The organism is Dyella sp. A6, assembly GCF_036320485.1.
In the GTDB taxonomy this organism is placed as follows: domain Bacteria; phylum Pseudomonadota; class Gammaproteobacteria; order Xanthomonadales; family Rhodanobacteraceae; genus Rhodanobacter_A; species Rhodanobacter_A aluminiiresistens.
In genome coordinates, this window is the sequence record NZ_CP132911.1 from 1142968 (window position 1) to 1200638 (window position 57671).

At 64.8% G+C, this 57671-nt stretch carries 42 protein-coding genes (2 of these 42 only partly in view); 19 read left to right on the forward strand and 23 right to left on the reverse strand.

Annotated elements, in window-relative coordinates:
• Both RA164_RS04965 and RA164_RS04970 read left to right on the forward strand, forming a co-directional pair.
• On the forward strand, positions 1-2671 hold the 3' portion of the coding sequence (locus RA164_RS04965) for a TonB-dependent receptor plug domain-containing protein (RefSeq protein ID WP_329742861.1). Its footprint begins 176 nt before the window's first position; 2671 of the gene's 2847 nt are visible here — the last part of the coding sequence; its start codon lies beyond the left edge, outside the window; the stop codon is at positions 2669-2671.
• A 75-nt stretch (positions 2672-2746) separates the two neighbouring features.
• Positions 2747-4618, forward strand: a complete 1872-nt coding sequence (locus RA164_RS04970; RefSeq protein ID WP_329742862.1) for a tetratricopeptide repeat-containing sulfotransferase family protein — start codon at positions 2747-2749, stop codon at positions 4616-4618.
• A gap of 53 nt (positions 4619-4671) precedes the next feature.
• On the opposite strand, the gene mfd is transcribed toward RA164_RS04970, so the two are convergent.
• The gene (gene mfd, locus RA164_RS04975; protein WP_329742863.1) at positions 4672-8163 is read right to left on the reverse strand and encodes a transcription-repair coupling factor; all 3492 of its coding nucleotides are present in this window, start codon (positions 8161-8163) and stop codon (positions 4672-4674) included.
• A 107-nt stretch (positions 8164-8270) separates the two neighbouring features.
• Positions 8271-8876 carry a GNAT family N-acetyltransferase gene (locus RA164_RS04980; RefSeq protein ID WP_329742864.1) on the reverse strand — a complete coding sequence of 202 codons (606 nt, stop codon included), beginning with the start codon at positions 8874-8876 and terminating at the stop codon, positions 8271-8273.
• 390 nt (positions 8877-9266) lie between these two features.
• Between RA164_RS04980 and RA164_RS04985 the strand changes: the two genes are divergently transcribed.
• Together RA164_RS04985 and RA164_RS04990 are read left to right on the forward strand one after the other, a co-directional pair.
• Positions 9267-9659 carry a VOC family protein gene (locus tag RA164_RS04985; RefSeq protein WP_329742865.1) on the forward strand — a complete coding sequence of 131 codons (393 nt, stop codon included), beginning with the start codon at positions 9267-9269 and terminating at the stop codon, positions 9657-9659.
• A 277-nt stretch (positions 9660-9936) separates the two neighbouring features.
• The gene (locus RA164_RS04990; protein WP_329742866.1) at positions 9937-10713 is read left to right on the forward strand and encodes a leucine-rich repeat domain-containing protein; all 777 of its coding nucleotides are present in this window, start codon (positions 9937-9939) and stop codon (positions 10711-10713) included.
• A 212-nt stretch (positions 10714-10925) separates the two neighbouring features.
• Here RA164_RS04990 and RA164_RS04995 read toward each other — a convergent pair whose 3' ends face one another.
• The 4 genes from RA164_RS04995 to RA164_RS05010 form a co-directional block, all read right to left on the reverse strand.
• The gene (locus RA164_RS04995) at positions 10926-11249 is read right to left on the reverse strand and encodes an ArsR/SmtB family transcription factor (protein WP_329742867.1); all 324 of its coding nucleotides are present in this window, start codon (positions 11247-11249) and stop codon (positions 10926-10928) included.
• Positions 11250-11326: 77 nt separating this feature from the next.
• Positions 11327-11824 (reverse strand): arsenate reductase ArsC, encoded by a 498-nt coding sequence (locus RA164_RS05000; RefSeq protein WP_329742868.1) that lies wholly within the window; start codon positions 11822-11824, stop codon positions 11327-11329.
• Positions 11825-11835: 11 nt separating this feature from the next.
• Positions 11836-12921, reverse strand: coding sequence for an ACR3 family arsenite efflux transporter (gene arsB / locus RA164_RS05005; RefSeq protein ID WP_329742869.1), 1086 nt, complete (start codon positions 12919-12921; stop codon positions 11836-11838).
• Positions 12918-13424, reverse strand: a complete 507-nt coding sequence (locus RA164_RS05010; RefSeq protein ID WP_329742870.1) for an arsenate reductase ArsC — start codon at positions 13422-13424, stop codon at positions 12918-12920. Before RA164_RS05010 ends, arsB begins: the two co-directional genes overlap by 4 nt.
• A gap of 68 nt (positions 13425-13492) precedes the next feature.
• On the opposite strand from RA164_RS05010, the gene arsH reads away from it, so the two are divergent.
• Positions 13493-14221, forward strand: a complete 729-nt coding sequence (gene arsH, locus RA164_RS05015) for an arsenical resistance protein ArsH (RefSeq protein WP_329742871.1) — start codon at positions 13493-13495, stop codon at positions 14219-14221.
• A 28-nt stretch (positions 14222-14249) separates the two neighbouring features.
• Here the strand turns inward: arsH and RA164_RS05020 are convergent, their stop codons facing one another.
• Complete coding sequence (locus RA164_RS05020; protein ID WP_329742872.1) at positions 14250-15158, reverse strand: cation diffusion facilitator family transporter; 909 nt, start codon at positions 15156-15158, stop codon at positions 14250-14252.
• Between the two features lie 90 nt (positions 15159-15248).
• Between RA164_RS05020 and RA164_RS05025 the strand changes: the two genes are divergently transcribed.
• Together RA164_RS05025 and RA164_RS05030 are read left to right on the forward strand one after the other, a co-directional pair.
• A complete protein-coding gene (locus RA164_RS05025; protein ID WP_329742873.1) occupies positions 15249-15977 on the forward strand; it encodes a helix-turn-helix domain-containing protein in 729 nt (242 codons plus the stop codon).
• Positions 15978-16048: 71 nt separating this feature from the next.
• Positions 16049-16444, forward strand: a complete 396-nt coding sequence (locus RA164_RS05030; RefSeq protein ID WP_329742874.1) for a VOC family protein — start codon at positions 16049-16051, stop codon at positions 16442-16444.
• Positions 16445-16530: 86 nt separating this feature from the next.
• Here the strand turns inward: RA164_RS05030 and RA164_RS05035 are convergent, their stop codons facing one another.
• Both RA164_RS05035 and RA164_RS05040 read right to left on the reverse strand, forming a co-directional pair.
• Positions 16531-17043, reverse strand: a complete 513-nt coding sequence (locus tag RA164_RS05035) for a Slp family lipoprotein (protein WP_329742875.1) — start codon at positions 17041-17043, stop codon at positions 16531-16533.
• A 127-nt stretch (positions 17044-17170) separates the two neighbouring features.
• Complete coding sequence (locus tag RA164_RS05040; RefSeq protein ID WP_329742876.1) at positions 17171-18118, reverse strand: 23S rRNA (adenine(2030)-N(6))-methyltransferase RlmJ; 948 nt, start codon at positions 18116-18118, stop codon at positions 17171-17173.
• Between the two features lie 98 nt (positions 18119-18216).
• Here RA164_RS05040 and RA164_RS05045 point away from each other — a divergent pair, with 98 nt between their 5' ends.
• From RA164_RS05045 to RA164_RS05060, 4 genes are all read left to right on the forward strand, one after another.
• Positions 18217-18558: a hypothetical protein gene (locus RA164_RS05045; protein WP_329742877.1), complete on the forward strand. Its 342-nt coding sequence runs from the start codon at positions 18217-18219 to the stop codon at positions 18556-18558.
• Positions 18559-18652: 94 nt separating this feature from the next.
• A complete protein-coding gene (locus tag RA164_RS05050; RefSeq protein WP_329742878.1) occupies positions 18653-20446 on the forward strand; it encodes a copper resistance system multicopper oxidase in 1794 nt (597 codons plus the stop codon).
• On the forward strand, positions 20443-21366 hold the full coding sequence (locus RA164_RS05055; RefSeq protein WP_329742879.1) for a copper resistance protein B: 924 nt from the start codon (positions 20443-20445) through the stop codon (positions 21364-21366). The genes RA164_RS05050 and RA164_RS05055 overlap by 4 nt, the downstream gene beginning before the upstream one ends.
• A 35-nt stretch (positions 21367-21401) precedes the next feature.
• The gene (locus tag RA164_RS05060) at positions 21402-22004 is read left to right on the forward strand and encodes a c-type cytochrome (protein WP_329742880.1); all 603 of its coding nucleotides are present in this window, start codon (positions 21402-21404) and stop codon (positions 22002-22004) included.
• Between the two features lie 7 nt (positions 22005-22011).
• On the opposite strand, the gene RA164_RS05065 is transcribed toward RA164_RS05060, so the two are convergent.
• The 3 genes from RA164_RS05065 to RA164_RS05075 form a co-directional block, all read right to left on the reverse strand.
• A complete protein-coding gene (locus tag RA164_RS05065) occupies positions 22012-22941 on the reverse strand; it encodes a DMT family transporter (protein ID WP_329742881.1) in 930 nt (309 codons plus the stop codon).
• Positions 22942-23002: 61 nt separating this feature from the next.
• A complete protein-coding gene (locus RA164_RS05070) occupies positions 23003-23791 on the reverse strand; it encodes a siderophore-interacting protein (protein WP_329742882.1) in 789 nt (262 codons plus the stop codon).
• Between the two features lie 98 nt (positions 23792-23889).
• A complete protein-coding gene (locus RA164_RS05075) occupies positions 23890-24546 on the reverse strand; it encodes a PadR family transcriptional regulator (RefSeq protein WP_329742883.1) in 657 nt (218 codons plus the stop codon).
• Positions 24547-24671: 125 nt separating this feature from the next.
• Between RA164_RS05075 and RA164_RS05080 the strand changes: the two genes are divergently transcribed.
• Positions 24672-26555 carry an ABC transporter ATP-binding protein gene (locus RA164_RS05080; protein ID WP_329742884.1) on the forward strand — a complete coding sequence of 628 codons (1884 nt, stop codon included), beginning with the start codon at positions 24672-24674 and terminating at the stop codon, positions 26553-26555.
• Between the two features lie 43 nt (positions 26556-26598).
• Here the strand turns inward: RA164_RS05080 and RA164_RS05085 are convergent, their stop codons facing one another.
• Positions 26599-27693, reverse strand: a complete 1095-nt coding sequence (locus tag RA164_RS05085) for an NADH:flavin oxidoreductase/NADH oxidase (protein ID WP_329742885.1) — start codon at positions 27691-27693, stop codon at positions 26599-26601.
• 95 nt (positions 27694-27788) lie between these two features.
• On the opposite strand from RA164_RS05085, the gene RA164_RS05090 reads away from it, so the two are divergent.
• A complete protein-coding gene (locus RA164_RS05090; RefSeq protein WP_329742886.1) occupies positions 27789-28091 on the forward strand; it encodes an ArsR/SmtB family transcription factor in 303 nt (100 codons plus the stop codon).
• 241 nt (positions 28092-28332) lie between these two features.
• Here RA164_RS05090 and RA164_RS05095 read toward each other — a convergent pair whose 3' ends face one another.
• A complete protein-coding gene (locus tag RA164_RS05095; RefSeq protein WP_329742887.1) occupies positions 28333-29277 on the reverse strand; it encodes a peptidylprolyl isomerase in 945 nt (314 codons plus the stop codon).
• A gap of 4 nt (positions 29278-29281) precedes the next feature.
• Positions 29282-30676 (reverse strand): D-serine/D-alanine/glycine transporter, encoded by a 1395-nt coding sequence (gene cycA, locus RA164_RS05100; protein ID WP_329742888.1) that lies wholly within the window; start codon positions 30674-30676, stop codon positions 29282-29284.
• Between the two features lie 222 nt (positions 30677-30898).
• Here cycA and RA164_RS05105 point away from each other — a divergent pair, with 222 nt between their 5' ends.
• Entirely contained in the window at positions 30899-31594 is a 696-nt protein-coding gene (locus RA164_RS05105; protein WP_329742889.1) for a CPBP family intramembrane glutamic endopeptidase, read from the forward strand.
• Between the two features lie 69 nt (positions 31595-31663).
• Here RA164_RS05105 and RA164_RS05110 read toward each other — a convergent pair whose 3' ends face one another.
• From RA164_RS05110 to RA164_RS05140, 7 genes are all read right to left on the reverse strand, one after another.
• Complete coding sequence (locus tag RA164_RS05110) at positions 31664-32056, reverse strand: VOC family protein (protein WP_329743482.1); 393 nt, start codon at positions 32054-32056, stop codon at positions 31664-31666.
• A gap of 173 nt (positions 32057-32229) precedes the next feature.
• Positions 32230-32598, reverse strand: coding sequence for a YciI family protein (locus RA164_RS05115; RefSeq protein ID WP_329742890.1), 369 nt, complete (start codon positions 32596-32598; stop codon positions 32230-32232).
• Positions 32599-32698: 100 nt separating this feature from the next.
• Complete coding sequence (locus RA164_RS05120) at positions 32699-33907, reverse strand: ABC transporter permease (protein WP_329742891.1); 1209 nt, start codon at positions 33905-33907, stop codon at positions 32699-32701.
• Positions 33908-33917: 10 nt separating this feature from the next.
• Positions 33918-35237 carry an ABC transporter permease gene (locus RA164_RS05125; protein WP_329742892.1) on the reverse strand — a complete coding sequence of 440 codons (1320 nt, stop codon included), beginning with the start codon at positions 35235-35237 and terminating at the stop codon, positions 33918-33920.
• Positions 35238-35291: 54 nt separating this feature from the next.
• Positions 35292-35651, reverse strand: coding sequence for a hypothetical protein (locus tag RA164_RS05130; RefSeq protein ID WP_329742893.1), 360 nt, complete (start codon positions 35649-35651; stop codon positions 35292-35294).
• A gap of 90 nt (positions 35652-35741) precedes the next feature.
• Complete coding sequence (locus tag RA164_RS05135; RefSeq protein WP_329742894.1) at positions 35742-37376, reverse strand: hypothetical protein; 1635 nt, start codon at positions 37374-37376, stop codon at positions 35742-35744.
• Between the two features lie 198 nt (positions 37377-37574).
• Positions 37575-38683, reverse strand: a protein-coding gene (locus tag RA164_RS05140) for an IS3 family transposase (RefSeq protein ID WP_329742895.1) whose coding sequence is annotated in 2 segments (ribosomal slippage) — positions 37575-38422 and positions 38422-38683 — 1110 coding nt in all. Because the reading frame shifts where the segments join, the coding sequence is not laid out codon by codon here.
• A gap of 558 nt (positions 38684-39241) precedes the next feature.
• Here RA164_RS05140 and RA164_RS05145 point away from each other — a divergent pair.
• The 3 genes from RA164_RS05145 to RA164_RS05155 all read left to right on the forward strand — a co-directional run bounded on the left by RA164_RS05145 (position 39242) and on the right by RA164_RS05155 (position 54726).
• Positions 39242-40981 carry a ShlB/FhaC/HecB family hemolysin secretion/activation protein gene (locus RA164_RS05145; RefSeq protein ID WP_329742896.1) on the forward strand — a complete coding sequence of 580 codons (1740 nt, stop codon included), beginning with the start codon at positions 39242-39244 and terminating at the stop codon, positions 40979-40981.
• Positions 40982-41050: 69 nt separating this feature from the next.
• Positions 41051-54436 (forward strand): hemagglutinin repeat-containing protein, encoded by a 13386-nt coding sequence (locus RA164_RS05150; RefSeq protein WP_329742897.1) that lies wholly within the window; start codon positions 41051-41053, stop codon positions 54434-54436.
• Positions 54437-54441: 5 nt separating this feature from the next.
• Positions 54442-54726 carry a hypothetical protein gene (locus RA164_RS05155; protein WP_329742898.1) on the forward strand — a complete coding sequence of 95 codons (285 nt, stop codon included), beginning with the start codon at positions 54442-54444 and terminating at the stop codon, positions 54724-54726.
• A gap of 286 nt (positions 54727-55012) precedes the next feature.
• On the opposite strand, the gene RA164_RS05160 is transcribed toward RA164_RS05155, so the two are convergent.
• Positions 55013-56091, reverse strand: a protein-coding gene (locus RA164_RS05160; protein WP_412731025.1) for an IS3 family transposase whose coding sequence is annotated in 2 segments (ribosomal slippage) — positions 55013-55833 and positions 55833-56091 — 1080 coding nt in all. Because the reading frame shifts where the segments join, the coding sequence is not laid out codon by codon here.
• A 676-nt stretch (positions 56092-56767) separates the two neighbouring features.
• On the opposite strand from RA164_RS05160, the gene RA164_RS05165 reads away from it, so the two are divergent.
• Entirely contained in the window at positions 56768-57130 is a 363-nt protein-coding gene (locus RA164_RS05165; protein ID WP_329743483.1) for a PadR family transcriptional regulator, read from the forward strand.
• Positions 57130-57671, forward strand: partial view of a sensor domain-containing protein gene (locus tag RA164_RS05170; protein ID WP_329742899.1) — the 5' portion only. 385 nt of this gene lie beyond the right edge of the window; only the first 542 of its 927 coding nucleotides appear in the window; its start codon is at positions 57130-57132; its stop codon lies beyond the right edge, outside the window. Before RA164_RS05165 ends, RA164_RS05170 begins: the two co-directional genes overlap by 1 nt.

Consider the following 57671-nt stretch of genomic DNA (forward strand, 5'->3'; position numbering starts at 1 on the left):
TTCGTTGCTGCGCCGTGTGGATACCGAGACCGCCAGCCCGGTGGTGACCGTCGACGCGAAGGCATTGGCGGACACGGGCAAGCCGACGCTGGGCCAGGTGCTGCAGCAACTGCCGAGTTTTGCCGGTACGGCTGCCAATACGTCCAATAACAGCAATGGCGGAGGCGTGGCCAGCCCGACCCTGGAAGGTGGCGATGGTGCGGCGCGTGTCTCGCTGCGCGGCCTCGGTTCCGGCCGTACGCTGGTGCTGATCGACGGCCAGCGCATGATCAATCCGGATCTGAACATGATTCCGGTCAACATGATCGAGCGGGTCGACGTGCTGGCCGAGGGCGCATCCACCGTGTACGGTTCGGACGCGATCGGCGGCGTCGTCAACGTCATTCTCAAGAAGCACTATCACGGCGTCGAAGCGACCGTGAACGATGGTGTGTCCAGCCATGGCGACGGCCAGCGGCATGGTTTCACCTTCACTGCCGGCGCCAATGGCGACAAGGGCAACATCGTCGTCGGCCTGAACTACAACAAGTACGATCCCATCCTCGCCAGCCGCCGCAGTTTTTCGGCGCACCAGCTGTATCTTTACAGCGGCGGTCCGGTAGTGGCCGGCTCCTCCACAGTCCCCACCGGCTACCTGCGTGTCCCCGCGTCCTATGCCAGTCGTTACGGCTGCAGTGCTAGTTCTTCCGGCACGATCAACCTGACCCGTGCTTCGGGTGACGGCAGCAGCCTCGGCGACTACCGCTGCTACAGCGGCAGCGACGCCTACAACTACAACGCCTTCAACTACATCGAAACGGCACAGGAGCGCATGGGCGCTTTCCTGAGCGGCCATTACGACTTCAGCAGCAATGTCACGCTGTATGGCACGGTGCTCTACAACCACACCGATTCCAGCGGCCAGGACGCGCCCCCGGGCGTCTACGTGACCGATGGCTGGAGCATCCCCGCCAGCAATCCGATCAATCCGTTCGGCGTGGATTTCTCATCGACCGGCTATACCTTCAAGACCCGCCTGAGCGGCCTGGGCACGCGTCTGCACACCTACAGCACGGACAACCTGGAGAGCGTGTTCGGCCTACGCGGCAACTATGGTCAGAGCACCTGGTCGTGGGACGCAAGCATCAACTACGGCTACTACAACCGCAGCCAGAAGGACTTCAACGAGATCAAGGTGTCCTCACTGCAATCCTTGATCGACAACGGGCTGAATCTGTTCGACCAGAACAATTCCGCGGTGGTTTCCCAGTTGCAGTCGGCCGCCGAAGGGGCGAAGTATCAGCTCGTGGACAGCCTGAAGCAGGCCCAGTTCACCAGTACCGGCGACCTGTGGGACCTGCCGGCCGGCACCGTCCAACTGTCCGCCGGCGCGCTGTACCGGCAGGAGGCGATGAACTACACGGTGACGCCCGACGCGGTGCTGAATACGTCGACGCTGACCTGCAACCTGATCCAGGAAGCCTGCGGTTCTCCGGGACGGGGCAGCTACAACGTCAAGGAGGCCTTCGCGGAAAGCCTGGTCCCGCTGCTTTCCAATGTGCCGGGGGCCTACTCGCTGAACCTGGACCTGGGTATCCGCAGCTCGGACTACAGCACCAGCGGCACCACCACCGACAAGAAGATCGCGCTGGAATGGCGGCCGATCTCCGACCTGCTGGTGCGCGGCACGGTTTCGCAGGTGTTCCGCTCGCCGAACCTCGACCAGTTGTACGACGGCGTGACCATTTCCAACCCCACCGTCAATGACCCCTGCGTGGGATTGACCGCGGCGCAGCTGGCCGCGCATCCCACGGCATGCGCCGGCGTGAACCCGGGCTACACCGGCGGTGCGAACCTGCAGATCAATGCGTTGTACTCTGGCTCGCACGCCACCGGCGAAGCCTTGAAGCCCGAGCAGGGCAAGTCGGTCGACATCGGCTTCGTCTACAGCCCGAGCTGGCTCACCGGATTCTCGTCCAGCCTCGATTTCTGGCATATCTACCTGTACAACATGCTGACCAACCTGGCCGGTCAGACCGTGCTGGATTCGTGTTACGCCAATGCGTCCAGCCCGTACTGCTCGTACATCCACCGCTACGCGAGCACCAGCACGAACGCCGGCGACATCAACTACATCAATGCGCCGGTCGTTAACCTGGGCAATCTCAGCACCACCGGTATCGACTTCACCTCGAGCTACCGCATTCCGCACTTCAACCTAGGCGGCTACGATCCGGGTTACTTCAAGCTGGGCCTGAACACGACCTACCTGGCGACCTACAAGAACGACGCCACGCCGAACGAGCCGGGTGCTTCGGTCACCAACTATGCCGGCACGTACTCGCAGCAGTTCGGCAACCTGACGCGCTGGCGCGGCACCCTGACCGTGGACTGGGCGAAGGGTCACTGGGACGCACAGTGGCAGGCCCGCTACATTCACAGCGGCACCAACCTCAATGCCTACGCAGATACCGGCGCCAGCTCGGGCTACGCCTCGGTGCTGTACCACTCGATCCAGGTGGGCTACCAGTTGCCCAAGAAGTACCACACCCGGTTCGACGTAGGCGTCGACAACCTCTCCAACAAGATCCCGCCGCTGATGTACCAGAACGGCTCGGACTACAACGTGGACACCTCGACCTACGACACGATCGGCCGCTATTTCTGGGCGCGGGTCACCGTGAAGTTCTAAGTCGAAGTACTTGATGGATGAAGGGCGCCGCGGGATGCTTGCGGCGCTCTTCGATCCTCTGGAGTCGTTCCCGTCATGACCGATTCTTCCTCCGCGTCCGCCGCCATGCCGGCACGCATGCTGGAGGCTTACCGGCACGGTGAACTCGACCGTGTCGTCGAGCTTGGTCGCCAGGTGCGCGCCGGTGGACGTTTCGATGAGGAAACCGAGCTGCTGCTGGGGCTGGCCGAGCACGCCAGCGGGCACGTGCATGCGGCGATCACCACCTTCCGGGCACTGACCGCGGCGCAGCCTGGCGTTTTCGAATACTGGAACAACCTTGGCCAGGTACTGCGGCAGGCCGGCGAAAGCGGCGAGGCGGAAGCCGCCTTGCGGCAGGCCTGCCAACTGGCGCCGAGGGACGCCGAGCTGTGGTTCAACCTAGGCCTGCTGTACCTGCAGCAGCATCGCTGGCTGCCTGCACGCGAGGCCTTGCTGGAGGCGGCCAACCTGGTGCCCGGCTTCATCGAGGCACGCCTGCAGGCTGCCTACGTCTGCCATGTCTGTGGTGACAGTGCCAGCGTGGAGGCGCTGCTGGCTGACGCACATGCGTGGCCGCCACTGGCTGCCGACGATGCCTTGCGCCTGTCCGGCATGCTGTCGGCCTGCGGTCGCTGGCAGGTGGCTCTGGACGTGCTCCAGCGGGCCTTGCCGCCGGCGCCGGACGAAGCACCGCCCATAGCGCTGCGCATGCTGGCGCATCAGGTGTTGCTGCACGAGCGCGGCAACCGTCTGGCGCAGGCCCGCGAGTACCTTGCACGCTTGCCGTTGGCCGCACTGGATGCATTGCCTGCAAGTGCGCTGCACGCGCGTCTGGACGGCTGGAACGCGCATGCGGTCATGGCGATGCGCGAGCGCGATTACCCGGTGGCGGCAGCCCGCTATCGGCAGGTGCTCGAACACGCAGCGGATGCCGAGACCACGGCGACAGCGGGCTTCGGCCTGGCTGCGGCATGCGACAAGCAGGGCAGCTACGCCGAAGCCTGGCAGGCCCTGCAAGGAGCACATGCCGCGCAGGTGTCGATCGCCACCGAAACTGTGCCGGCACTGCTCGAACCCGGCAGTCGCCCACTCGACATGCAGGAACACCCGGTCGATCGCCATGCCTATGCGGCCTGGCGCACGCTACGTGCGCCGGACAGCCCGCAGAGCCCGGTGTTCGTGGTGGGCTTCCCCCGTTCCGGCACGACCCTGCTGGAGCAGATGATCGACGCCCATCCGGCGTTCCTTTCCATGGACGAACGCCCGTTCGTGCACGAACTGACCCAGCGCATGGAGCAGGCCGGGCAGGCGTACCCCGGCGCGTTGGCCGATCTGGGGCAGGCCGACGTCGACCAGCTTCGTGCCGTGTATGCCGGCATGGTGGCTGGCGTGGTGCCTGATCTCGGCCAGCGGCGGCTGGTCGACAAGAATCCGCTGAACATGCTGTGTCTGCCGATGATCATGCGGCTGTTTCCCGATGCGCGCATCATCCTGTGCCTGCGGCACCCCTGCGACGTGCTGCTGAGCTGCTACATGCAGGTGTTCCGCTCGCCGCCGTTCATGGCGATGTGTTCGTCGCTGCAGCGGCTGGCCGAAGGGTATGCGCTGGCCTTCGAGAAATGGTTCCGCCACGTTGAGGTATTCGCGCCGCATATCCTCGAATGGCGCTACGAGTCGGTGGTCACGCGATTCGACGACCAGGTGGTTCGGCTGGGCGATTTCCTCGGTGTGCAGGACAGCTCGGCGATGGCGGGTTTTGCTGAACATGCACATGCCAAGGGGTTCATCAGCACGCCCAGCTATGCCCAGGTTACCGAGGGTATCAATGCGCGCGGGATCGGTCGCTGGCAGGCCTACCGCCAGCACTTCGAGCCGGTGTTGCCGATACTGCAGCCATGGCTGCAGCGACTGGGCTACATGACCTGATCCATCCCGCTGCGGGTCTGCATCGCCTGCGGCACCGGTTTGGCGGCGACCGCTCAGCTCGGCCGTCGCGCGCCCAGCAGCACTAGCACTTCCTGCGCGCTGCGGATGCGTTCGCTGGCGCCCGGCAGGTCGAGCGTCACGCGCAGCTTGTCCTGGCCCTCCAGCTTGTACACGCGCGGCAGCTGCTGGATCAGGCGGATGATCGCCATCGGCTCGATCTCCGGCTTGTCGCGGAACAGGATGCGGCCGCCAGTGGGGCCGAAATCCAGCTTGCGGATGCCCAGCGGCGTGGCCATCAGCTTGAGCGCGGACAGCGCGAACAGCGTTTTGGTGGGTTCGGGCAGCAGGCCGAAGCGGTCGATCATCTCCACCTGCAGGTCGCGCAGCTGGTCGTCATTGCGCGCGCTGGCAATGCGCTTGTACAGCGTCAGGCGCGCGTGCACGTCGGGCAGGTAGTCGTCCGGAATCAGCGCGGGCAGGTGAAGCTCGACCTCGGTTTCGTGTTCCGACGACAGGTCGAAGTCGGGCACCTTGCCGCTCTTCAGTGCACGCACGGCACGGTCCAGCAGTTCGGTGTAGAGGCCGAAGCCGATCTCCTGGATCTGGCCGGACTGCTCGTCGCCCAGCAGTTCGCCCGCACCGCGGATTTCCAGGTCGTGCGTGGCCAGGGTAAAGCCGGCGCCCAGTTCTTCCAGCGAGGCCAGCGCCTCGAGGCGTTTTTCGGCGTCGGCGGTGATCGCCTTGCGGTCGGGCACGATCAGGTAGGCGTAGGCGCGGTGGTGCGAGCGTCCCACGCGGCCGCGCAGCTGGTGCAGCTGGGCCAGGCCAAAGCGGTCGGCGCGGTCGATGATGATGGTGTTTGCGGTGGGAATGTCGATGCCGGTCTCGATGATGGTGGTGCACACCAGCACGTTGAACCGCTGGCGATGGAAGTCCGCCATCACCCGTTCCAGTTCGCGTTCGGCCATCTGGCCGTGGGCCACGCCGATGCGCGCTTCGGGAATCAGCTCCTCCAGTTCGCGCACGGTGCGTTCGATGCTCTGCACCTCGTTGTGCAGGAAATACACCTGGCCGCCGCGCTGCAGCTCGCGCTGGAACGCCTCGCGGATGGTGGCCGGGTCCCATGCCGAGATGAAGGTGCGCACCGCCATGCGATGGGCGGGCGGGGTAGTGATCAGCGACAGGTCGCGCAGGCCGCTCATCGCCATGTTCAGCGTGCGCGGGATCGGCGTGGCGGTCATGGTCAGCAGGTCCACTTCGGCGCGCAGCTTCTTCAGCTGCTCCTTCTGGCGCACGCCGAAACGCTGCTCTTCGTCCACCACCACCAGACCCAGGTTCTTGAACTTGATGTCCGGCTGCAGCAGCTTGTGGGTGCCCACGATCACGTCGATCTGGCCGTCGGCCAGGCGCTTCAGCGCATCGTTCACTTCCTTGCCGGACTTGAAGCGCGACAGCACGTCCACCTTCACCGGCCAGTCGGCGAAGCGGTCGGCGAAGTTGCGGTAGTGCTGCTGGGCCAGCAGGGTGGTGGGCACCAGCACCGCCACCTGCTTGCCGGCGGTGGCCGCGGCGAACGCGGCGCGTAGCGCCACCTCGGTCTTGCCGAAGCCGACGTCGCCGCAGATCACGCGGTCCATCGCGCGCGGTGCGGCCAGGTCGCCCAGCACGGCGTCGATCGCCTGCTCCTGGTCGGGCGTTTCCTCGAACGGGAAGCTGGCGCCGAATTCCTCCACCAGTTGGCGGTCGATGCTCAGCGACTGGCCGCCGCGTGCCTCGCGCTGGGCGTAGATCGCCAGCAGTTCGGCGGCGACGTCACGGACCTTCTCGGCGGCCTTCTTGCGCGCGCGTTCCCAGGCGTCGCCGCCCAGCGAATGCAGCGGCGCCAGTTCGGGCGCAGTGCCGGAATAGCGGCTGACCAGGCCAAGCTGAGCCACTGGCACATAGAGCTTGTCGCCTTTGGCGTACTCGATGATCAGGAACTCGCCCTGCATCCCGCCCAGCTCCATCGACTCCAGGCCCTGGTAGCGGCCCACGCCATGGTCGACGTGCACGATGGGCGAGCCGACCGACAGCTCGGTGAGGTCGCGGATGATGGTGTCCGGGTCGCGCGCCGCACCGCGCCGCTTGCGCCGCTCGGTACGCACGCGTTCGCCGAACAGCTCGCGTTCGGTGAGCACGGTAAGCACGGGCTTGCCGAGCGCGAAGCCCTGCTCGAGCGGTGCGATGGTGATGGCGAAGCGTGTTGCTGCGTCGCTATCTCTTCCCAGGAAGACGGCCCAGGTATCGACGCTGTCCGGCTTCAGGCCTGCACCCGCCAGTGTTTCCAGCAGCGCCTCGCGCCGGCCTGCCGAGTCGGCGGCGATAAGCACACGTCCCGGATAGCTTTCCAGGAAGTGGCGCAGCGAGGTGCCGGGTTCCTCGCCCTTGCGGTTGAGCGGCAGTTCGGGCGCAGGCAGGGTGCCGATGTCCACAACGTGGGCATGGCCGGGTTCCACCACTTCGACGCGCGGGCGCCTGTTCAGTTGTTCGCGCAACTGCTCGGGCGACAGGTACAGCTCGGCAGGTGGCAACACCGGGCGCTCGATGTCGTGCGCACGCTGGTCGTAGCGGTCGGCAGTCTGTGTCCAGAATGCTTCGCTGGCTTCGCCCGCGCCTTCGCCCAGCACGAACAGCGCGTCGTCGGCGAGGTAGTCGAAAAGCGTGGCGGTGCCGGTTTGTACGCCGCCTGCATCGGAAGACCCGGGGAAGAACAGCGGCAGGTAGTACTCGATGCCGCCGGGGGTGACGCCTTCCTTCATGTCTTGGTAGAGCGGACAACGGCGCACGTCGATGGGGAAGCGTTCGCGCAGGCGGTTGCGGAATTCCTTGGCGGCGTCGCCGGTCAGTGGAAATTCGCGCGCGGGCAGCAGTTCGACCTTGTCCACCGTGTGCTGCGAGCGCTGGGTTTCCGGATCAAAGCTGCGGATCGAATCCACTTCGTCGTCGAACAACTCGATGCGGTACGGCTCGGCGGCACCCATCGGGAAAATGTCGATCAGCGCGCCACGCACGGCGAAGTCGCCCGGCTCGGCCACCTGCGGCACGTTGCGGTAGCCCGAGGATTCCAGCCGGCGCTGTTCAGCGGCCAGGTCGAACTTCTGGCCCTTCGACACCACTAGGCCGGAGCCGGTGATGTGCGTGCGTGGCGCGATGCGCTGCATCAGCGTGGCCACCGGCACCACCAGCACGCCGCGCTTCACGTTCGGCAGGCGGTACAGCGTGGAGATGCGTTGCGAGACGATCTCCGGGTGCGGGCTGAACACGTCGTAGGGCAGGGTTTCCCAGTCGGGGAAGTGCAGCACCGGCAGTTCGCCGGCGAAGATCCGCAGCTCATCCTCCAGTGCCGATGCCCGCTGGGTGTCGCGCGTGACGGCGACCATCAGCCCCTGGTGCGAGCGCGCCGCCTCGGCGATCAGCAACGCGCGCGCCGAACCGTGCGGCGGGGTCCAGTAACGGCGTTGTTTCGAGGTGGTGGGAAGCGGAGGGTGTGGAATCGTGTTCGGCATGGAGACGCGCTGGCGTGACGCGGCCGGATGCCGCGTGGAAAGCGCACAAGTCTAACGCGATCCGGTTACGAGGCCTTCTCGTTGTATCGGGCGCGCCCCGGCAGCGCTTACAGCGTCAGCGTAATCAGCGCAGTGCCCGGTTCGTCCGGCATCATCCGCTTGGTGAAGCCCAGCTCGCGGCACAGTTCGAGCATTGGCCGGTTTTCCATCAGCACGTAGCCCCACAGCTCGACCAGCTCGCGGCGCCGGCAGTCGGCCACCAGGTGCTGCATCAGCAATGCGCCCAGGCCACGGCGGCTCCACGCGTGCTCCACCAGCACCGAGAACTCGGCGCTGCGGGTGGCCTCGTCCACGTAGATGCGCCCGACGCCACGCATTTCCGCGGGCTTCTCCGACTCGTCCATCAGCACATAGGCGTTTTCGCTGGCGGGGTCGATCCGGCACAGCCGTTGTGCCATCGGTGTGGGCAGCTCGGACATGGCGTGCAGGAAGCGGCGCCGGATGTCTTCCGGCGACAGGCGGGTAAAACAGCGCTGCATCGCGGCCACGTCGCCCGGCTCGATCGCACGCAGCAGCAGTTCGCGGTTGTCGCGGGTGCGTACCCGCTCGTTGCGGCCGCTGCGGGTGACCTGCGGACGCGCGAAGCGTTCGCGGCTGGGTGGCGGCAGCGTGGCGTGGCTGTAGGGGGCGGGGAAGTCGATGGCGGCGATCATGGCTGGAGTCCAGCTTTCCGTACGTATGCGTATTGTGTGCTTTGCAACATGATTTTTCAATCATGGATTAGCCAGATTATACGCGGCATTGAGCCGCATGCTGAGCTTGTATGACGGCTTTGCATGCTGCGATACAGCATCATGGGACGCGGCTCACGTCGCCAGGCGACGGCGCGGCTGGTTGCAGCCTGCTTGTCGTCCGGCGATTACACTGCCGGCGCAGTTACCTCGGCGTGAGCAGGGCGGCGCGAATGCGGGCGGTGGCGTGACAGCCATGTCGCATGGGGGATTGACCTCCGCTGTGCGCGACTCTCGTCATCTGCATGCCCTCATTGCATCAATCCCCCATCACCGGCAGGCCGCGCAGGCATGGCCGCCAAGGAGAAAGTCATGAAGCAACACCTGGGTGCGCTGGCCCTGCTGGTGGCCGATTACGACGAAGCGATTGCCTGGTATACCGGCAAGCTGGGTTTTGAGCTGATCGACGACATCGATCAGGGCGGCGGCAAGCGCTGGGTCGTCCTGGCCCCTCCGGGCTCGACCGAAACCCGCCTGCTGCTGGCCCGTGCGGCCGACGACGCGCAGCGCTCACGCATCGGCAACCAGACCGGCGGCCGGGTCTTCCTGTTCCTGCACACCGACGACTTCCAGCGCGACTGGCAACGCATGCGTGCCGCCGGCGTGCACTTTCGCGAGGAGCCGCGCCACGAACCCTACGGCACGGTCGCCGTGTTCGAAGACCTGTACGGCAATGCGTGGGATCTTCTGCAGTCGAAGCGTTGATGCCCACGCGTGGTCACTGCAAACGGCGCATCATGGCAAAGTGGTTTGATGGCCGGGTTTGGAACCGATCCATACAAAGGTGGTCCTGCGAGGGGTGATAGATCTACGAGGCGTCAGCGAACTCTTGCCGATGCTATGAGCGACTTGAGGATGCTGCTGAGATCATCTGGGTGGAGCATGGAGCCGCTAAGCTCAGCAAGCTGAAGCGGGGGGCGAGGTCGCTGAGTGAATCCAAAGAGAATGTGGATGTCGAACCACGCACCTAAAAATTTGTCTGATGCGGACGGCGCTGCCGCCGCTCAACTCCAGCCTTAGGCCTCTTAACGTGGTCATGTTGCTACTCGATAGAGAAAACGATCTATCCGTTATCGCGGAAGCGCAAGACCTGGATCTTCGAAATGTTCGCGAACGCGACTGGCCCGCTGTATTAGGTGCTAAAAATGCAGTCCGCCTCACGCTGTATAACGTCATGGCGCCGCAACTACCGGACCTTTCAGGTCTTGCGTCGCTCAACGCACTTTCGATCACGTGGGCCAATAAGATCCAGACTATTACGCCGATTTTTAACATGCCTCAGCTGAGGCATCTATTGATCTCTGACTTCGCGAAATTACGTGATTTAAGCGGCCTCGAACAGCTCTCGTCGCTTGAGGAGCTGCATCTGTCCGGCAACCTGGGAAGCCTCTCTCCGCCGCTTCGACTACTCAGCTTGGCACCCGTTTATCGGCTTGAGTCACTTCAGAGTTTTTCGTTGAGAAATGCCAAGCTTGAAGATGACGACATCACAGGTCTGTCAGACTGTTCTCAGCTACGCCAGCTTGACTTGTCTAACCAATTCGAGAGACAGCAGTTTGCATATCTTGCAAAGCACCTCAATGCGCAGTTGGAACAGCCCATCTGTGCGCATCGGCCGACTTCTCTCACGTGCGAGAAGTGCGGCATTGGTAAGCGCCTAGTGACAGGGCGCAGGGGGCCGTTGCTGTGTCCGGCCTGTGATCGGGCCCGACTGGCGAAAGCGGAGATTGAATTTGCAAAGCTAATGGAAAAGGTTTAATAGCTGTGTAGAATGCTTCTTATCAACTCCGGACGCATGATGCTTTTGCCCCAGTGTTCAACCCAAACTGCGAAGCAGTCTGGAACGATGAATATCATCTTTGGGCTCGGCGGATCACTGAAAGGCCGTTGAGAAAATTTCGTACATTGCTTCGGAATGGATACGCTCAATCACGGGTCGCATAGGCCCGTCCGCTTGCACAACCAGCCAGATCAGTCGGCGATGTCCTTCCGTGAAGACGGGCCGCAGCGTGTCTGTGGAGCCGCATCGCAGGCGGCGCCGGCGCAGCAGTTTTCCGTGAGGTAGGCGACCAGCTGGTTCATCGATTCGATCGATGCGGTGTAGAAGATGTGCCGGCCACTGGGGCGGCGGGTGACCAGGCCGGCGTGGGCCAGTTCCTTGAGGTGGAACGACAGGGTGGCGTTGGCCATGCCCAGCTTGTCGCCGATCTCGCCCACGGCAAGACCGTCGGGCGCATGCTCGACCAGCAGGCGGAAGATGCCGAGGCGCGACGCCTGTGCAAGGCCCGACAGCATGGTCAGGGCCTGCTCGGTCTGGACGACGGGTGTTCGAGGTGCACGGGAGGACATGGCCGGCAGTGTAGCGTGCCGGTTCACGCGTCCGGTGCCTGTAGGGCCTCGATCCGACTCTTCAGGGCCAGCCGGTCCAGCTTTTCGATGGGCAGGTTCAACAGCAGCCCAATGCGCTGTTGCAGCAGGCCGCGTGCCAGGGCGAATGCCTTCCTGATGGTGTCGTCGTCGCCCACGACCTTGGCGGGGTCGGGGATGCTCCAATGGGCGGTGATGGGTGCGCCGGGCCAGGCCGGGCACTGTTCCGCGGCGGCCTGGTCGCAGACGGTGATGATGAAATCCATGACCGGTGCGCCGGGCCTGGCGAACTCGTCCCAGCCCTTGCTGCGCAGGCCCGTGGTCGGCAGGTTCACGGCCGTGAGTGCTTCCAGTGTCCTGGGATGGATGTGCCCCAGCGGATGGCTACCGGCGCTGTAGCCCTTGAAGTGGCCGTGCCCGAGGTGATCGGTGAGGACCTCGGCAAAGATGCTGCGGGCCGAGTTGCCGGTGCAGATATAGAGCACGTTGTAGTGGCCGTGCATGGGGGCTTCCTCTAGTGCGTCCGGGTTTCGTACCAGTGCCGGCTGCGGGTCACGATGCGCACGACCGACAGCATCACCGGTACCTCGATCAGCACGCCGACGACGGTGGCCAGCGCAGCGCCGGAATGCACGCCGAACAGGCCCACGGCCGCGGCGACGGCCAGCTCGAAGAAGTTGCTGGCACCGATCAGTGCCGAAGGGCCGGCCACGCAGTGCGCCACGCCCATCCAGCGGTTGAGCAGGTAGGCCAGGCCGGCGTTGAAGTAGACCTGGATCAGGATCGGCACGGCCAGCATCGCGATGATCAGCGGATGGTCGAGAATCTGCTGGCCCTGGAAGCCAAACAGCAGCACCAGCATCAGCAGCAACGCAGCGAGGGAGATCGGTCCCAGGCGCGCCAGCAGCCGATCCAATGCGGGTTGGCCGCCATGCCGCAGCATCCAGTGGCGCAGCAGGGCGCTGGCGATCACTGGCACCACGATATACAGCGCGACCGACAGCACCAGGGTGTTCCACGGCACGGTGATGGCCGACAGACCCAGCAGCAGGCCGACGATGGGGGCGAACGCCACCACCATGATGGCGTCGTTCAGCGCCACCTGGCTCAGCGTGAACGCCGGCTCGCCGTTGCACAGGCGGCTCCATACGAACACCATCGCCGTGCACGGTGCCGCGGCCAGCAGGATCAGGCCGGCGATGTAGGCGTCCAGCTGGTCCGCCGGCAGTGCGGCGGCGAAGACGTGGCGGATGAAGATCCAGCCGAGCAGGGCCATCGAGAACGGCTTCACCGCCCAGTTCACGAACAGCGTCACGCCCATGCCCTTCCAGTGCTGGCCGACCGCCTTCAGTGCGGCGAAATCGATCTTCAGCAGCATCGGCACGATCATCAGCCAGATCAGCACTGCGATCGGCAGGTTTACCTGTGCCATTTCCGTGTGGCCCAGGTAGGCGAAGGTGCCGGGCAACAGGTGGCCAAGCCCGATGCCGCCGGCCATGCACAGCAGCACCCAGGCGGTAAGAAAGCGCTCGAAGAAACTGATCGCGGGACGGCTGGCGGCGGTTGCCGGGGCGGTCATGCGGTCGGCGGACTGGCTCATGCCGCGTTCTCCGCTTCAAGCGTGCCGATGGCATCCAACTGCGCGGCCCACTCGCTGCGCGGCATCGACTCCAGCGGCAGCGCGATGCAGGCGCGGATGCGTGCGGAAACGGTCCGGAAGGCGGTTTCGAACGCCTGCAGCCGGGTGGCGTCGTCGCCCTCGACGGCAGCCGGGTCGGGTAGGCCCCAGTGGGTGCGCACAAAGTCGCCGAACAGCACCGGGCAGGGCTCGCTGGCGGCGCTGTTGCACACCGTCACCACGATATCCAGGGCCGGGCCGTCAGCTTCGGTGAAGCGGTCCCACGACTTGCTCGACAGGCCTTCGCACGGTATCGCGTGTTGCTGCAGCACGGTCAGCGCCAGCGGATTGACCCGGCCGGTGGGGCGGCTGCCGGCGCTGAAAGCCAGGAAGCGGCCGGCGCCAAGCGCGTTCAGGGTGGCTTCGGCGAGCACGCTGCGGGCGGAGTTGCCTGTGCAGACGAACAGGACGCGGATGGGTGACATGGACGGGCCTTGTTTCATTTCGATGTTTCCATGATGATGGAAATATATTGCCACTACAAGACATGCCGATGCTCCCGCTCGACCCCGCCGACCTGCCGAATATCGATGACAACGCCCTGCAGGTGCCCAGCCTGGAAGCGCTGCGCCTGACCGATGCCTCGCGGCACCCGCCGCGGATCCTGCTGCTGTACGGCTCGCTGCGGCCGCAGTCCTACAGCCGCAAGCTGGCACTGGAAGCGGAACGCCTGCTGCGCCACTTCGGCGCCGAGACCCGCATCTTCGATCCGCACGAGCTGCCGGTGCTCGACAGTGTCGACGCCAGCCACCCCAGGGTGCAGGAACTGCGCGCGCTGTCGCAGTGGTCGGAAGGTCAGGTGTGGGTCAGCCCGGAGCGCCACGGCACCATCACCGGCGTGTTCAAGAACCAGATCGACTGGCTGCCGCTGGAAGACGGCAGCGTGCGTCCGACCCAGGGTCGGACGCTGGCGGTGATGCAGGTGTGCGGCGGTTCGCAGTCGTTCAATGCGGTCAACACGCTGCGTGTGCTGGGACGCTGGATGCGCATGGTGACGATTCCGAACCAGTCGTCGGTGGCCAAGGCCTGGCAGGAGTTCGACGACGACGGACGCATGAAGCCGTCGCCGTTCTACGACCGCGTGGTCGACGTGATGGAAGAGCTGGTGAAGTTCACCCTGATGGTGCGCGACCGCAGCGATTATCTGGTCGACCGCTACAGCGAGCGCAAGGCCGAGCTGCGCAAGCGTGCTGCAGAAGGCGTAGTTGCCGAAGCCAGCTGAGAGCCCGTTGCTGCGATGGGCAGTCGGTTCAGTCGGTCACGTCGGGCTCGAAGAAGCTCCAGCGGATTTCGCCGAACGCGGCCTTCATGTCGCGTTCGACCGCGTTGATCGCATCGATCAGCGCAAGGTCGCTGTCGGCCGGCGCCATCTGCGCCTTCACCGCCACCATCACGTCCGGCCCCATCTGCACGGTGATCAGGTTCAGCACCTGCGCGACCTCGCTGCGGGCCTGCAGAAAGGACAGCAGCTCGGCACGGCGCGCCGGCTCCATGCCCTGGCCGATCAGCAGTGCCTTCACCTCTACCGCCACCGCGATGGCCACCACGATCAGCAGCACGCCGATGGCAATGGTGCCCAGCGCGTCGAACAGAAGGTTGCCGGTGAGCATGGTGGCACCTACCGCCAGCGTGGCCAGGCACAGGCCGATCAGTGCGGCGAAGTCTTCGCCGAAAATCACCAGCAGCTCGCTCGAGCGCGTCTCGCGGAACCAGCGCCACAGGCTGCGTTCGCCGCGCGCCTTGTTCACTTCCTGCAGGCAGCCGTGCATCGAGAAGCTTTCCGCCACGATGCCGAAGGCCAGCACGCCCAGCGCCAGCCACGGCCATTTCAGCGGCTCGGGATGGCTCAGTTTGTGCACGCCTTCGTAGACCGAAAACATGCCGCCCACGCTGAACAGCAGCAGCGCTACCAGGAACGACCAGAAATACAGCGCGCGCCCCCAGCCCAGCGGAAACTCGTCCGACGGCGGCCGCCTGGCCTGGCGCATGCCCAGCAGCAACAGGCCCTGGTTGCCGCAGTCGGCCAGCGAATGGATCGCCTCGGCCAGCATCGCCCCGGAGCCGGTGAGTACGGCGGCAACCAGCTTGGAGACGAAGATCGCGAAGTTCGCGCCCAGGGCGAGGAAGATCGCCTTCAGCGAATTGGCGTGGCCGGACATGTCGCTCCTTGCATGCATCACGGGACGGGTCATTCTAGCCGCGACATGCCGCAGCATGACGGCACGCTGCCTTTCGGGCACGATCCAGGCATGAGTTATCGCGAAGCGCTGCCAGCGCCCCATTTGCGGCATCTGGTGTCGGCCTATTGGGGCATTGCACCGGCGGGGAAGGATGCAAGCGACGTCCGGCGTGTGCTGCCCGATGGTTGCGCCGACCTCATCTGCGAGCTTGACGGTACGGAGCCCAGAGCGCGCTGGGTTGGCACGATGACCCGCGCGATGCTTGTTTCCGTACGCACCGAACAGGCGCTGTTCGGTATCCGTTTCGCGTCGGGTGGACTGTATCCCTTGCTGGGCGTGCCACTCAGCGCATTGGTGGACGCTTCGGTGGACGTGACTGACCTTACGGCCATGCACTGGCGCCCGCCGCTTGAGCGATGGTATGCGGCCCCCGATTTCGCCACACGTTGTGCACTGGCGAATGACAGCCTGAATGCTGCACTTCCGCGGCTGGCCGGGCATGATCTGACGGCATTGTTGCGGGACGTCAGCCGGTCGGTCGAGTTGCCTACGGTGGCGGCGCTGACATGCCAGAGTGGTTTAGGAGTGCGCAGCCTGCAGCGTCGTTTCCTGGAGAGCGTTGGGGTGAGTCCCCGCCAGCATCTGCGCTACCTGCGCTTCGAACGAGCACGGCAGATGCTGGAAATGCGGAAGCGGTCGACGGTCGATATCGCACTGGCGGCCGGTTACAGCGACCAGGCTCACTTCGTGCGTGAGTTCGCGCGTTTCGCAGGTGTCACGCCGGGGCGCTGGCGTTGACGCATTCGTTCAATACGACGGCATCGGTTGCCGTCATCCTGTTCCGACATTCAGTGTACGAGGAATAGCCCATGTCCCATCCTGTCTGCCGCAAGGCCACTCCGGTACTGTTCGCGCCGGACATCACACCCGGCGTGGCCTTCTGGCGAGACCGACTCGGTTTCGAGGTGACGACCGAGGTACCCGGCAACAACGGCCCGGCTTTCGCGATCCTGTTCGGTCACGGCATCGAGGTGATGTATCAGAGCCAGGCGGCACTCGCCGCTGACCCGCATGCGGGTCAGGTCACGTGGCATGGCGACCGCAGCTATTTGTTCGTCGAGGTGGACGACATCGACGCCATTGCGTCCGCACTGGATGGCTGCGAGATCCTGTCGCCACGACACGAGACGTTTTATGGCGCTATCGAAATCGCGTACCGCGAACCCACTGGTCACGTCGTCACGTTTGCCCAGTTCAAGCCTTAGGCATCATCCAGCTCATCTGCGCATCCCGGCAGCCAGGAATCGGTTGGCCGGCTGGCGTGGCGAACCAGGCTGCTGCCCGGAGGGGCTCAGCGGATGCCGACACCCAGGCCCAGACCGAAGTGCACGTTGTTGCGGCCCTGTGTCATTTCGCTGGCGGTCCAGCGGTGCGCCTGCACCACCTTCACCAGCGGGAACACATAACTGGCTTCGCCAACGTGGCCGGCACGGCTGCCATTGAGCGTGCCGCTGACGGTGATCGGCGCACCGGGAGGGTAGTTCAGCGGTTCCACGTAGCCGGGGATGACGGCGATGAAGCGGCCGCTGGCGGTGGCATTCAGGCGCGGGCGCTGCGAGCCATCCAGCGGCAGTGCCAGCACTTCGATCTCGGTGCGGTCGGGAAAATTGGTCACCGACACCACCGTGCCACCCCAGATGACCTGGCCATGCGCATAGTTCTCCGGCGTCCGCGCCACCTGCATCGGGGTTGCCGCCACGGCATTCGCGGGCACCTTGTAGATCGGGGCCGGCGCGCAGGCCGACAGCATCAGCGCGGCCAGGGGAGCAAGCAGGAGCGGCGGGAAGCGGAGCAGGGGACGCATGGCGGGAGTCCTTTGGCGGCGGGTGTGCCCGGTGGCGCCATCCTTGCGCATCGGAAATGCGCCGGATGCATGTGTGGCTAGGCTACCTCAAGCCGTGCCGCCCTTGCGCATGTGCCGCGGTGCCGGTTCAGCGACGGTGGCGTTGCGGACCGGACGGCGATGCGGGCGCCACCGGGGGACGTGCCGGAGCGCTGGCGTCCTCGCCGTCCTGCAGTAGCCAGTCCAGCGTCCAGGTTGCGGGGCGGTCCTGCGACAGCAGCCGCGCCATCGCCCGCAGCGGTTCGCGCAGCACCTCGTCGAGTTTCCATGGCGCATTCAGGACGACCATGCCGGTGCCGTTGAGGCGCAGCGGCGAATCGTCCGGGTGCACCAGCAGTTCCGCCCGCAGCACGCGCTTGGCGCCGCGGTGGCGAAGGTCGCGCAGGAACGGCTGCACCTGGCTGCGCAGCTTGATCGGGTACCACACGGCATAGACGCCGCCGGGCCAGCGCTGGATGGCTTCCTTCAGCGCCTTGTCGATGGCGTCGTATTCGGCTTCCTGCGCCTCGTAGGGCGGGTCGATCAGCACCAGTCCGCGCTTTTCCTTCGGCGGCAACAGGCCCTTCAGGGCGGCGTAGCCGTCGCGCGCGTGCACGTGCATGCGCGGGTCGCGGCGAAACAGTTCGCGCAGGCGGTCGGCTTCTTCCGGATGCAGTTCGCACAGGTACGCGCTGTCGTGTTCGCGCATCGCGTTGGCGGCCTGTATGGGCGAACCCGGGTACAGCTTCAAACCTTGCTCATTGCCGGGCAGGGCCAGAATGCTGTCCAGCCAGCGGCGCAGCAGCGGTGGCAGTGCCGCATTGCCGGCGTCGCCGCCGTGCAGGTCGGGAAACAGCAGGCGGCCGATGCCGTCGCGCCATTCGCCGGTCTTGCCGGCCTCGACACTGTCCAGCGCGTAGCAGCCGCTGCCGGCATGGGTGTCGATCAGCGCGAACGGCGTCGGCTTGGCCTTTAGCGATTCGACCAGGGCCAGCAGCACGACGTGCTTGAGGACATCGGCGAAATTGCCGGCGTGGTAGGCGTGGCGGTAATTCATGGACATCGGCCGGACTGGGAGCCACAAGTATACGTGGCGGCCGGCGCGAAGCCTGCTCCAGAGTTGGCAGCCTCGCACCGGATACGTAGGCTTGCGGGATGTTCCGTCCTGTCATCGCCCATCTGCGTCGATACCGCGTCCCGCTGGCGCTGATGCTGTGTGCGTGGCTCAACTTGACCGTTGCCGTGGCATGGGCCCAGCCGGGCGGAGGCTGTCCGACGATGGATGGCGCTGCGGCCATGCACGGCAGCCCGATGCATGGCGAGGGCGGCCCGGCGGCTCCGGCCTGCGACTGCTGCGCGCATGCACCGACCGCCCTGCCGTCGACCTGGTCGGCGCTGGCGGGAGCATGGCGGCCCGCCCGTCCGAGCTGGCGACTCGCCACGCTCGGCGTGCCGCACCCGGCACGGCTGCCATTGCTGCGACCACCACTGGCCTGACTCCGTCACGACTGTCGCCACCCGCTGCGGTGGCGTGCCACGGCCGATGGGCCGTATTCGCTGAATCGTGTTCGTTGAATGACGGAGTCTGCAAATGTACCCGACAAAACCACGCGGCATCCTGCTGCCTCGCCGACGCTTCGTGCAGGGCCTGGCGCTGGGCGGTGCCGCTGCCATGCTGGGCCTTCGCCCGGGACGGCTGTCCGCGCAGGGCAGCAGCATGCCGGCCGTGTTGAGCGGCAGCTCGTACGACCTGACCATCGGCGAGCTGCCGGTGGATTTCACCGGCCACCGGCGCGTGGCCACCGTGGTCAACGGCCAGTTGCCCGGACCGCTGCTGCGCTGGCGTGAGGGCGACACGATCACCCTGCGCGTGCGCAACCGGCTGCCGGTGAGTAGCTCGATCCACTGGCACGGCATCATCCTGCCGTCGGACATGGACGGCGTGCCGGGGCTGAGCTTTGCCGGCATCCCGTCCGGTGGCGAATACACCTATCGCTTCACGGTGAACCAGAAAGGCACTTACTGGTACCACAGTCACACGCGCTTCCAGGAACAGACCGGGCTGTACGGCCCGATCGTGATCGAGCCGCGCGGCGGCATGCGCCATCCCACCGAACGCGACTACGTGGTGATGCTCAACGACTGGAGCGACACCGATCCCGAGCGTATCTACGCCAACCTGAAGAAGCAGAGCGACTACTACAATCTGGGCCAGCCGACGGTGGGCGGCTTCCTGCACGACGTGCGGCGCGATGGACTTTCGCAGGCACTGGCCGAGCGCCGCATGTGGGAGCGCATGCGCATGAATACCCGCGACCTGTCCGACGTCACCGGCATGACCTACACCTACCTGATGAACGGCCATGCGCCGGCGGCCAACTGGACCGGTCTGTTCAAGCCCGGCGAAAAGTTGCGGCTGCGCTTCATCAACGGCTCGGCGATGACCTTCTTCGACGTGCGCATCCCCGGCCTGAAAATGACCGTAGTGGCCGCCGACGGCCAGGACATTGAACCGGTGTCGGTGGACGAGTTCCGCATCGGCGTGGCGGAAACCTACGATGTGATCGTCAAGCCGCACGGCGACCGTGCGTGGACCATCTTCGCCCAGGCGATGGACCGTTCCGGCTATGCGCGCGGCACGCTGACGCCAGGCGCCGGCATGACCGCGGAGGTGCCGCCGCTGGATCCGCGGCCGGTGCTGAGCATGGTGGACATGATGGGCGCGGCGGCCATGCACGGGATGCCGGGCATGGCGATAGGCGGCATGAAGGGTATGAGCGGCATGACGCATGACATGGCGCACGAGGCGATGGATCAGATGGCGATGGGCCATATGGGGTCGCCCCATACGATCGACGCCGCCGATGCCTCACGGGTCGCGTCGCCACCGCCGACCGGCCCCGAAGTGGCCATGCGCGTGCTGCACCCGCGCCGCAACCTCGACGATCCCGGCGCCGGCCTGCGCCACAACGGCCGGCGCGTGCTCACCTACGCCGACCTGCACGCGGTCGATGCGCCGATCTCGCCCAGTGTGGGGCGGGAGGTCGTGCTGCATCTCACCGGCAACATGCAACGCTATCTGTGGTCCTTCAACGGCCAGCGCTTCTCCGACGCCAAGCCGCTGCGCTTCCGTTACGGCGAGCATCTGCGCGTGACCCTGATCAACGACACCATGATGGCGCACCCGATTCACCTGCACGGCATGTGGAGCGAGCTGGAGTCGCCGGATGGTGCGTTCCAGGCACGCAAGCACACCGTGGTGGTGCAGCCGGCGCAGCAGGTCAGTTACCGCGTCAGTGCCGATGTGCTGGGGCGCTGGGCCTACCACTGCCACCTGCTGTACCACATGGAGGCGGGCATGTTCCGCGAGGTGGTGGTGGCATGAGCGCGCATCGTCGCACCTTGTTGCTGTCCGCCATGCTGCTGCCCGGTCTGGCGATGGCGTCCGCTGCACAGCAGACGACCGCGCCGGCCACGATGGACATGCCGGGCATGCCGATGCGGCCGATGAAGCATGCGATGCCAGCGAAGCCGATGGTCACGCCCAAGACTAAGGCGCCGCAGCGCAAGCTGCCGCCGAACGACCACGTTCCGCCCGCGCCACCGCAGCATCCGATGCCGGCGCTGTCCTCGGCGAGTGTTGCCGGCGTGATGCACATGCGCGATCACCCGGTGCTGGGCATGCTGCTGGTGCAGCGGCTGGAGCGCGACTTCGCCCAGCACGGTGGTGCCAGCACGGCCTGGAGCATGGAAGGCTGGTGGGGCGGGGACATCGACCGGTTGTGGCTGGACAGCGAGGGCGAGCATGCAAGTGACGGCACCCGCGATGCGCGGGTCGAAGCCTTCTGGGGGCACGCCGTGGCCAGCTTCTGGGATACCCGGCTCGGTGTTCGTCACGACTTCGGACAGGGGCCTTCGCGCAACTGGATAGCGGCTGGTGTGGAAGGCCTGGCGCCGTACTGGTTCGAACTGAATGCCACCGTGTATGCGGGGCCGCAGGGACGTACCGCCGCCCGCACCGAGGTGAACTACGAACTGTTCTTCACCCAGCGGCTGATCCTGCAGCCGTCGCTGGAAATGAATCTGTACGGCAAGAGCGATCAGCAGCGCGATATCCACGCCGGTCTTGCCACGGCCGAGCTGGGCCTGCGCCTGCGTTACGAGTTCAGTCGCCGCTTCGCGCCGTATGTCGGCGTGTCATGGGCTTATCGCCACCCGGTCGACAATGTCCTGTTGCCACCGTGGCGACAGCCGGAGCCGGTGCATGCGCTGACCTGGCTGGCCGGGGTACGCTTCTGGTTCTGAGATATGCACTGCACGCAAACGAAAGGGGCAATTCGATGACATTCTTCAAGACCGTGCTGGCGGTCGTGCTGGTCGCGCTGCTGGGTATCGCCGGCTTCGTGTATTCCGGCTGGTACGACATCGGCGCCGACAGCCCGCACTGGGCATCGACCTTTGCCGTGCTGAATACGCTGCGCCAGCGCTCCATCGCGCATCATGCCGAAGGCGTCACGGTGCCGGGTGACCTGGACGACCCGAAGGTGATACTCAAGGGTGCCGGGCAGTACGCGGCCATGTGCACCGGCTGCCATCTCGCACCGGGCATGGCCGGGTCGGAGATCAGGCCGGGCCTGTATCCGCGGCCGCCGGTGCTGTGGCACATGCAGATCGATCCGCGCGAGGCGTTCTGGGTGATCAAGCACGGCATCAAGATGAGCGCGATGCCGGCCTGGGGCACCAGCCACGACGACGCCACGATCTGGAGCATGGTGGCGTTCCTGCGCAAGCTGCCCACGCTGAGCCCGGCCGAGTACCTGGCGATCGTGGCGAAGGCGCCGCCGGACGACGACATGGACCCCGCTCACAAGGCAACCGGCAAGTCCGCCAGTTCGCCCGCGCCGGCGACTTCGGCGCCGGCCTCGGCGGCGACCGCCATGTAGGCGGCGGTCACTCGACGATGTTGTGGCTTTCGGCGGTGCCCAGCAGCTCGGCCTGCGCGGGCGCCTGCTGGCGCCTTGCCAGCAGCGGATGGGTGAACACAGCCAGCAGGATCACCACCACGCCAGCATAGAACCAGTGATCCAACTGGTGCTGCTCGCCGAGCAGCAGCATCGCCAGCACGATCGCGTAGACCGGTTCCAGATTGGTCACCATCTGCGTGCCGAACGCGCTCAGGTGGCGAAGCGCGACCAGCGCCAGCGCGAACGGCAGCAGGGTGCAGCCGAACGCCAATGCCAGCAGCAGCAGTGTGTCGTGCAGGTCGGGCAGCACGAAAGCCGGGCCGGTGTGGGGCAGCAGCGGTGCCAGCAGGGTCAGGAACAGGGTGCCCGTGCCCAGCTCGATGCAGGTCACCGTCAGCGGGTCGCCATGCTCGACCAGCCGCTTGTTGAGCGAGCCGAACAGCGCCACGAACAGGGCCGACAGCACACCCACCGCAATGCCGATGCGCATGCCGCTGGGCACGCCGCCCACCACCATCGCCACGCCGGGGACCACCGCCACGCCGATCATCAGTTCGCGCGGGTCGAAGCGGCGGCGCGCCACCCACGGTTCGATGAAGGACAGGAACACCGGGCCCAGGGCGATGCAGGTGGCACCCACCGAGGCGTTGGAAAGCTTGATCGCCGCGTAGAAGGTCAGCCAGTGCAGCGAGACCAGCGCACCGATGCCGGCATAGGCCCAGCGCAACCGCATCGGCATCGCGCGCAGGCCGCGCCACACCTTCGGCACCAGCAGCAGCGCGGCGGTGACCATCAGCATGCGCCACCACACCAGCGGCAGCGCGGGCAGGGTGATCACCTTGCCGAGGATGGCGGTGAAGCCCCACAGAAGAACGCAGAAATGGATCTGCAGACGGGCACGGTTGACGGGTTGCATGGGGCGCGGGCCGAAGGAAGGCCCGCTATTTTACGTCGTGCCGGTGCCCGCGATGCAGGGTTCAGTCGCTGTCGCCGGGCTGGGCCTTCCAGTAGCCCTTGGCCTGGATCCAGTCCTTCGGCACGCCGCGCTGGTCCAGCCACAGCCGCATGGCACGGGTGCGTCCCGATTCGGCGGCGATCCAGTAGAACGTGTCGCCGGGGTAGGCGGGCAGGGCCTGTAGTGCCTGCTCCAGACGTCCGCTGTGGTCGCCGGGCTGGCCGTCGCGGGGCAGCCAGTGGATCTCGACATCGGCACGGGACGGCAGTGCCTGACGGTCGGCGTCGCCGGGAATCTCGACCAGTACGGTGGCGTGCATGCCGGCCGGCATCTCGCTCAGCCAGCGGCCGATGGCCGGCAGGGCGGTCTCGTCGCCGACCAGCACGTAGCGGTCGAAGTCGTCGGCGATCACGAACGAGCCGCGTGGTCCACCTGCGCCGAGCTGCTGGCCGGGCGCGGCCTGGGCGGCCCAGCTGGCGGCGGGGCCGTCGCCGTGCAGCACGAAGTCGACGGTCAGTTCGCCGCGCCCGGCATCGTGGTGGCGCGGGGTGTAGTCGCGCATCGGTGACGGGGTCAGGCCGGGTGGTGGTTCCAGCCCATCCGGGCCCGGCCTGGGCAGGACCAGCTGACCATCGGGGTGGGGAAAGAACAGCTTCACGTGATCGTCGGGCGATGCGCTGTGGAAGCCGCGCAGCTCATCTCCGCCGAGTACGACGCGCTGCATGTGCGGGGTCAGGCGTTCGACGCGCAACACGTCGAGGGTGCGCAGAACCACTTCGTGGCGCAGGCGCTGGTGCTGGTGTGTGGTCATCGTGGGGGTTCCGTGGACATGGGTGGGCGCGTGGCGACGGCTGCGCGTGATGTCGGCAGGCCTTTCGCGGTGGCGCCTGCCGGTGCGGCGAGGCCGGTTCAGTCGTTCTGGTCGCCGGTGGCGATGTCGTGGGCGGCGCGTTCGAGAATCGTCGCCACGCGCTGGGCTTCGTCCTTGTTCCACTCTCCGCCACGCATCAGCATGGCGTGCTTGATGGCGTGCATGGCCTTGTGCACGGTGGCCGGCATGGCCATCTTGGCGGCCATGCGCGCGCTGCGCCGGGTGCGCTCGGTGGCGGCTTCCACCGCATCACGGTTTTCGTCGAGAAAGGCGCGGCCGTCATCGGTGATGCCGTAGAGCTTGCGGTTGCCCTGAGCACTCTGGATCTCGGCATAACCCAGCTCTTCCAGCATGGTGAGGGTGGGGTAGATCGCGCCGGGGCTGGGTGTGTACTGGCCGTGGAACATCTCCTCGATGATCCGGATCAGCTCATAGCCGTGGCGTGGCTGCTGCTCGATCAGCGCCAGCAGCAACAGCTTCAGGTCACCGTGGCCGAACATGCGGCCGCCGCCGTGCCGGCCGCCGCCGCGCAGGTCGTTCCATTCGCCGAACGCGTCGCCGCCCTGGCGGTGGCGTCCGAACGGGCCGCGTGCGGCGTGCCGTTCGTAGGCGTCGCGCTCATCCGGGCCGGCATCGCCGAAACCATGGTGGAACGCGTGGTGCATGGACCTGAAAAAGTGGCGATGCATGCGCATGACATTCTTCCGATATATCTTAAGTGACGAAAAAGATATATCGTAGTCATGTCGAATTCAAGGGTGCCGCGGTCCTCACCGGCGAGGCCATGGCATGCTCGCCTCAACCTGCTACGGAATACCCCATGCCTGCTCCCCGCACCGGCCGTCGTGGCGCTCACGATCCCTTGCCACCGCCGAAGAACATGCGCGAACGCTTCATGGCGCTGCGCAACCTGCCGCCCTTCCTGGCCAGCATCTGGCGCACCAGTCCGTGGCTCTGCGTGGCGACCATCGTGCTGCGTCTGCTGCGCGCGTTGCTGCCGGTGACCACCTTGTACGTGGGCAAGCTGATCATCGACATGGTGGTGCACCTGCTGGCGTCGGGCAGTGCACACATGCCCGTGTCGGGCTGGCTCAGTAGCCCGGCGCTGGAGCACCTGTGGCTGCTGCTGGCGATGGAGTTCGGGCTGGGCGTGGCGGCCGACCTGCTCGGCCGCGCCGTGGCGATGATTGATTCGCTGCTGTCCGAGCTGTACGCCAACAGCACCAGCGCGCGACTGATGGAGCACGCCGCCGCGCTGGACCTGGAGGACTTCGAGGACGCCGACCTGCAGGACCGGCTGGACCGCGCGCGCCGCCAGCTGGCCGGACGCAGCGGCCTGCTGTCGCAGCTGCTGGGGCAGGCTCAGGACATGGTGACCGTGGTGAGTTTCGCGGTGGGCCTGCTGGTCTACGCGCCGTGGCTGATCGTGCTGCTGCTGGTGGCGCTGGTGCCGGCCTTCCTGGGCGAATTCCACTTCAATGCGCAGAGCTACGAAGTGAACCACCGATGGACGCCGGAGCGGCGCGAGCTGGATTACCTGCGCATGCTCGGCGCCAGCGCGCAGACCGCCAAGGAAGTGAAGAGCTTCGGCCTCAACCGCTTCCTGGTCGACCGCTACCGCGAGCTGTCGTGGTCGATCTACCGCGCGAACCGCCGGGTGGCGCTGCGCCGCGCGGGCTGGGGCGGGCTGTTCACCACCATCGGCACGGCCGGCTACTACGCGGCCTACGTATTCATCGCCTGGCGCACGGTGCGCGGCGAGTTCAGCGTGGGCGACCTCACCTTCCTGTCGTCCTCGTTCCGGCGGCTGCGCAGCCTGCTGGAAAGCCTGCTTACCGGGTTCTCGCAGGTGGCCGGGCAGGCGCTGTACCTGGACGACCTGTTCTCGTTCTTCCGCATCCAGCCGGAAATCCTGTCGCCGGCGCAGCCCAGGCCGTTCCCGCAGCCGATCCGCGAGGGCTTCCGTTTCGAGGATGTGGGGTTCCGCTATCCCGGTGCCCAGCGCTGGGCGGTGCGCCATCTCGACTTCACCCTGCATGCGGGCGAAGTGCTGGCGCTGGTCGGCGAGAACGGCGCCGGCAAGACGACCCTGGTGAAGCTGCTCTCAAGGCTGTACGACCCGGACGAAGGGCGCATTCTTCTGGACGGCCATCCGCTGTCCGAGTACGACCTCGAAGAGCTGCGCGCGAATGTCGGGGTGATCTTCCAGGACTACGTGCGCTACTACTTCGACGCCGCGCAGAACATCGCGGTGGGGCGCATCGACGCGCGCGACGACCGCTCGCGCATCGAGGATGCCGCCCGGCGCAGCGTGGCCGACGAGGTGATCGGCCGGCTGCCAAAGGGCTACGCGCAGATGCTGGGCAAGCTGTTCAAAGACGGTGTCGACCTGTCCGGTGGCGAATGGCAGAAGATCGCCATCGCCCGTGCCTACATGCGCGACGCGCAACTGCTGATCCTGGACGAACCCACCTCGGCGCTGGACGCGCGCTCGGAGTTCGAGGTGTTCCAGCGCTTCCGCGAACTGTCGCACGGGCGCAGCGCGGTGATCATCTCGCACCGCTTCTCCACCGTGCGCATGGCCGACCGCATCATCGTGATGGAGGGCGGCCGGATCGAGTCGATCGGCAGCCACGACGAACTGGTGGACGCGGGTGGCCGTTACGCGGAGCTGTTCGAATTGCAGGCGGCGGGCTACCGGTGAACGCGCGGTGCCCCGGCATGCGAAGGCCGGGGCACCTGAGGCGTCAGATGGCGTAGCGCTCCAGCCAGTGCGCGTAGGGTGCAGGCAGGGTCCACGAGGCCTTGTCCACGCCCAGCTTGCTGGCGGCGGCGAAGGTCCAATGCGGATCAGCCAGGTGCGAGCGGCCGACCATCACCAGATCCAGCGACTCGCTTGCGATCGCCGCCTCGGCGGCCTCCGGCGTGCCGAAGCCCCAGGCGGACGACACCGGCAGGCAGGTTTCCTCGCGCACGCGTCTGGCGATCGGTGCCATGAACGACGGGCCCCACGGAATGTTGGTCTGCGGGATGGTGAAACCCACGCTCACGCTCAGCATGTCCAGGCCTTCGCGCTTGAAGTTCTGCACCAGCGCGATGGACTCGGCGAGCGTTTCCTCGTCGCGGCCGTCGAACTCCAGCACGCCGAAGCGCGCGGTCAGCGGCAGGTGTTCCGGCCACACCTTGCGCACCGCCGCCAGCGTTTCCAGCAGGAAGCGGCCACGGTTCTCCGGCGAGCCGCCGTAGCTGTCGTCACGCTGGTTGCTGTGATGGGAGAAGAAGCTCTGGCCCAGGTAGCCGTGGGCGAAGTGCAGCTCCAGCCATTCGAAGCCGGCATCGAGCGCACGCCTGGCCGCCGCCACGAAATCCTCGCGCACGCGGGCGATGTCCTCGATCGTCATCGCCTTGGGCACGCGCGACAGATGGCCGCCGAACGCCTGTGCGGACGGGGCGAGTGTTTGCCAGTAGCGCGGATCGCTCTCGGCGATGTGGTCGTCGCCGTCCCACGGACGGTTGGCGTTGGCCTTGCGGCCGGCGTGGCCGATCTGGATGCCCGGCACCGCGCCGCCGGCCTTGATCGCCGCCACTATCGGCTTCAGCGCTTCGGTCTGGGCGTCATTCCACAGGCCCAGGCAGTTGGGCGTGATGCGGCCTTCCGGCGACACCGCGGTCGCCTCGACGATCACCAGCCCGGCGCCACCCCGGGCCATGCCGGCCAGGTGCACGTGATGCCAGTCGTTGGCGACGCCGTCGATGGCCTCGTACTGGCACATCGGCGGTACCGCCACGCGGTTGCGCAGGGTGACGCCCTTGAGCGTGAAGGGTTGGAACAGTGCGGACATGGGGGATCCTTGCCGGTCGGGGGAGTGGTTCAATGTGATTATTCGATAATAATCGAACTATCGATCAACAGCCAACCCGGCTATGCTTCCGGCCCATGCGTCCCTTCAAGCATCCCGCCCCCGAACAGTTCGCCCTGGAGCGCATCTTTCATGCGCTGAGCGATCCGGCGCGGCTCGATATCGTGCGGCACCTTGCCGGCGTGGCCCAGGCGACCTGCGGCGAACTCGAATTCGGTCGTCCCAAGTCGAGCATGTCGCACCACTTCCGCATCCTGCGCGAGGCCGGGCTGGTGCATACCTCGTCCGCGGGCACCACGCATCTCAACGCCCTGCGCCGGAAAGAGCTGGATGCCCGGTTCCCGGGGCTGATCGCGGCGGTGTTGAAGCAGAAGCCGTAGCGCCGACTGGGCGCTCGCTGTATCGATGCCCCAGTCCTCGCCAACGCTGATGTTCCCTCGCTGTGACTTCCGTCCTCGCGAGTACCACTCACGCTCCCTCAACGTCATTCCCGCGCAGGCGGGAATCCAACGTTGTAGATGCTTTACCGCTTTACCCGCCGACAGTCGGGTGTCTGGATTCCCGCCTGCACGGGAATGACCACCGTGGCCGGTGTGGCCATCACGCCGCACCGCCGGCCGCCTACGGCAGCGGCTTGCCGTTGACCCGCACCGGCGCGCTGATGTCGCAGATGCCGACCTTGCCCACTGGCTGGGGGTAGAACGCGTTGTGTCCGTGGCGGGCGACGTCGATCATCGCGTGGAAGGTGGGGCTGCTGGTACGCAGCACCTGGATCTTCTCGCGCTGGGCTGGCGGCAGGTCCGAGGCCAGCGTCATCGACACGATGGGCGTGCGCTGCGACGCCTTGGTGTAGAAGCCCATCGGTCCGCTGCCGCGCGGCAGTGACGACAGGTACTGCATGCCCTGCAGCACGCGGCCAGCCACCGCCAGGTTGTGGTCCAGCCGGCGCGGCGCCTGGCCGATGATCGCGTACAGCGCGCTGCCGTTGCCGCTGTCGGGCGCCACGTCGCGCGCCACGCCGACCATGCCGTAGCACTGCACCAGCCATTCGCGTCCGCTGGCCGGGTCGCGGGCCACCGGGAAGCCATGACTGAAGCCGACTTGCGGCGCGTACACGTCGCCATCGGGCAGCGGTGTCCAGTCCAGTTCGGGATAACCCGGCGTGGGCTTGATCGGCCGGGTGAACTCGGCCGGCAGCGTGGCTTTGGCCTTGCCCAGCGGGTGCATCTTCGCCTTGTCGCCGCCGTCGTCGCTGTTCGGGTCGTCCCACTGCGTCACGAAGTTGTCCTGCACCCGCACGATGGCCAGGCCATCGAAATAGTGCCCGCGCACCAGGGTGCGGATGTTGGCCGTGTGCAGCGGGCTGAAAGACGGCGCCAGCTCGATCACCACGCGGCCCTTGGGCAGCTGCATGTAGACCAGGTTATGCGGATCGGGCGTGCGCCATTCCGACGGTTTGGACGCAGCCAGCAACTGCTTCGTGGTGGGAGTGTCCTTGGCGTGGACGGCCAGCGCCGGCAGGCAGCCGGCGAGGGCGAGCGACAGGGCGGCCAGGCGGTAGCGCATCGGTTTACTCCACAACGGGTGCGTGACGGCTGTTGCGGCGGCCCTTCCACAGGTAGCCGATGCCCAGCAGCAGGAACCAGACCGGGCTGGCCAGCAGAGCTTCGCGGGTATCCGGCTGCAGGGTGAGCAGCACCAGCACGAAGGCGAAGAACGCCAGGCAGACCACGCACATCGCCACGCCGCCGGGCATCTTGTAGGCCGAGCTTGCATGCAGCTCGGGGCGCTTGCGCCGGTAGGCGATGTACGCGCACAGGATCAGCGACCAGATGAACATGAACAGCACGGCCGACAGCGTGGTGACCAGGGTGAAGGCGGTCACCAGGTTGGGAATCACATACACCAGCATGGCGCCCACCAGCAGCGCGGCGCAGGAGAAGAGCAGACCGCGCGCGGGTACCGCGGCGCGCGACAGCTTGCCGAACGTGGCCGGCGCGTGGCCTTCCTCGGCCAGGCCGTAGAGCATGCGGCTGGTCGAGAAGATGCCGCTGTTCGACGAGGACATCGCCGAGGTCAGCACCACGAAATTGATCAGGCTGGCCGCGGCGGGAATGCCGGCCAGCACAAACAGTTCCACGAACGGGCTGTGGTCGGGCCGCACCAGCCGCCACGGCGTCACCGTCATGATCACCACCAGTGCCAGCACGTAGAACAGCAGGATGCGCACCGGGATCGAGTTGATCGCCTTGGGCAGGTTGCGCTCCGGGTCGGCGGTCTCGGCGGCGGTGGTGCCCACCAGTTCGATGCCGACGAAGGCGAACACCGCGATCTGGAAGCCGGCGAAGAAGCCGCTCCAGCCAGTCGGGAAGAAGCCGCCGTCGTTCCACAGGTTGGCCAGCGACGCCTTGTTGCCGGCGGGCGAGGTGAAGCCCCACATGATCATGCCGAAGCCCACCACGATCAGCGCGATGATGGCGACGATCTTGATCAGCGCGAACCAGAATTCCATTTCGCCGAACAACCGCACCGCGGTCAGGTTCAGCGTCAGCAGAATGCCCACGCACAGCAATGCGGGTATCCACGGTGCCAGTCCCGGCAGCCAGAACTGCGCGTAGGACGCGATCGCGATGACGTCGGCGATGGCGGTGACGATCCAGCAGAACCAGTAGGTCCAGCCGCAGAAGAACCCGGCCCATGGCCCCAGCAGGTCGGTGGAGAAGTCGATGAACGACTTGTACTGCAGGTTCGACAGCAGCAGCTCGCCCATCGCCCGCATCACGAAGAACAGCATGACGCCGATGATCATGTACACCAGCAGGATCGACGGCCCGGCCAGGCTGATCGTCTTGCCCGAGCCCATGAACAGGCCGGTGCCGATGGCGCCGCCGATCGCGATCAGCTGCAGGTGGCGGTTGGAGAGGCTGCGCCTCAGGTGATCCGGTTGCTCCGGGTGTGCGGTCATGTGGGCGCCAGGTTGGTGAACAAGACCACAACATAAAAGAAACGCCCGACCCGGGGAAGGCGCTTGTGCGCGCCTTGCCCGGGCAGCAGGTGCCGTGGCGGTGCAGGTGTCGACAAGGCCCCGCCAGGCGGGCAGGCCAGCAGCCTGCACGGCCATCGATTTCGCCCTTCATCGATAGGGTCGGTGTGCGATGATCGGACGCCGTGCCGTTTCCGGATTTTCATGGGGGAGAAGTTCGTGCCGACGATGCCTGTTGTGGGTTTGGCGATAGCGCTGGGCGGCCCATTGCTTCTCGTGCTTCTGGTGCGGTGTCTTGCCCTGGACGCGGTTTCGCTGGCCAGCCGGCTGACGCTCTGGGCGCTTGCGGGCATCGTGCTTGCGATCGCCGTCCACGATGGCGGGTCCTGGCCGTCGATGATGGGCATCGGGCCGTTCGGGTGGACCGATTTCCTGACCACTGTGGTGGCCATCGTCGTGATGCTGGTCGGCGCCATCGTGCTGCAGCTTTGCGTGGCGAAGCTCGGCTTCAATCGTGCATCCGGATCGGGCCTGCAGAAGAAGATTTACGCCCTCTCGGCCCGGTACCGGGTCTTCATGATTTTCACGGCTGCGGTCACCGAGGAGATTCTGTATCGCGGCTATGCCATCGGTATCGGGCAGAGCGTGTTCGGCAGCCTGTCGGTGGCCTTCGCCGTCTCGCTGATCGTGTTCGTCGCGGCGCATTTCACGCACGGTGCCAAGGCACTGGTCACCATTTTCTGGGTGTCGCTGGTGATGTCCCTGCTGTTCGTCTACACCGGCAACCTGATCACCTGCATGCTCGCGCATTTCGCCGTCGACGCTTTCGGAGTCCTGTTCGCGCCATGGGCCATGGCCCGGCAGCAAGCGCGGGCCGAACTGGCAACCGGCAATGGCTAGCGACTGCCAGACCTTCGCGGCGCCAGCCGTCGGGCCCGATCCGTCGTTCCAGAGACGATCGCGACGGTATCAGCCGGGCCGGTGCATTGCGCAGAGCTTGTTGCCGTCCGGATCGCGTACGTAAGCCAGGTACATGGGGCCCATGCTGCTCTCGCGTATGCCCGGCGGATCTTCGACCGACGTTCCGCCGTTCGCCACCGCCGCGTCGTGAAACTGCTGCACCTGCTCGGGCGACGCGCACTTGAAGCCGATGGTGCCGCCGTTCGCGAACGTGGCCGGCTCTCCGTTGATCGGCTCGCTGACGCCGAACGAGCCACCATCATGCCGATAGAACAGGCGGTCCTGCCCGGTGCGGTTCGTGTTCCGCATCGGCTCGCCCACGCCAAGCACGCCGAGCACCGCGTCATAGAACCGCTTCGATCGCTCGATATCGCCAGAGCCGACCATCACGTGACTGAACATTCGTCTGTCTCCAAAGTCTTCTGTGTGAGCCGCAGCTGTCGCATCGGGGCGCATGCGAGGACACCCCGCGCCAGCTGACCAAATCCGGCGGAGAGCTTAGCGTAAAGCTTGGAGAGCCAGGCGCGGGCATCGCCGCCAAGACCTGTGCTCGATACCGGTCTAAAGTCCACGCATCAGGTCAGGTAGAAGTCCATCGGGATGAGCTCAACGGCCCACCCGCCTTCTTCGCCGATCCTGGCGGCAGGGTGCATGGATGCGATGCGCAGCGCCTCGTCGTGACTGTCGGCCTCGATGATGAACAGGCCGCCGACCATTTCCTTCGACTCGGTATAAGGCCCATCGCTGACGTGCGTTTTCCCGTTCCGCGGGCGCAGCGTCCTCCAGCCGTCCAGGTCGCCAAGCGATGCTGAAACCAGGACCTTGCCGGTGGCACGCATCTTCTCGTCCAGCGCAGGGCATTGGCTCACCAATGCCCTGACATCGGCAGGTGCCATCGCGGCGAATTTTTCGGGAGTGAAGTAGGCCAGGCCGAGATATTTCATGGGTCATCCTTTGGTTGGGATGTACGTGCGACGAAGCTGGCTGCCGGAAGTCGACAATCTTCACTGCAAGATTGCGGCAGAAATCGACTGGGTCCAGAGCTCAGGCGGATCGTGCTGCAACGATCGGCGGCACCCTGGAAGCGCGGCGTGCCGGCAACAGCACTGCAGCCTGACCGAGCACGAGCATGGCAAGCACGCCCAGGGCGACGTACAAGGGCGACAGATGATCCATCTCGTAGTGCTTCATCATCCATCCGTTGAGACCGAAGGCACACAGCACGCCAACGATCGAACCGCACCCGACGATCAGCAGGTTCTCGAGCAGAAAGTAACGCAGTATGTCGATCCTTCTGGCGCCGAGTGCCCGTCGCACGCCGATCTGCCGATGCCGCTGACTAACCCAGAAACTGGTCAGGCCGACGATGCCTGCGGCGGTCACACTCAGCAGGATGACGCAGATCACGGCCATCAGTATCGCGATGCCGCGCTCACCGCGCGAATCCCTGGCCTGTCCCTCGGCAAAGGTATAGATGCCAGCGCCACGCGGCATTTCGCGCATCGGATTCAAAGCGAAAAGTGCCTTGTGGATTTCGCGTAGTGCAGCCGCTGTGCGACCGGCACGCGCACGCACGTAATACTTTGGCCAGGAGGTATCGACTCGCTGTGGCTCGATCACCGAGTAATAGTCCGGATTGCCATCCCACGATGACTGCAGCGGCCCGACAATGCCGATAATCGTGGCAGCGTTGCCGTCCTGGAATATCGTCTGACCGAGTGCGTTCCCATTCGGGAACAGTTGATCGGCCAAGGGCTTGCTCACGATGACGACAGGCGAATCCGGGAGTGCATGGCCGTGCCGGATCTCGCTCGCGAGAAAGTCGCGACCGGCGATCAGACGCACCCCCAGGGTCGACCGCAAGTACTCGTCTCCATAAAAATAGTCGGCATGCAGGACTTTGCCTTTGCGATGTGCGTAAAGCGAAATGTCGCCTACGTTGCCGTCCTGCGTTGATGCGGCAGCCTCCTGCACATCCGGCTGATTCCGTATGGCTTGCAGGTCTGCGCGCTCCAAGGCATCTATCTTCTCGATGACGGTGGCATCGCTGCCGGAGATGCCTGTCAGACCCTGCACGATGCAGATCAGCCCATCTTCTTTCACTCCGGTCGAGTGGATCATGTCCTTGATATTGTTGCCGATGATGAAAAAAGCATTGGCGACAATCGTCAAAGTCAGCGCTATCTGCAGCGCGATGAGTAGCGCTGCGACCTTGTGTCGCCGCAATGCCGCAATGATGGGGTGGACGTTCACGCCGCGGTCCTCACTGTGCCTTGAGCTGCAACGCAGGCGGCACACGCGACGCCCGATAGGTCGGATAGAGCGCGGCAAGCAGGGTGCCTGTCACGGCCAGTAGCAGCGTGAGTGCCAGCAAGGACGGATCGATACGCGCCAGGGCCGCGAGCTCTGGCGGCATCACGACGCCGACACTGAGCACGCCGATGGCCGTCAACAGCAGCCCGAGGCCGCCACCTGCGGTACCGATCAGAGCCGCCTCAACGAGGAATTGGGCATAGATGGATACCCGCGACGCACCGAGTGCACGCCGCACGGCGATTTCGCCGCTGCGCCGCAGGAACTTCGCGAACAACAGCCCCATGGCATTCAGCAGACAAACGACCAGCAGTCCTTGCGCCACCAACAGCGACACATGGATGTTGCTGGGTACCACGTGCTTGTAGGCGAGAAAGGCTGTCAGGTCGCGCAGCCGATTGTTCGGATTCCACGGGAAGCGACCCAATTGTTGCTGCTGCCGGGCATACGCATCGAGGTACTGCCGGTACGCCTGTACGGCCGCCTGGTTATCCAGCTCGACCATGTACGAGAGCCATACACAGTCCGAACGCAGAAGTTCCTTGAATGTCTGGACCGAATCGTGACGGCTACTGCAGGTCTCGCCCTGGTTGCCGCCACCGATCGCGTTATTCGAAACCACGGTTTGAAATGGCACAAAGAAGTCGGGGCCATGTCTGCGGAACTGGAGAAGATCGAAAAATTCCGGTTGCGGATTCCAGTGCCTGAGCACACCCACAACACGGTAGATGTGGCCGGCGATCGTGATCGTTTTGCCGACACTGTTGCCACCGCCGAACATCATGTGGTTCAAGTGAGCACCGATCACGATGACCGGGTTTTCGCGCGCATCATCGTCAGTGTCCCAGCCTGCTCCGTAGTGGAATGGCACATCCAGCATGGGGAAGAAATCGCTGTAGACCGCATAACCCGAGGCGTTGATCAGGCCGTCAGCCGGGCTATGTCGTGGCGGCACGATCAGCCGTGACATGCCAATGATGGCCGACTGCCGGAAGGCCCGATGTTGATGCATGAGCGCCATCGTATCGATATAAGTCAGCTTGCTGGGCGGCTCGTCATTTCCGCGGTGACCTGGTCCCCAGGGATCGATCTGCGGTACGAACAGCTTTGACGACTTCCACGGAATCGGGTCGGCGGACACGCCGCGGAATACCGCATACATCGTCATGGACGACGACACCCCAAAGCCGATCGCCAGTACAATCAGCACGGTAAGGCCAGGGCTGCGCCGCAAGCTGCGCACAGCCAGTTCGAGACAATAGCCAAACACCCCGTTCCCCTTTTTGACCCACGGGCGGCCCGCTGACCGTGCTTTGCGGTCAAGTCAATCGCACGCCCACTGTCCGCGCAGAACATGCATCCCATTGATGCAAAGGTAGTTCGCTTTCTGGTCCAGTGTCACGTTCGATGGATTCGATGGACCAATGACGCATCGGGCATCTCCTGCGCGGTTGCTGCCTCCATCGAAGGTGACCTTTGCTTTGGCAAGCAAAGTGGGCATGACACCAAAGCTTGTGTCGTTCTGAAAACCAAAGTGTGTGCCGTAAGGCGAGGTTGTGTACGTACTTTGCAAGTGGTCGGGCGCCAAAGTATGTGCACGTCCATATAAATCAAATAACTGCAATGTTTCTATTTCTGCCAAAGCGTTCCCTTCGGTAATCAAAGTGTGTACCAGAAAGGTCATGTTGCTACCATGGGACAATCCCGCGGTGGGTGGCCTAGAGATTGCCGCGGCGGATAGAGAATTGCTGATCGCCGAAGCTATCTCGGGGCGTTAAGTGCCTGAAATGACTTCGCGAGGCTTCAATGTTCTAGCTTCAAAATCCTCTGTGTATTGATCTATTACCGCTGTGCCTAAGAAGAACTCGGGGTTATACCACCGGCAATGCTTCGCCACTCCATCCAAGGCAAAACGATAGACAAGCTGTCGCTCAAGATTGGTGAACGCTTTGGAAAACATGTCAGCGGTAGGCATCCAGTCATATAAATAGCGACATTCATCAAGGATAAGCATATCCATAAACATGGGGGTTTCTTTTGCCTGGTAACTCCAGCGCCTGGTCTCCTCCACGTTTACCTGATATGGGGTTGCAACCTGTCGAAATAGGGCCTCAATTGTTTGGTGAAACAAAACGAGATCACAGGACTGGTAAAAGTCCTTAAACGAATGTTCTGCATGAAGCTGCTTAATTCGTTCGGACAGAAATTCCTCTTGTTCGCCTCCCTCAGAAAGCAAGAAGGAAAGAAGGGTGATGCTGTCTAGGAGATCCTTTTTATTTCCAGCAATATCAAGTTGGGACAAAAAGAGTTCTGCAAACTTGGGGAATTCATCATCTTCAAATACAAATTGAGGGTAATTTGTGTCATTGTTATTTAATCCTTTATCTAGTGCAGCTAATGTCCAAAGGATTGGATATTGCCCTGAATCCACTATCACGTCGCCGCCGACGCCATCATCATCGTCGTCGCTTGTAAAGTGAAACATGCTGCCTATCGCTTTCTTCAGCGATGTGGTGTCTTTAATGTCAAAAAATTTAGCGAAAAGCGAATTATGTTTAGGGAACCTGTTATATGGCGATATCAGGCTTGCATGGTCCATCAGTAGGCGCGTAATAAATTGTCCGTAATAGTGGTCTAGATCGGATTCGACTGTCTGAAGCCATGTCGATGGATCAATTCCATTGGATACTGGCCCCTCGGAAAAGTTACTTTCCGACTCTTTGTCCTCAAGGAAGCTTTTGGGATAAAGATAGCAAGCAACCAGCTTAGCAAGCAGGGTGCGGCCGATAGGGTCTTGCTGCATCGTAGGTAGCGAGAAATTTGTGATCAAGGCCCCGGGCGAATTTAGGGAATGCTGAGCTAGCACTCTTGTCAAAGCAGTCAGTGTTTTCTGTTTTTTGTTCCGACTGGGAAGCGGGCCGCAGAAGTCCAAGTAGATGATGTCAAAGCGCTGGGGGGATGCTTCGACAAACGCATCAAGTCCGCCATTTATTAGTTTGATAAATGGAAATTCAGAATCCAAGGCGGACGAAACTGCTTCAGAATAAACCACATTTTCAGATTCAAATGCCCATATGTTTTCCGGAAGAACGCCTGCCTCGCAAAAAACGCGTAGGTCATTCTCTGGATTTGGGCCGGATAAATACGCTACTTTTAAGTTACTTGGTGCCTTGAATTGCGTTATCGAGTCATAAAATGACTCCCATCTTTCTATGGCATCATCTGATAGCTCTGTCGCTATTTTTGGATCATATCCGTCGCCATTGTTTACCAAGTAATCTCTAACTTCGCGAACGTATGATCGTCGTGTAAGCGTGGATTCGGTTCGATTTTGTGTGAGTGCTGCTATGGAGCTCTCGATGACGGCACGCCGCGCCTTATTTTTGACCGGTTCACTGTAAGCTGTCATTTGGATGTCTCTGGAGTGGTCGGTGGTGTTGTCAAGAAATAACAACGTCATAGCGTTTGGCAGGATTCTAGTCTCGTTATGTACTATCACCGCCGCTTGCGAATCGCGGCAACCCAGGTTGCGGGCGATTCAATGTCGGCTTTGAGTTCTGCGGGTGCGGGCACAGGCGCCCGAGCTGCAGTGTCGACTCCCCGTAAATCAGTGCCAAGCTAAATTAGAGGTTGCCGGGTCGTTCTGAAGTCGGAATTCGACGGGCGTGAGCCCGTCGAGGCTGTCGTGGGGAATCTCGTTGTTGTAGTCGGCCAGCCACCGTTCCGCGTGCTCACGTACTTCGGTGAGCGTGCGGAAGATGTACATGTCGAGCACGCCACGGCGGAAGCTGCCGTTGAAACGCTCGATGAAGCCGTTTTGCATGGGCCTGCCGGGCTCGATGAAGTCCAGAGTGATGCCTTTGCGCTCGGCCCATTCGGCCAGCGCCAGTGCGATGAATTCCGGCCCGTTGTCCAGGCGAAGCTTGGCCGGATAGCCGCGCCAGGCCGCAATCCGCTCCAGCGTGCGGATGACACGCGTGGCGGGCAGGTTGAGGTCGACCTCGACGGCCAGTGCTTCGCGACTGAAGTCGTCAATCACGTTGAACGTCCGGAAGCGCCGCCCATCCCACAGGGCGTCGGACATGAAGTCGATCGACCAACTAGCGTTGATCTGCTCGCCAGCCGCCAAGGGCATCGGATGCCGGTTCGGTACACGCTTCTTGCCGCGTCGGCGGCGATTGAGTTGCATCCGGCAATACACGCGCCACACCCTCTTGTGGTTCCACACCAGACCGCGGCGTCGAATCAGCTGAAACAGCTTGCCGAAGCCACGCTCAGGAAACCGTTCCGCCAGTTCAGCGAGCAGCGCAATCACTTCCTCGTCCCGATCCGGTCGGCGGCGGTAACGCGCCGTTGATCGCGACAAGCCCATCGCCAGACAGGCCCGGCGCTCGCTCCAGCCGTAGTGATTCATCAACCACGTCAGCAGCGGGCGCTTGTGCGCCGGGTCTACAACTTTTTTGCAATCAGATCCTTCAGCGCGTGGTTCTCCATCGCCAGCTCGGCATACATCCGCTTGAGCTTGGCGTGCTCCGCCTCGACGTCGCGCAGCCGCTGTATGTCGGACGCTTCCATCCCGCCGTACTTGGACTTCCACACGTAGTACGTGGCGTCCGATATGCCCAACTCGCGGCACACATCTTTGACCTGCCGACCGCCTTCGACCTGCTTCAGCGTCGCGACGATCTGACTTTCGGTGAACTTGCTCTTGCGCATCTTCGGTCTCCTTGGGGCTAGTTTGCCCGGAGACCTCCAGTTATGCCTGGATCAAGATTACGGGGAGTCGACAATGCCATATGGTGTCTTGCATGGCCCCCGACTGGTCAACCAAGAACAAAAATGCGGTCGGAGTAGTCCTGCTGATTTCGGCTTGATACGTCATGTACTTCCCCTGTTGAAATGCCTAACCCTAAGGCCGTATTGAGTGAAGCATAGCGCGCAGAGAAGTGCTTTGTGCAACGCGAGCCAGTAAGTGCGGCGCCCGACTGCCAGTTCGGACAGATGCGACCAGATGAGGTGGGCTATGGCGGTCACCCTCGGCTGGAGGCCTGCCATGGTGCGCATTCCATCGGGCTATGTCTCACGTGGGAGTTGGTCATGCAGGCGATGGTGATTTAGTAAGAACTTTCGTCTTCGCGTAGGCGAAGCCCTACTGAAGAACGCCGGCAAGCTCCCTTAAAATGTGCACGGGCGATGTGATCGCTCAGGCCATTCACACGGAATAGTGAAGTGGATACAGGGGTGGTCAAGGATGTAGGAAGGATCAAGGGACGCATGCAAGACATCGAAGGAAGGCGGTATGCCGCGGGTTCGCAGCGGCAGATGGTGGTCGGGTCGCAACGATGGCATGCGGCGGGTGTATGGACTCTCATTCTGGCGATGGGCTTGGTTCCGTGCGTGCTGCATGCGCAGACGACGACCGCCCAGCAGGAGCAGCGCGAGCGGGCACAGCGCCAGGCGCAGCAACGCGAGGCTTTGCGTTCGGCGCCGGACGTGCGGCTGTCCGGGAAAAACGCTTTCGACTACCGCCTGACCACGGTTCCCTCGGAGACGCCTTGTTTCCGCATTGATGTCGTGCAGTTGGAAGGCGCGCATCGCAAAGAATTCGGTTTCGTGCAGAAGTACCTGGACGCCTATCGCGGACAGTGCCTGGGTCAGGAGGGCCTGCGCCTGCTGGCCCACCGTGCATCGGATGTACTGCTGGCGCGCGGTTACGTCACCAGCCGATTGGTGATCCCGGCGCAGAACCTTGCCAGTGGCCGCCTGCGCGTGGTGCTGCTGGCCGGCACGGTGGGCGCGGTGCGTTTCGCGCCGGGTTCGGCCAGGGCGGATTGGCGCAGCGCGTTGCCGATCCGCCCCGGCGACGTCCTGAACCTGCGTGCGATCGAACAGGGGCTGGAACAGCTCAAGCGTGTTCCTTCACAGGACGCGCGCATCGACATCGCCCCCGGCACGCAGCCGAATACCTCCGACCTCGTGCTCACCGTCAGACGCGGCAAGCGCTGGCGGATCATCGCCAATCTCGACGACAGCGGCGCGACCAGCACCGGCAAGGAGCAGGGCGGTCTCACCCTGGCTGTGGACCAGCCGCTGGGCATCAACGATCTGCTGAGCATCGGCTACACGCACAGTGCAGGTAATTTCAAACCCACGAAGGGCACGCACGGCGGCAACATCAACTACAGCGTGCCGTGGGGCAACTGGACCTTCAGCTTGTCCTCGTCGCACTACGCCTACCGCCAGACGGTGTTCGGGTCGCTGCAAACCTTCGCCTACACCGGTACGTCGAGCACGACGGCGGCTAGTGCCATGCGGCTGCTGCACCGCGACGCGCGCAGCCGCACCTCGTTGGAGCTGACCGTCGCCACCCGCAACGAGCACAGCTATATCGACAGCGTGCAGATCCAGACCCAGCGGCGGCAAGTGACCTCGGCGGAACTGGCCTTGATCCAGCGCCGCTACCTGGGGCATTCGCAGCTCGATCTGCGCCTCGCCTATCGCTGGGGGGTGCCATGGCTGGGTGGTGACTGGCAAGCAGGCGTCGCGGGTGGTCCCACCCATCGCTATGGCTTCGCCACGCTCGATGCCAGCCTGAGTACGCCGTTCCTGATGATTTCCACACCGTGGGTGTGGTTGTCCGAGTTGCACGTGCAGGCCACCGGCGATCACCTGTATGCGGAGGACGACCTTACCCTCGGTGGCCGCTACACGGTACGTGGCTACGACGGCAACACGGTGCTCGCTGGCCGCCATGGGTACTACTGGCGCAACACGCTCAACCTGCCGATCGGCAGCACGGGCGCCCAGCTGTACGGCGGCATGGATGTAGGCCACGTGGGCGGCGACTCCATCAGCGGTTATGCCAGCCACAGCCTGAGCGGTGCGGTGCTGGGCGTGCGCGGCTCGCGATGGGGCCTGAGCTGGGATTTGTTCGCTGGCTGGCCGTTGCAGGCGCCGCGTGGTTTCCCGGTGCGCCGGCCCACGGCCGGCATGCAATGGATTTACACCTACTGAGTCACGGAACAAGGGCACCGGCGGTATGACGAAACGCCGGCAAGCCGTATCTGATCGAGGAACGATGCCATGAAGAACGCGAATTTGCGCCAGCCCACGGGTGTACCGGCGGCCGCCGTGTCGTGGCACCGCTCCTTGCGCCGTCACGCGTTGTGGGCCGCCCTGACCCTGGCCTTGGGCGTGCCGACGGTCCAGGCGCAGACGGTCACCGACGGCGGCACGCATACGAGCGTGATCGCCGCACCCAACGGCGTGCCGGTCGTCAATATCGCCGCGCCCAACGGTGCAGGCGTCTCGCACAACACCTACCAGCAGTTCAACGTCGGCAGCAACGGGCTGATCCTCAACAACAGCGGCACGGTCAGCAACACACGGCTGGCAGGCTACATCGGCGGCAATCTCAACCTCGGCAATGGCCAATCGGCTTCGTTGATCCTCAACGAAGTGACGTCCACTTCCCCGAGCCAACTGAATGGTGCGATGGAAGTCGCTGGTCATGCTGCCCAGGTGGTGGTCGCCAACCCTAACGGCATCAGCTGCAGTGGCTGCGGCTTCATCAATGTGCCGCGCGGCACGCTGACCACCGGCCGGCCGCTGTTCGCCGGCGACGGTTCGCTCAGCGGGCTGGCCGTCACAGGCGGCACGATCACCATCGGAGGGAACGGGTTGCCGAGCGGTTCGACCGACCAGGTGGACCTGCTCGCGCGCGCCGTGGCCATAAATGCCGGCGTCTGGGCACGCCAACTCAATGTGGTCACCGGTCCCAACCGGGTCGATTACGCGACGCTGGCCACCCAGCCGCTGAGTGCGACCGGCACCACGCCCACCGTGGCGCTGGACGTTTCGGCGCTGGGCGGCATGTATGCCAACGCGATTCGCCTGATCGGCACCGAGGCGGGCCTGGGCGTCAATAGCCAAGGCGAGATCATCGCCCAGAATGGCGACCTCACGCTGACCAGTGCGGGCCAGGTGGTGCTGACAGGCAAGACCACGGCCACCGGGAATGTCTCGCTCACCTCCGCACAATCGCTGACCAACCAGGGCACGCTCGCCGGCGGCGGCGTCATCAACCTCAGCAGCGGCGACTTCACGAACCAGGGCGTGCTCTACGGCAACAACGCGATCACCCTGTCCGCCAACGGCACCGTGGGCAACAGCGGCCAGATCGAAGCGCAGAGCGGCGCGCTCACCGTGCAGGCCCACGGTGCGATCACCAGCATCGCAGGCAGCAGCGTGTACGCGGGCGGTCCGATCACGTTGTCGGGGGCTTCGTTCGGCAACGCGGGTACGTTCGAGTCAGCCCAGGGATTCACGCTACAGGTCAGCGATGGCGCCAGCAACACCGGCAGCCTCTCGGCGGATGCCGGCAATTTCAACCTCACGGCTTCCACGATAGCGAACACCGGTCGTTTCGCTGCGGGCGGCAATGCGGTCCTCAACGCCGTCACGAACCTGACGAGCAGCGGTACGCTGGTCGCCGATGGTGCCGTGACGCTGACGGCGCCAACCCTGAGTACTGCGGGTACGGTACAGGCCGGTAGTTCGCTGAACCTCAGCGGCGGCAAGCTGACCAACGACGGCAAGTTGTACGCGCTCAATGGCGCGTGGACGGCCGCGTTGAGCGGTGGCTTCGCCAACCAAACCGGTGGCGCCGTCTATGGCAGCCAGAACGTCACGTTGAATGCCGCCTCGTTGACCAACGCGGGCGGCATCGAAGCGCAGCAGGGCGACGCGATCACCCTTACTGGCGCCTTGACCAACAGCGGCACGCTGCAATCCGACCAGGCCGACCTGGCGCTACAGGCTGCGAGTTTCGTCAACAGCGGCACGCTCAGCGCGCAGCGCAACCTGCAGCTGCAAGCGAGCGGTGCGGTGCAGAACAGCGGTGTGCTGGTCAGCGGGCAGGCCTTCAATCTGTCGTCGGGCACGTTCGACAACCAGGCCGGCGGACAGATCCAGAGCGGCACCGACGCGGCGTTCTCGGGCGCCACGCTGAGCAACGAAGGCACCGTCGACGCCAAAGGCAGCGCGACGCTGTCCGGCAGCGCGTTGACCAATGCGGCCGGTGCGCAGTGGCTGGCCGCCGGCACCCTCACGCTCAACCAGACCGGTGACGTGAGCAATGCCGGTGTGCTGCAGGCCGGCGGCGACCTGAGCATGGAACACGCCGCCTCGCTCACGAACGGCGGCACGCTGCAAACCCTGGCCGGCAACCTCACGCTGGCCGTGGACACGCTGACCAGTACCGGCACGCTGGGCGCCCATGGTAGCGCCGTGCTCAGCGCCAGCGACAATCTCCGCAGCACCGGCACTTTGCTCGCCGGGGGGGCGATAACGCTGACCGCTCCGAGCCTGGCCACGTCGGGCACCGTGCAAGCGGGCAGCACGCTGGGCCTCAGCGGCAACACGCTGGTCAACAGCGGCAAGCTCTACGCGCTGGGCGGCAACTGGACGGCCAGCCTGACCGGGGCGTTTGCCAACCAGGGCGGTGGCGCCGTCTATGGCAGCCAGAACGTCACATTGAATGCCGCCTCGTTGACCAACGCGGGCGGCATCGAAGCGCAGCAGGGCGACGCGATCACCCTTACTGGCGCCTTGACCAACAGCGGCACGCTGCAATCCGACCAGGCCGACCTGGCGCTACAGGCTGCGAGTTTCGTCAACAGCGGCACGCTCAGCGCGCAGCGCAACCTGCAGCTGCAAGCGAGCGGTGCGGTGCAGAACAGCGGTGTGCTGGTCAGCGGGCAGGCCTTCAATCTGTCGTCGGGCACGTTCGACAACCAGGCCGGCGGACAGATCCAGAGCGGCACCGACGCGGCGTTCTCGGGCGCCACGCTGAGCAACGAAGGCACCGTCGACGCCAAAGGCGGCGCGACGCTGTCCGGCAGCGCGTTGACCAATGCGGCCGGTGCGCAGTGGCTGGCCGCCGGCACCCTCACACTCAACCAGACCGGTGACGTGAGCAATGCCGGTGTGCTGCAGGCCGGCGGCGACCTGAGCATGGAACACGCCGCCTCGTTCACGAACGGCGGCACGCTGCAAACCCTGGCCGGCAACCTCACGCTGGCCGTGGGCACGCTGACCAGTACCGGCACGCTGGGCGCGTACGGAAGTGCCTCGCTCCGTGCAGGCAATAGCTTCAGCAGCGCGGGCAACCTGACGGCCGGTGGCGCGTTGAGCATCGCGTCGGCGCAGCTGGTGACCGCCGGCACCGTCGAGGCGGGCGGTGCGTTGACCCTGAGCGGCGGCACGCTGAGCAACAACGGCAAACTGTATGCGTTGGGCGGCCCATGGACGGCCACGCTGAGCGGCGCGTTCACCAATCAGGGCAGTGGCGACATCTACGGTAGCCAGGACCTCACGCTCGGCGCGGCATCGTTGGCCAGCGCCGGCGGCATCGAGGCACGGCAAGCCGCAGGCATCACCGTGGGCGGCGCATTCACCAACGGCGGCACGCTGCAGTCGGATCAGTCCGGCATCAGGGTGAGGGCGTCGTCATTGACCAACACGGGCACGTTCAGCGCCAACCAGGCCCTGCAATGGCAGGTTGGCGATGCCGTGCAAAACAGCGGCGTGCTGGTTAGCGGTCAGGCGATGACCTTGTCGTCGGGCAGTTTCGACAATCAGGCCGGCGGGCAGATCCAGAGCGGCACCGACCTCGCCTTGTCCGCAGTCGCGCTGAACAACGCGGGTACGATCAATGCCAAGGGCCGGGCCACGCTCGGCGGGTCGACCCTGGGCAATGCCGTCACGGGGCAACTTATCGCCGCCGGCGCGCTCACCGTGGGCGAAACCGGCAGCGTCAGCAACGCCGGCGTGTTGCAGGCCGGCAGCGACTTCACCCTGACCCAGGCCGCCTCGCTCACCAACGCCGCGGGCGCCACGTTGTATGCCGGGCAGGATGTCAACCTCACGTTGGGCCAGGCGCTGACCAATGCCGGCATGCTTTATGCCGCCCGCACCAACACGCTATCGGCGGGCAGCGTCGATAACACCGGCACGCTGCGCAGCGGGAACGACTTGTCGCTGAGCAGCACCGGCGACGTCGTCAGCAGCGGCGCGATCCAGGCGCAGCAAAGCGTGAACCTGCTGGGCGGCGCGAACGTCACGAACAGCGGCAAGATCTACGCGATCGATGGTGGATTGACGGTGCAGGCCGCGGGCGCTTTCGGCTCCGCGTCCACCGGGGACATCTACAGCGGTCAGGCCATCGGCTATCAGGTCGGCAGCTTTGCCAATGCGGGCACGCTGGAAGCCACGCAAGGCGTGAACGCCGCCGTACAGGGCCAGGCCAGCAACAGTGGCGTTCTGCAGGCCGACCACGGCGACGTCGTGATCTCGGCGAACGGGCTGGTCAACCAGGGCACCCTGAGCGCCAACGGCAACCTGCAGGTGGGTACCAGCGGAGCGCTGGCCAATGCCGGCAAGGTTGTCGCGAACAGCGCACTGACCTTGACTGGCGCCGACATCGGCAACAGCGGGCAGGTGCAGAGCGGCGGCAACGCCACGCTGCAGGCCGCCGCGATCGACAACAGCGGCCGCCTGCAGTCGGGTGGCACGCTGGCGATCAGTCACAACGCCACGCTGACCAACGAAGCCGGCGGCCAGCTGCTGGCCGCCGGTGACTTCAGCGCCGACACCGCGTCGCTGCTCAGCAATGCCGGCGTCATTCAGTCCGGCGGCAACTTGTTCGTCCAGGGCACGGGGGGGCTCGACACGACATCGGGCAGCACCCTGTATGGCGCTGCATTGACCACTTTGCGGCTTGGCGGCAGCTTCGCCAACGCCGGCACGGTGTACGGCGGCCAAGGCGTGCAACTTGCCGCGGCCAGCGTGGGCAACACGGGCGCGCTGCGCAGCGATGCCACACTCGATGTGACCAGCCAGGGCGACGCCAGCAACAGCGGTACCAGCTATGCGGCGGGCAATGCGGGTTGGAACGTCGCCGGCGTACTGACCAATACCGGCGTACTGGCCTCCGCCGCCGACACCACGCTCACGGTGGGCAGCCTCGCGGGCAACGGCACTCTGGCCGCGGGGCTACGGGGTGACGGCACACTGGGATCGGCTGGCGTGCTCGCCGTGACGGCGACGGGCAGCCTGGCCTCGCAGGGCCGCGCGCTCGCCGCCGGCAACCTGGACTTCACCGGCCAATCCATCGACCTGACCGGCAGCCAGACGCGTGCCGGCAGCGACATCGCACTATCGGCACGCCTGGGCAACGTCGTCAACACCGGCGGCAACCTCGCCGCCAATGGCACCGTGTCCATCACTGCGCCAGGCAGCCTGATCAACGGCGGCAGCACGGCGGCGCAGGGCGGCACCATCAGCGGCGCCACGCTCGATCTGACCGCTGCCAGCCTCGACAACCGATACGGCACGCTGACCCAGACGGGTGCGGGCGACCTGACGCTTGCCTTCGCCGGTGCGTTCGAGAACGCCTACGGCACCCTTGCCAGCAATGCCGGCAACCTCCGTATCCAGGCCGCCTCGCTGGACAATACCGGCGGCGCCATCCAGCAAGCGGGCGGCGGTGTGCTGACGCTCGATGCCAACGGCGACCTGACCAACACCCACGGCCGAATCGCCGGCAACGGCGCCTTGAACCTCCAGTCCGGCGGCACGCTCGCCAACAACGGCGGCACGCTGAGCATGGCCGGCAACGCCACCGTCAATGCCGTCAACATCAATGACAGCCAGGGCACGCTGATCGCCGGCACCCTCAATGCCACCGCGACGCAGGCGTTCACCAACACCGGCGGCACGGTGCAGGCCGCCGGCGCGCTGACGCTAGATGCGGGGTCGCTCGACAACACCGGCGGCTACATCAAGGTCACCGGCGCGCAGGCCCTGGGCATTGCCGCCGGCAGCGCGTTGACCAATGGTACGGGCGGCTTCATCGGCGGCAACGGTGACGTGACGCTCCAGGCCGGCAGCCTGACCAATGCGGGCCAGATCTATGCCGGACAGGCGCTGGGCGCGACGGTGCAAGGCGTCCTCAGCAACGACGGCGGTGCGCTGCAGGCGATGGGCTCGCTGAGCGCATCCAGCGGCGGGGCCTTCAGCAATCGGTCCGGCCAGACCGAAGCCGGTGCGGGCGACGGCAACGCCACGCTCGGTCTCACGGCAGCCAGTATCGACAACACCGGCGGGCGCATCGCGGACAGCGGTCGCGGCAGTACCACCGTCAATGGACAGCAGGGCATAGTCAACCAGGGCGGCACCTTGGGTGGGCAGGGCGCTGTCACGCTCATCGCCGCCAGCATGGACAACAGCCACGGCGGCCATCTGGTGGCCGGGCAGGACCTGGGCTTCACCTTTGGTGGTATGAACAACGCGGGTGGCATGGTCTACGCCGCCGGCAGCCTCACCTGGAACAACGGCAGTGCGAGCCTCGCCAACGCCGGCGGCAACCTCGGTGCGGGCGGCGACCTGTCGCTCACGCTGCAGTCGCTGGACGACACCGGCGGCGCGGTGGCCGCCAATGGCAACGTGGCGCTCACGGCCAATACCTTTACCGCGCTGGGTCGCGTGGCCGCCGGCCAGAACCTCACGTTGACGACGGGCGGCAGCTACACCAACACGACCAGCAGCCAGCTGGTCTCCAACGGCAACCTGACGCTCAACCTGGGCGGCAATTTCAGCAACGTTTCCGGCGCGACCTTGCAGGCCGTCGGCACCCTGGCCGTCAACGCCAGCAGCATCGACAACGCCGTCGGCGCCACCCTCAACAGTGCCGCCACCACGCTCACCACCGGCGGTGCGCTGACCAACGAAGGCAGCATCGAGGGCACTGGCATCACGCTCTCCGCCAACGCCCTCACCAATACCGGCAACATCATAGGCGGCACCCTCGTCGCCACGGCCGGCAGCCTCACCAACGGCGCGGACCTTGGTACCACGACGACCAACAACCCGTACCAGAGCGCATTGATCGCGGCCGCAAACAGCATTGATCTGTACGTGAGCGGCACTCTGCTCAACCGCGACGCCACGGTCTTCACCACCGGCGATCTCACCATCGCCGCCAACCCCGGCGGCGGCCAGGCACAGGCCGTAACCAACCTGTCCGGCGACATCGAGTCCGACGGCAGCATCACCCTCGACGCCAACCAGTTCACCAACCAGCGGCGGGTGTTCCAGACCACCACCTATAACCTGACCGCGGCGGAGCAGGCTCAGAACACTGCGACGGGCGCGCCGCTCGCGCGCTATCTCGCCACGGACACGGATCCCAATCACCAGCCGCCCAACGTGACTGCGGCCCAGGTGATCGGGAGTGCCGAGTTCGCGAACGCCACGGCGTATTGCAATGCCCACGACAGCGACAGCGGTCGTTGCGTGGGCTACCCGAATGGCGTGGGAGCGCCGGTGTCCTTCCAGTCCGTCTCCACCGATACGGTGACGTCGGTAACGAAGCTGCTGGCGACCAGTGCGCAGGGCCAGTTGCTGGCCAGTGGCAACATTACGCTGAATGGCTCGGTGTTGAACGACAAGTCCACCATTGCCGCGGGCAACAATTTGATCATCAACGGCCAGAACGGCAGTGCAGGCGGCGGCAACACATCCACCGCCACAGTGCAGAACGTGGCTTGGGCACCCACCGCGCAGGTGACGGAGAGCACTCAGGATCAGACCGCCTGGCAGTACCTGCAGAACAGTCCCCGCACCTGGATCGACGGCGGCTGGTGGACCTACGGCACCACCAACGGCCAGCAGCAGATCTCACTGGCGCCGGGCGCCGCGCCGAGCTGGGTCACCTACAACGCCGGCGCGGGCTTGGCGGCCAGCATGACCGCCGGTAACACGGTGTCGATCACGGCGCAGACCATCAACAACACGGTCGTCAACGCGAGTGGCCAACCCGTGCAGGCGGTGATCGGCTTGGGGGCGAACAGTGGCGCGCAAAGCGTAGCCGGCAGTGCCGCCGGCACGGTCGCTAACGCCAGTGGTACCGGGGGCGGTGTGGGCAGCGTGGCCGTAGGCAGTGCGCCCGGCCAAGCCAGCGGTGGTTCGCTGGGCCTCGCAATGGCGCGGACCATCGATGGTGCGCCTGCGCTGGGCGCCACGTCGGCGCAGAACCTCGGTACGGCGGCGGCGAGCGCTCCGAATGCCGGTACACCGACTCAGGCGGTGGCCTCCACGAACACCGCGCCGGCGTCGGCCAGCACCCATACCCCCAGCCACGCCGCGTCCGCCGTGTCGGGTGGTACGGCGGCACCCGCTGCGCCGCAGGTCGTATCCACCCTGGTCGGCCCCAACGCCAACGTGCGCCTGCCGCAAACCGGCCTGTATACCGTCAACGTACAGCCCGGTAGCCAGTTCCTGGTGGAGAGCAACCCCCAGTTCACGCAGTACAACAACTTCATCAGCAGCAACTACCTGCTGCAGCAGCTGGGCCTGAACCCGGCCGCCACCGAGCAGCGCCTGGGCGACGGCTTCTACGAGCAGCAGCAGGTGCTGGCCCAGATCACCGACCTGACCGGCCGACGCTACCTGGCCGACGACACCGATGCGCTGGATCAGTACCGCGACCTGATGAACAACGCCACCGACGTGGCCAAGCAGTTCGACCTGTCGGTGGGCGTGGCGCTGACGCCCGCGCAGATGGCCAGCCTCACCCAGGACATCGTGTGGCTGGTCAGCGTGACGGTGGACGGCCACCAGGTGCTGGAGCCGGTGGTGTACCTGAGCGCGGCCGATGCGAAGCACCTGGCGGCGAGCGGCGCGACGATCGCCGGCAAGAACGTGATCCTCGACGCCAGCGGCAACATCAGCAACAACGGCACCATCGCCGCGAGCAACGACGCCCAGCTCACCGCCAGCAACCTGCTCAACAGCGGCACGATCAGCGCGGGCAACGACCTCAGCATCAACGCCGCACAGAACATCTTGAACGGCGGCACGCTCAAGGCCGGTGGCAACGTGAGCCTGGTGGCCGGCAACGACGTGCTGAGCGGCGTGAACGTGGCGCAGGGCCTGGGCGCGGTGGCCTTGCCGGGCCTGGGTACGTCGATGGGTCCCGTGGCGCTCAAGGGCCTCGAGCTTCCCGGCAGCATCAATGCCGGCGGCAATCTGTCGATCGCGGCGGGCCGGGATCTCTCGTTGGACACGGCGCCGGTCATGGCCGGCGCCAACCTCAGCCTGGCAGCGGGCCGCGACCTCACCGCGACGGCCACCGCGATCCACGCTGGCGGCGACGCGCAACTGCTCGCGGGCCGCGACCTCAGCCTGCTGGCCACCAGCAGCACCAACCGCATCGGCACGCCGCACAACAGCATGGAGACCACCACGCACACCGTGGGCACGCTCACTGCGGGCGGCGGGCTGACCCTGCTGGCCGGCCACGACCTCGTGGGCCAGGGCGCCCAGCTCACCGGCGCCACGCTGAACCTCGCCGCCGGCCACGACCTCAACCTGGCCGCGGTGACCGACAGCACCACACGCACTACCCAGAGCATCCAGGGCCACACCGTCATCAACACCGGACAGACCGACCAGAGCGTGCGCGGCACCGCGCTCACCGGCACCAACGGCCTCGCCGTCGCGGCGGCCCACGACCTCACCGTCACCGCTGGCCAGCTGAGCAGCGCGAACGGCAACGTCGCCCTGACAGCCGGGAACGACCTCAACCTCAATGCCGCGCAGGAGAACCACAGCGGCTACCGTGACACCGTCACTGCGCACAGTGGCCTGCTGTCCAGCAGCAAGACCACCACCCACGACGCCACCAGCGACAGCTACGCCATCGGCACCTCGGTGAGCGGCAACGCCGTGACCCTGGCTGCCGGGCACGACCTCACCACCCAGGCGGCCCAGCTCACGGCTAACGACGCGCTGAGCCTGAGCGCCGGCCATGACGTGACCCTGGGCGCGGGTGAGCAGACGCACACCAGCGAACACAGCGAAACGCACACCAGCTCCAGCCTGTTCAACACCGGCGCCACGCGCTTCGGCTCGCTGGACCCGGAGAGCTACAGCCGGCAGAGCCAGAGCAGCACGGCGCAGACCTGGAGCATCGGCAGCACGCTGTCGGGCGACACGGTGACGGTGGCGGCCGGCCACGACCTGACCGGCACGGCGGTGCAGATCGCCGGCACGCACGACGTGACGCTGGCGGCCGGCAACGACCTCACGCTCGATGCGGGCAAGGACACCTACAGCGAGACCGACGGCACCAAGGTCAGCCGCACCGGCCTGATGAACGGCGGCGGCTTCAGCGCGCTGATCGGCAACCGCACCACCCAGGCCGGCACCACGGTGCAGGACACCAGCTACACCGGCAGCCTGGTGGGCAGCACCCACGGCGCGGCGGCGCTCACGGCGGGCCACGACGTGCACATCACCGGCAGCGACGTGCTGAGCCAGACGGCGACGACGATCGTGGGCCAGAACGTGACCATTGATGCGGCGGTGGGCAGCACCGACACCACGCAGACGCAGAGCGTGCATACCGGGGGGATCCATGTGGGTATCGGTGGTGCCGCTGCGGGCATGGCGGCCACCGCCTACCAGGACGTGCAGGGCGCTAGCCGGAGCAGCAGCGATTCCCGCCTGAAAGCGCTCTACGCCGCCAAGGCCGCCTATGACGCCAAGGATCTGGCCGGCATGCCGAGCCAGGGCCTGCAAGGCGCCAGCAAAAGCAATCCCAATGGCATCAACCTGCAGGTGGGCATCGGCGGCAGTACCGCCAGCAGCCGCACGCTCACCCACGACGAGACAACCTACGGAAGCGCGATCCGCAGTGCAGGCGATGTCACCATCGCAGCGACGAATGGTGACCTCAACGTGATCGGCAGTCGAGTCGACGGCCAGGACGTGGCCCTGTCCGCCAGCCACGACCTCAACCTGCTGAGCCAGGCGGAGCAGCACACGCTCAAGAGCACCAACAAGAACGCCAGCGGTGGCGTGGGCCTGCAGATCGGCACCGACGGCATCGGCTTCTACGCCCAGGCCAGCGTGGGCCAGGGCAAGGCGCACGGCAACGGCACCACGCACACCGACACGGTGGTCGATGCGTCCAACACGCTGAGCCTGCTCAGCGGCAACGACACCACGATCCAGGGCGCGCAGGCCAAGGGGAACACCGTGCTGGCCGATATCGGCCATGATCTCGACGTCACCAGCGAGCAGGACACCGGCGACTACGCCAGCACGCAGTGGCAGGTCGGCGGCAAGGTGGTGGTGGGCATGGGTGCTAGCGCCAGCGGCAGTGCCAGCTACGGCAAGGTGGACAGCCACTATGCCAGCGTGACGCAAGCCAGCGGCATCCAGGCCGGTGCCGGTGGCTATCAGCTCACCGTGGGCGACACCACGCACCTGGTGGGCGGTCAGCTGGCCAGCACCGCCGACCCAAGCCTGAACCTGCTCGACACCGGCAACCTGATTGCCGAGAGCGTGCACAACGAATCGAAGTACAGCGCCGTGCAGGTCAGCGTGAGCGGAGGCAGCGGTGGCGCGGGCTTCGGCGGCGGGCTGTCCGTGCAGAACCATCATGCCAGCAGCACCACGCAAAGCGGCGTGGCCGCCGGTACGGTAACGATCCGCAACCACCGCGGTCAGGACCTGAGCGGTCTCACACGGGATCAGTCCATCCTGGATGCGAATGGCGTCAAGAACGGCTTCAACGCACAGAAGGTGGCCGAGCAGCAGGAGGCGGGCAGTCTGGCGGGGTATGTGGGCATGCGTGCAGCGGGCGACATCGAACAGTCCGCAGGTCTGCAAAATGGCAGCGCGGGTGCCATTGCGCTGCATACGGTGGTGGGCGGTGCCGCAGCGGCATTGGGAGGAGGTAATGCCCTGCAAGGTGCCATGGGTGCAGGAGCGGGCGAAGCTGCCACGCCCTACCTGGAAAGCAAGCTCGGAAACACCGGTACAGAACTTGCCACGACGCTGGTCGGCGCCGTGGTCGGCGGCGGTGCGGGTGCCTCCACGGCCTTGGCCGGCGACGAATACAACCGGCAACTGCATCCGGACGAAGTCCAGTGGATCAAGAGCCATGCAGCGACATTTGCGCAGCAGCAATGTGGTTGCGACTGGAGTGCGTTGAGTCCGGATCAGCAGAGCGCGTTGACCGACCAGGCCACGGCAAGCCTGACACAGCAAGCCTTGAAGGACGTCGACCTGCTCTGGCGGAGCATGCTGTCCAGCGGTGACAACACGGCGGCCCAGACCTTTCTGGCGAGTGCGCAAGGCACTTTCACGAATGAAACCGGGCAGCAACAAGCGCTGTTCACCACCGAGGGCAATCAATACCTGCGTCCGGCACTGTATGCCGATGGCGCCGATGTCGGCTTCTACCAAGCCTATGCGCAGCCGGGGGTGACACGCACACCGTTGAACGGGTTGGCCCAGGAGACGGGCGGCGCTGCGCTGCAGTTGCAGAATACGTTGCTGACCGATCCCCTGTGGCCCCAGAAAGTGCAGCAGGGACTGTTGCAGTCGATGCAGAACTTCGCCAATAACCCGGTAGGCATCGTGAAAGGCTGGTTCCAGCAGAGCGGCAACACGCTGGGTGAGACCGGTGGAGCATGGAGCGGTGCCGGTGCGGCGGAGCTGAATGCTCTCTATGGACAGGATGTAACGGGCGTCCAGCGCACCCTGCAGGGTCTGGACAGTGCGCTGGTGCTTGGCAACGCCGTAGGCACGGGGACGATGGCCGGCGAGCTGAGCGAGCAGGTCATGAAGGGTGCCATGACCGCGGGAACCAAGGCGGCGATGGCGGCAGGGGATGCGGCGGGGGCGGTGGCGTCCAAGGTCAGCAGCGTATTGAAGAAAGTACCTGGCGTCACCGATGCCGGAGCAGGTGTGGCGTCAGTGGACGATGCAACTTCGACGATCACATGGACGAATGGCTTGACCGAGTCAGCCGTACCGGACGGGCAGGGTGGCTGGACGATCAGCGGCACGCAGTCGCAGATGAGCGGCACATCGGTGAACTGGGGTATTGCGAATGATGCGCCGACGTGGACGTTGGGGGATAATGTTCCAAACGAAGCAGCAACAGGCATCCCTCAATACACATTCAACGCAGTCGAGAATCCTGGCCCGTTAGCCAGTATGCCCGGAACTCCGGCGGCGAATTTTTATAGCGGGCAGTACAACATGAGCGTCTCTGATGACGTGACTACGCTCTATCGTGCTGGTTCAGGTGCGCCAGGTAGTGAGTTGGGGCAGTGGTTCACGACGGAACCACCGCAATCATTGGCACAGGTACGAATCGATAGCGCTGTACAGCCTCAATGGATTGATCCGGCAACCGGAGTTCTGACCGGTGAGTCGCCAATTGATACTGTTTACGGAATTCAGTTTCCGGCAGGGACTACGATGTACGACGGGCCAGTGGGCTATCAGGGAGGGGTGTATCTTGGTGGCCCAAATACAAATCAAATTTTCATTTCTAAGCCCTGGAACATTCCTGGTGTACAAGTAATTAGCCGAAACCCCTTGCAATGAGCTCAATGAATATGGATCTTGAAGAAATTAAATCGCTTTTAGCTTCGCTCCAGGAGCTTCTGCATCAGCAAGGGGAGCATAACTGGGTACGTGGCGTAACAGCTTCGCTAGATGCCCTTGACGCCACTGATGGGCTCAACAAGGCAAGATCAATTTATGGGTCGATGAATCGAGGGGTGGGAAGCTTCGCTGATTACAACATTTGGATCGACGACTTCGATGCCAGAGTAAAGGCGAATCAAGGCTTGGATAGTCTTCGCGCTCAACTGTGGAGTGCGTTCGATCTTTAATTAATTGTTCCAAACAAGGTGTTGTTGTCCCGTCCAAAGTGTCCAAAGCCGTTTCCACTACCCTCCCAAGGGATTTTCGAGCCGAAAGGTTCCGTCGGGACGAAGATTTTCCCTGCGAGACTGTCCCGTCCAAAGTGTCCAAAGCCGTTCCCGCCGCTCCTGAACCGGATTTTCGATCCGATCCAGGTTCACCCGGGCGGTGATTTCTCCCGCGAGGGTCCCCAATGCCCCACGAATCGATCGACGTCCCCCCGCTTTGAGTAGCGGGTCGGTTTAGAGTCCGGAATTACTTTAACTGCTTCGCGTAGGCGGCCGGTGTCAGCCCGCCCAACGCCTTCTTCGGTCGCTCCTCGTTGTATTCCCGCCGCCAGCGTTCAATCTCGGTGCGGGCGTGCAGCAGGCTGGGAAACCAGTGTTCGTTGAGGCATTCGTCGCGCAGGCGGCCGTTGAATGATTCGATGTAGGCGTTCTGGTTCGGTTTGCCCGGTTCGATCAGGCGCAGCTGCACACCGTGCTCGTGCGCCCAGGCGACCATCGCCTTGCCGCAGAACTCCTTGCCGTTGTCGGTGCGGATCGTCTTGGGCAAGCCGCGAATCAGCCCCAGGCGATCCAGCACGCGCGTCACGCCGATCCCGGAGATGGCTCGTTCGACCTCGATGCCGACCGATTCATGGGTGGCGTCGTCGACGATGGTCAGGCACTTGAGGACGCGGGCGTCGGCGGTGCGATCGAACACGAAGTCCATTGACCACACCTCGTTGGGCGCCGATGGACGACACAGCGGCTGCCGCTCGCTCACCGGCACCTTCTTCCGCTTACGCCGGCGCACCTGCAGCCGCTCCTCCCGATACAACCGCTCCACACGCTTGTAGTTCACCGGCTCGCCGCTCTCCTGCCGAAGCTTCAGGTGGATCATCCCCACGCCGTAGCGCTTGTGCCGCTGCGCCAGCTCCACGATCCGCCGTCGCAGCACCACGTTGCGGTCCGGCTGCGCCTGATAGCGGTACGCGCTGGCGCTCATGCCCACCACGCGCAACGCGCACCGCTCGCTCAGCCCCTTGTCGATCATCTGGCGCACCAACGCGCGTCGGGCCGGTGCGCCTACGGTTTTTTTCGCAGGACGTCCTTGATCACCTCGTTCTCAAGCATCTGCTCAGCCAGCAGCTTCTTCAGCCGCGTGTTCTCCGTCTCCAGCTCCTTCAGGCGTTTGGCGTCCGGCACGCTCATGCCGCCGAACTTGCTGCGCCACAGGTAGTAGGAGGCCTCGCTGAAGCCGTGCTTGCGGCACAGCTCCTTGATCGGCAGGCCGGCATCCGCCTCGCGCAGGAAGCCGATGATCTGTTCTTCGGAAAAGCGCTTCTTCACGTCCAATCTCCTTCGGTTGGGGGATTGGACTCCAAACGGCCGTGCTACTCAAAACCGGGGGGGCGTCGTGACCACACTTACACATCACATGGACCTTGTTTTCGAGGTCAACGTCAGCAGTAAACTCTCCGTCCACTTTGTCGACCGCCCTATGTAGCTTCTTCATGAAGGGGTGGTCGTCTTCAGAGATATGAAGAACACCCTTATTTCCACATTTCTCGCAAGCCAAGTCCCAGGAATACCGATCTCGTGATGCCATAGTCATCTCCAATGAGCATGACCGCAGGCGAGAGTCGCCCCTACGTCTGCTACAGGTCGACTTATGTCAGTCGAGCTTGCCTGGCTGGGCACAGCCAGGGCAACAAGACTCACGATCAGGCACAGTCGGCTACGCGGCGATATGTAGCGAGGCGACTCCGGCTGCCTGGCGTCGGGGGGGGCATATTGTCACCTATTGCTTAAGGTCCCAGTAGATGGGGCCTTGGGATATCACTGCGACCGTCTGACACCATTGTTTGTACATCGCCCCTGACACCATTGTTTGTACAACGTGCACAAACATTGGTGTCATGCCCAAAAGACACGCTCGCCTCCGGCCATGACTTCAGGCCCATGTCGGTATTACGAACTTCACACTATGATTCACTCCAGTGTATGAAGCAGTGCGGGCATGCGGATGGACGACGGCAGCGGTCAACTGAAGAAGTTCCAGAAGGAGCTGTCGGCCGGCACGGTGTCGCTGGTGTTGCTGGCGGTGCTGGGGCGGTCCCGTCAGCCGCTGTACGGCTACCAGATCGCCAAGCGGCTGGAGGAACTGGGCGAGGGCGTGCTGGCCGGCAAGCAAAGTGCGCTGTACCCGGTGCTGCGCAACCTGGAGGCGGCCGGCCTGCTGGAAAGCGAAGTGCAGCCGTCGGTCAGCGGGCCACCGCGCCGCTACTACCGCATCACCAAACCCGGACGCGAGGCGTTGCGCGCATGGACGGACGCCTGGAACGCCACTCGCGATTCGGTCGACAAGGTTCTTCTGGGAGAGTTGTGATGGCTGTGCCGAGAACGATCGAGGAATACCTCAGCCAGTTGCGTGCCGCCCTGCGCGGCGCCGACCCCGCGCTGATCCAGGATGCGCTGTACGACGCCGAGGAGCACCTGCGCGCTGAACTGGCCGAACAGCCAGGCCGCAGCGAGGCGGAAATGCTGGAGCAGGTGGTCGGCAGCTACGGTGCGCCGGACGAGGTGGCGGAGATCTACCGCGACCAGGAGATCAAGATCCAGCGCGCATTGCGGCCGCCGTCGCTGCCGCCGCGTCGTTCGCTGGCCGCGCGCTTTTTCGGCGTGGCGGTGGACCCGCGCACTTATGGCGCACTGTTCTACCTGCTGCTGTCGCTGGCCACCGGCATCTTCTACTTCACCTGGGTCACTGTGGGGCTGACACTCTCGGTGGGGCTGTCGGTACTGATTATCGGCCTGCTGGTGGTGGCGCTGTTCTTCGCCACGGTGCGGGTGTTGTCGCTGATGGAAGGGCGCATCGTGGAAGCGATGCTGGGCGTGCGCATGCCGCGGCGGCCGGTGTACGCACCGCC

Coding starts and splice junctions, on each gene's coding strand:
- RA164_RS04970 (WP_329742862.1), top strand. CDS start 2,747: ATGACCGATTCTTCCTCCGCGTCCGCCGCCATGCCGGCACGCATGCTG.
- mfd (WP_329742863.1), bottom strand. CDS start 8,163: ATGCCGAACACGATTCCACACCCTCCGCTTCCCACCACCTCGAAACAA.
- RA164_RS04980 (WP_329742864.1), bottom strand. CDS start 8,876: ATGATCGCCGCCATCGACTTCCCCGCCCCCTACAGCCACGCCACGCTG.
- RA164_RS04985 (WP_329742865.1), top strand. CDS start 9,267: ATGAAGCAACACCTGGGTGCGCTGGCCCTGCTGGTGGCCGATTACGAC.
- RA164_RS04990 (WP_329742866.1), top strand. CDS start 9,937: ATGCGGACGGCGCTGCCGCCGCTCAACTCCAGCCTTAGGCCTCTTAAC.
- RA164_RS04995 (WP_329742867.1), bottom strand. CDS start 11,249: ATGCTGTCGGGCCTTGCACAGGCGTCGCGCCTCGGCATCTTCCGCCTG.
- RA164_RS05000 (WP_329742868.1), bottom strand. CDS start 11,824: ATGCACGGCCACTACAACGTGCTCTATATCTGCACCGGCAACTCGGCC.
- arsB (WP_329742869.1), bottom strand. CDS start 12,921: ATGAGCCAGTCCGCCGACCGCATGACCGCCCCGGCAACCGCCGCCAGC.
- RA164_RS05010 (WP_329742870.1), bottom strand. CDS start 13,424: ATGTCACCCATCCGCGTCCTGTTCGTCTGCACAGGCAACTCCGCCCGC.
- arsH (WP_329742871.1), top strand. CDS start 13,493: ATGCTCCCGCTCGACCCCGCCGACCTGCCGAATATCGATGACAACGCC.
- RA164_RS05020 (WP_329742872.1), bottom strand. CDS start 15,158: ATGTCCGGCCACGCCAATTCGCTGAAGGCGATCTTCCTCGCCCTGGGC.
- RA164_RS05025 (WP_329742873.1), top strand. CDS start 15,249: ATGAGTTATCGCGAAGCGCTGCCAGCGCCCCATTTGCGGCATCTGGTG.
- RA164_RS05030 (WP_329742874.1), top strand. CDS start 16,049: ATGTCCCATCCTGTCTGCCGCAAGGCCACTCCGGTACTGTTCGCGCCG.
- RA164_RS05035 (WP_329742875.1), bottom strand. CDS start 17,043: ATGCGTCCCCTGCTCCGCTTCCCGCCGCTCCTGCTTGCTCCCCTGGCC.
- RA164_RS05040 (WP_329742876.1), bottom strand. CDS start 18,118: ATGAATTACCGCCACGCCTACCACGCCGGCAATTTCGCCGATGTCCTC.
- RA164_RS05045 (WP_329742877.1), top strand. CDS start 18,217: ATGTTCCGTCCTGTCATCGCCCATCTGCGTCGATACCGCGTCCCGCTG.
- RA164_RS05050 (WP_329742878.1), top strand. CDS start 18,653: ATGTACCCGACAAAACCACGCGGCATCCTGCTGCCTCGCCGACGCTTC.
- RA164_RS05055 (WP_329742879.1), top strand. CDS start 20,443: ATGAGCGCGCATCGTCGCACCTTGTTGCTGTCCGCCATGCTGCTGCCC.
- RA164_RS05060 (WP_329742880.1), top strand. CDS start 21,402: ATGACATTCTTCAAGACCGTGCTGGCGGTCGTGCTGGTCGCGCTGCTG.
- RA164_RS05065 (WP_329742881.1), bottom strand. CDS start 22,941: ATGCAACCCGTCAACCGTGCCCGTCTGCAGATCCATTTCTGCGTTCTT.
- RA164_RS05070 (WP_329742882.1), bottom strand. CDS start 23,791: ATGACCACACACCAGCACCAGCGCCTGCGCCACGAAGTGGTTCTGCGC.
- RA164_RS05075 (WP_329742883.1), bottom strand. CDS start 24,546: ATGCGCATGCATCGCCACTTTTTCAGGTCCATGCACCACGCGTTCCAC.
- RA164_RS05080 (WP_329742884.1), top strand. CDS start 24,672: ATGCCTGCTCCCCGCACCGGCCGTCGTGGCGCTCACGATCCCTTGCCA.
- RA164_RS05085 (WP_329742885.1), bottom strand. CDS start 27,693: ATGTCCGCACTGTTCCAACCCTTCACGCTCAAGGGCGTCACCCTGCGC.
- RA164_RS05090 (WP_329742886.1), top strand. CDS start 27,789: ATGCGTCCCTTCAAGCATCCCGCCCCCGAACAGTTCGCCCTGGAGCGC.
- RA164_RS05095 (WP_329742887.1), bottom strand. CDS start 29,277: ATGCGCTACCGCCTGGCCGCCCTGTCGCTCGCCCTCGCCGGCTGCCTG.
- cycA (WP_329742888.1), bottom strand. CDS start 30,676: ATGACCGCACACCCGGAGCAACCGGATCACCTGAGGCGCAGCCTCTCC.
- RA164_RS05105 (WP_329742889.1), top strand. CDS start 30,899: ATGGGGGAGAAGTTCGTGCCGACGATGCCTGTTGTGGGTTTGGCGATA.
- RA164_RS05110 (WP_329743482.1), bottom strand. CDS start 32,056: ATGTTCAGTCACGTGATGGTCGGCTCTGGCGATATCGAGCGATCGAAG.
- RA164_RS05115 (WP_329742890.1), bottom strand. CDS start 32,598: ATGAAATATCTCGGCCTGGCCTACTTCACTCCCGAAAAATTCGCCGCG.
- RA164_RS05130 (WP_329742893.1), bottom strand. CDS start 35,651: ATGACCTTTCTGGTACACACTTTGATTACCGAAGGGAACGCTTTGGCA.
- RA164_RS05135 (WP_329742894.1), bottom strand. CDS start 37,376: ATGACAGCTTACAGTGAACCGGTCAAAAATAAGGCGCGGCGTGCCGTC.
- RA164_RS05145 (WP_329742896.1), top strand. CDS start 39,242: ATGCAAGACATCGAAGGAAGGCGGTATGCCGCGGGTTCGCAGCGGCAG.
- RA164_RS05150 (WP_329742897.1), top strand. CDS start 41,051: ATGAAGAACGCGAATTTGCGCCAGCCCACGGGTGTACCGGCGGCCGCC.
- RA164_RS05155 (WP_329742898.1), top strand. CDS start 54,442: ATGAATATGGATCTTGAAGAAATTAAATCGCTTTTAGCTTCGCTCCAG.
- RA164_RS05165 (WP_329743483.1), top strand. CDS start 56,768: ATGGACGACGGCAGCGGTCAACTGAAGAAGTTCCAGAAGGAGCTGTCG.